Raw genomic sequence first — 57,671 nt, 5'->3', positions numbered from 1 at the left:
TTCTTTTGGATTATCAATTTCAGGTGTATCTACAGTTTCATATTTATAATCTCCTGGTGCATATGCAACGACTGCTTTCATTTTGTCTGGGTAATTTTTATTTGTCATAACGAACAACTCCCTGAATTTTTTAGAAAACGCTTTCATTTACAATTGTTAGTTTAATATATTTTTTCGTTTATTACAAATATTTTTTCATTTGTTTTCGTTTAGAATTGTTTTTGTTGGATTCAATAAAATATGTGTTAAAATATATTATGATTCTAAAGAGGATGTGATTGAATTTGAAAATGTACGCAGATGAGAGAAGAGAACATATATATGCTTATATCAAGTCACATAAACGCGCTACTGTAAAACAACTAGCTGATTATTTAAGTGTCACAGAAGCAACTGTTCGTAGTGATCTTAGAAGATTAGAAAGTGAAAATAAATTAACGCGTACACATGGCGGCGCAAAAGTAACCGAAAATATTTCATCAAAATTGAACTTTTCATATCGTTTAACACAAAAGCATAGTGAAAAATATAAAATAAGCAAATTTGCCATAAAAAAAATAAAACCACAGCAATGTATCATGATTGATGCGAGTTCTACAACATATGAATTAGCTAAATTACTAGCTGATACGACGATGGAATTAACCATAATTACAAATGGTTTAGAAAATGCAGTACTTTTGAAAGAAAACCCACATCTTACAGTGCTCGTGGTTGGAGGTTTTGTATCGGAAGATTCCAATGCGATAACAGGAAATATCGATTCTCAAATTTTAGAAATGTACCACATTGATTATTTCTTTTTATCTGCAAATGGTTTAACGCTACAAAATGGTTTAACAGACTTTTCTTTACCAGAAGTACAATTAAAAAAACAGATGGTTCAACAGAGTGAAAATGTAATTGCCTTAATTGATAGCAGTAAATTTGATGTATCATCTACGCTTTCATTCGCAAAAATCAATGAAATTGCTGAAGTCATCACTGATCAAGTGCCAGAACATAAATGGACACATGACGCACCATTCAAGATTACAGTTGCTGATAATTAAAAAAGAACCGAATCGCCTGAGATATAAATCCTAGTAAAATAAGCCAGTAAATGAATCTTATTTCATTTACTGGCTTATTATTTACAACACTTCATATTGTTATTTCGTTATATTAGGATAAGTTTCATCTATAATTTTCAACTGAAATTGCTTCATTAATCAACTTCAATTATACACGTTCAAAATCGAAAGCTTTTAAATATAAAAGCGAGCTAATCCATTTAGGATTAGCTCGCTTATTTTGTGATTGGATATTTAGATTTAGCCTAATTTTATTACTTAGATTCCACCAGTCCAACCTATTGTCGTAAACACATATAATACAATTGAACCAACAATAAGCCATATTAAAAATAAAGGGAGCATAAACTTTAGCCACGATACAAAATTGCCTTTCGCAATTGCTATCGCTCCAACTGTCGCGCCCAAAGTTGGCGTAACAAGGTTACCTAATCCACCACCAAATGACAATGCTGTTAATAACATTTGGTCATTCACACCTAGTGTATGTGTAACTGGTTGTAATATTGGAATCATTACACTCATCAATCCTGAGCCAGATGGAACTAGAAAATTAAATACTGTAGCTACTAAAAATATTAATGTAGAAACGATTCCTGGAGATGAACCATCTAGTTGTGTCGTTAAGCTATGTACAATTGTACTTAAAATTTGTCCTTTTTCTAAAATAACACTAATCGTGTTTGCCATAATAATTGCAAATGCTACGATTAACATTGGCTTAGCACCTTCAATAAATCCATCAACCATTTGACTTGGACTTAAACCCTTTACTAGGTACGCTATGACAAAACTGATACCAAATACTGTTATAAACACACCATTACCATAGTGCTCAGACCATTTTAATATACCGTTACCTAAAGCTAAAATAATAGGTGTGACAATAATCAATGTGACCACAAAATAATCTCTCATACTTACAATTACTTCATTTTGTTGTGACTGTTGTTTAGTATTATCATTATGTTGCAATTGCCATTCAGGTGTCGTCATTAAACTTTTATTAGGATTCTTTATTACGCGTTTCGCATACCATATGACATATAATAGCGTTACCATTAAAAATATAAGATACATAATTGCTCGTCCACCATAACCAGAATATAACGCAACCTGAGGATAAACGATTTGTCCTATCTTTGCCATTCCCGAGGGAGAAACTGAAAATGCCATATATAACGGTAAAAAGGTGATTGCTAATGCAGTAATTGGATCTAATTTCAAACGATTCACCAGAATAACACCTAATGTTACAAAGACAATCATTTGATCCCCACCTACAAAAAACCCAATAAATGCCATCAGTGTAAATAAACCAATTACTAAAGGTAACGGTCCTGCATATTCAAATCGATAAATTAAAGCATTTGTCACTTTTTTTACAGAATCAAGTTGTAAGATACCACCCATCGCACCACCAATAAATAATAACAGTGTTACAGTTTGGGCTGACTTCAAACCACCATTAAGTATTAATGTAGTGGCATAAAATGGATTAATACCATGTTGTTGTATGGAATGATAAGTACCTTGAATAATTGCGCCATCCTTTTTGGTTTCAAATGCGCCCGCAGGAATAACATATGTCAGCAAGCATGCAAACATCATCATCAAAAACATCATGAATAAAACATGGGGCATTTGAAATTTCTTTTTAACTTTTACATTGGTGCTCACACTATCATAATTCTGATTGTTATGAGCAATAGTCTCGTATGATGCTGCATTAGACTTCGACATTTATGTATACACTCCTTTAATTTTTATATTAAAACAATCATTCAGGTTTTATAGCGTATCTCGTACTTAATAAAAATGTTTGTAACATTTCTAGTCTTTCACGTTACTCATATGATATTAATTGCTTATTTTTCGTTTGGCATATCTGTTTTCTTTAAATGGAACACCTATATTTTCTCGTAATGTCTTACCTTTATAGCCTTGATGGTAATACCCCTTTTGTTCCAAGCGAGGTATGATTTCATTGATAAAGTCATCATATATTTTTCCATATATGTGTGGACCAAAGATAAATCCATCTGCTGCTTTTGCTTCAAACCATTCAATTAATAAGTCTGCAACTTCATCATATGTTCCAGTGAATGGAGAACGTTTGGCCGTTTCTTCTAAGGCAATTTCTCTTAATGTCAGATTGTTTGCTTTTGCCCTTTCAGCAATGGCTTCCGTCGTAGCTCGAAAACTATTTTGACCGATGTCGCCTAGTTCAGGGAATGGTGCGTCTAAATCGTATTGAGTGAAATCGTGATGATCATAATACCTACCTAAATAGTCCAATGCATCTTCAATAGTAGCTAGTGATTTAATTTCTGAAAATCGTTCTTCAACATCTGCATGCGTTTTGCCTATTACAGGTGACAAAATCGGATATATTTTCACAGTTTCAGGATCACGTCCATGAGATTTAGCCTGTTGTTTAATTTCATCATAATTCTTTTTTGCAACTTCAAGTGATTCACCGAGTGTAAATACAGCATCAGCATATTTAGCTGCATATGCTTGTCCTTTCGGCGATGCACCAGCTTGAAATATCACCGGTTGACCTTGTTCCGATCTTCCGGCATTTAATGGTCCTTTAACTTGAAAATATTTCCCTTTGTAATCTAATGTATGCATCTTATCTTTATCTAAATAGTTATGATTTTCAGCATCAAATTTAAAGGCATCATCTTCATACGAGTCCCATAATCCTTGAACGACTTGAATATGTTCTTCTGCTATATCATAGCGTTCATCATGTTCTGGATGTTCACCTTTTGAATAATTTTCCGCACTTCCCTCTAAAGGCGATGTAACAATATTCCAACCTGCTCGACCATGGCTAATACGGTCTATAGTTGCTAACTGTCTTGCCACTGTGAATGGTTCACTATAAGAAGTCGAAATCGTACCCACTAAACCGATCCGTGAAGTGATGGGTGCCAATGCAGCTAATAACGTTAGTGGTTCATGTCGATCTAAAAAATGAGGTATGGATTTTTCATGGATATACAGTCCATCTGCGACAAATAAAAAGCTAAATCCGGCATCTTCAGCTTTACGGGCTATATCTAATTGAAACTCAAAATTTGTACTTGCATTACTTGGTACTTCTGCTGATTTCCATGCATGCATATGACTACCAGGTCCATTGAGCATTATTCCAAAATCTATACTTTTTCGCGTCATACTATCCCTTCTTTCTTAAAATTCGCATTATGAATCGGTGCAAGTTGCTTAACTGTTTGTCTTCTCAAATCATGGTTTTGAACAGGCATATGTAACATAAATTCATCAATTAAGTTATGTTCATTTAATGTCTGTAATGCCTTTTTAATCTGAGTTGAACTACCTGTAAATACATCGATACTTTTTTCTTCAATATCAAAAGAGTCATTCGATTGTTGTCGGAACATTTCCACCTGTGCTGTTGTATTCACAGTTATTTTTCTTCCATCTTTGAAATGTAGTGCATAATTCGTACGTCCTTCTTCAACGATAGCTAGTTCATGATCCTGTTCAGCTACAACCGCAGCAACAGCTACAATCAAACGGCCTTTTGGATAAAGTTGTTTGTATTTATTTATTGCACTTATCATTGCTTCATTATTTGAATTAATGAAATAGGCAAATATAAATCCTACCCCTTCGTTTGCTGCAAGTTCTGCTGATTTTTCACTTGCACCTAATAAGAATATTTCAGGTTTCTCTAATTCATTCTTTCTAATCGTTGTTGCTAACTGATTGTACTCATCATCTTGAGGAAAATTATTGTTATTAAATTGATTTAACTGATGAAATTTTTCTTCAAAAGAAAACGCATTATCTTTTAATTCTCCTTGTAATGCTTTAGTAGCCAGAGGAAAGCCGCCAGGTGCTTTTCCAATTCCCAAATCTACTCTACCTGGAGCTAAATTGCTTATAAAATGAAATTGTTCAATGATTTTAAAAGGACTATAGTGTTGTAGCATAACTCCGCCTGAGCCCACTCTAATATGATTTGTCTGATTCAAAATATGTGTCACAAGAATTTCAGGGCTCGTACCAGCAACTTCTATCATATTATGATGTTCAGCTACAAAATATCTTTTATATTGTAATTTATCTGCGATCTGTGCAAGTTCTACACTACTTGCGATTGCTTCCCTAACAGTTTGATTTTGAACTATTGGGCTTTGGTCTAAAATACTTATATCTATCACATGACGACCTCCTATAATGAATTTTCTGAAAATGATTTAATCATATACTATGCCTCTCTCTGATTTTTGTCAACCATTCTTATCTATTTAGTCGGAATTAAAAACCAAATCATTAAAAAGGCTTATATATTACACAAATAATGCCTTCTTAAATGATTTTTTAATTTCTATTACAGTGCAGTATAACCACCATCAATTGTAATTACACTACCAGTTACAAACGAAGATGCATCTGAAGCCAAATATAGCGCTGCACCTTGTAATTCTTCTGGTACACCTGGTCTACCTAAAGGAGTGAATTTCATCCATGTATCTATCATATCTCCGCCTTGTGCAAAATAGTCTTTAGTTAACTCTGTCTTCATATATCCTGGAGCAATTGTATTAACCCGAATACCATGTTTTGCCCACTCACTTGCTAAACTTTTAGTAAACATAATTACTGCGCCTTTTGATGTATTATATGCTGCTTGAGGTTGTGGTGTATTCACTATAATACCTGACATTGATGATGTATTAATAATTGTCCCTTTTTGCTGTTGAATCATCACTTTTCCTACAGCTTGTGAAACTAATACCATACTATTAATATTGACATCCATATTTTTAAGCCAACGATCATATGGCATATCTTCAAATTTAATATGTTCATTAATACCAGCATTATTAAATAAAATATCAATATGTCCAAATTCATTTAGTACGTCTTGAACCATTGTTTCTACATCATCAATATTCGTAACATCAACCTTACATGCAATCGCCTTATTTCCAGTATTCATTTCAAATTCATTCGCCGTTTGTTTAGCTAAGTTATAATTAATATCCGCTATCACTAAATTGGCACCCGCTTCAGCTAAACCTTGTCCCATCGCTTTACCAAGTCCCGTAGCACCCCCAGTAATAATAGCAATACGATTTTTCAAATTAAATTGATCCCAAACACTCATAACGATTCCTCCTCTTTTTAAAATGTTTACATCACATTTTAAAGTAACTCCTATATGCATACAAAGAAAACGCTTTCCTACATATTAAAAACAGCTTAATTTCATAAAATCATCTCTCAAATTGTTCATCTACTAATATGCAATACGTTCAAAATCATGTTATTTTAAATATAAAAAAGAGCTAATCTATTAGATTAGCTCTCTTATTTTGATAAAGGATATTTGTCTACCATGCTCTCATAATAATTTATATTATATTTTTTTAATTCATTAATTGTTACCTAAAAGCAAACTTAATCACTTTACTTTATGAGGGTATCTCTGTACGCTTTTCGCTATGCTTTCTTACCAATGTTGCCGTTAAAATCGAGATGATACCGAATATCATAAATCCAATAAACATCCACATTGTTGCATTCATTTGCAATGATTGATCCATATATAATAGTTCTCTTAAATAATTAGCATAATGCGTAAATGGATTCCAACTCACAATATACTCCTGATAGAACTTAGGTAAAAATTGCTTTGGCAATGTTACCAATTGCATACTGAAGAACATTAGTAAGAAGAAAATCGGTATTGCCTTCATTCCTAACCATGACATTGTTCCTAATATTAATCCAATAAATGCAATAATAGCTATAGAAACATATACAGCAATTTTATTTATATCATCAAAGTTAAAGTCTTGAACTCCAGACATGAAATAAACATAACTAAAACCACCAATAAATGCTGTAACTACTGCTACAGCCATTTGAGCAAATGATGCAATCATACGTTGACTTAATTTAACATTATTACTTGTTCTAAATGCATAGAATAACAATACTGAACTTACTAATGCACTCATCCATACAGGCATAAACATTAAGAACGGACCATTACCGTTTGCTTGATGAGATTTCACTTTATTTATTTTTTCTTTATCAATGGATATTGGATTCGTTACGCCTTTAATATCTTTAGCAGACACTTTGACATCTTGTTTATTTAAGATTTCTAAACTTTGTTGTGAAATTTGATTATTAACATTTTCGCCAACTTTAGTTAATACATTATCTGCAATTTGTACGGCTTGCATACTAGCTCCACCATTAACAATTGTTTTAATCTTAGCTTGTTTTACGTCAGTAGTCGTTCCTGCTTGATTAGCCATTTGTTTCTTCATTTGTTGTAATTGTGCAGGTGGTATTTCCCCACTAGCAGCTTTTTCTTTCATTTCTGCTTTTTTACTGTCCATTACTATTTTTTGCGTTTTGGATAATGCGTTTTTTGAAAAGTCATGTTCAATTACTGCCACACCAAAATACTTTTGATCTTTCAAACCTTTACGCGCTTCTTTTTCACTGTTAACACTAACCCATTTAATTTTATCTGAATCACTATCTGTTAGTTTATCTTCTAAATTTTTTCCTACATTCACTTTTTGCCCTTGCACATCATTACCTTTATCATGATTGACAATTGCTATAGGTAAAGATTTAGGTGACGGATTATATGCAGGATAAAAAGCTGTCGCCAATATTATCAATAATACAATGATTGCAATGGGTACAATCCATAATAGTTTATTTTTAAAAATATTCATTAGTTTACCTCCTTAAATATACAATGTGTTGTTTAATTCATACTTTGTTTATTATAATGACGTTAAACGAATAAACAATATGCAATATACATCGTATTGTTCATTTATCAACAAAGTGTTCAAAATTGTCTATTTACTTGGAGGTTTTTTATGGAAAATGATAGACGCGTTAGAAAAACAAAAGCTGCAATAAAATCTGCATTTATTCAATTACTCACTGAAAAGGAATTAGAAAAAATTACCATCCGAGACATCACACAATGTGCAGATATTAATAGAGGTACATTTTATTTACATTATGAAGATAAATATCTACTGCTTTCGAGTTTAGAAGATGAGTACACTTTCGATTTAACTAATGAAGTAAACCTTGATCAGTATATCAATAGCAACTTACCACCTGATGTTTTTGCCAAAGTATTTACTGAACAAATTTTATTCAAAGTAGTCAATTATATATATAACCATATTGAATTTTATAAAGCGATATTCAACCTCGATAGAAAAAGTCAACTCGAAGAAAAAATAGCAAATTTAATGTATGGCAATATGAAAAAATTCTCTTCTATAGATAACAAAATTGCTGACGTTCCAATAGATTACTTTTTCAGCTACACATCAGGTGCAATGTTTGCGTTTATAAAGCATTGGGTTAAAGATGATAACCGTATGCCACCAACCGAATTAGTCAATCACCTTTTCAAAATCATATTTAATGGTCCTTTAAGGTTGATGGCAAAAGAACAAAAAATTGTAGAATAGCTAAATTTAACTTGTAATCTATTTATTTGTCCGATAATATTAAAAAGTATTTTATTAGAAAGGATATACTTGAATTATGATTACAGCATACAAACACGCAGTAACCAAAGAGATAATTGAAACTTCTCTAGATCATAACACGTCTTGGATTAACATTGTTGACCCATCAAGAGATGAAATAGAGACTTTAATGCAATTATATGATATACCTGAAGATTTTTTACGAGATCCTTTAGATTTAGAAGAAAGTGCTCGTGTAGAATATGATGAGGAATCAAGATATTCTTTAATTATTATCGATATTCCTATCGTTAATGATACAAATTTAAAAGTACTATCATTTATTACGATTCCATTAGGTATCATTATAGGTAATAAGAAGATTATGACCGTGTGTAATGTTGAAAATGAATTCCTTGAAAATTTCAAGCGACATAATATAAATCTTAATTTCCATAGCCGTTTTGCACTCAACATACTATTAACGATTGCAAATCATTATAATAGAAATCTTAGACTTTTAAATAAGACGCGACTTAGAATAGAGCGCGAGCTAAAGAATAATGTCACTAATAAGCAACTTTATAATTTGATGGAAGTAGAAAAAAGTTTAGTTTATTTCTTAGCTGCATTAAAAGGAAATGATAGTATCATTAAAAAACTTTTTAGATTACCAGCCATTAAACGATTTGATGAGGATGAAGATCTTTTAGAAGATTTAGTAATTGAAAATAACCAAGCAATCGAAACGACAGAGTTATATACAGATATCTTGGAAAGTATCACTACCTCTTATGCGTCTCTATTATCGAATGAAATGAATAATACGATGAAAACATTAACTTTATTTACAGTGTTCTTAACATTACCAACACTTGTCTTTAGTTTCTTTGGTATGAATGTTCCTTTACCATTAAACGAGCATAGTTATATCTCATGGCTTGTTATTATTGGTATTTCCTTAATTTTCGTTTCTTGTGTAGGTGCTTTTTTATGGAGAAAACAAAAACTTTAGTCTTACAATGCAAGCATTTAATTCGATACGCACTATATTAAAATGAGTCTTGGGTGTAAATCCCAGAAAAGAAGCACTCATATAAATTAATTCAATTTATCTGAGTGCTTCTTTTTTTATTCAATACTTCATATTGTTCGCTCTCTTTCATAGGGACAGCTTCATCCTGTGGTCTTCAGCTTGTCCTGTTACCTCAAAAGTCTCGCTTAAACTCGTTGTATAAATACGTATTTTCACACTGAAGTATTAAAAAATAAAGCCGTTATTAATAATTTAATAAACTCTACTAAATTAACGAGATGCTTTATGCATATAGTTTATAAACCTACTCAAATTGCACTATCTACGCATATTTCTACTTTAATTCCTAATAGTGATATAACAGAATTTTCAAATGAGAACATTGAAACTATAAAAACTGCTAATATCATGATGGCAAAACTTCATATCAACCTAAAAAGAAAACGTTAACTTCTATATTATATAAATAGAAATTAACGTTTATACTTTAGTCAGCGATATTTAAATCGCCGACTCGATTTATTTGTTGTATTTTAATAAGAACTTTTTTCTTATATATCTAACCTATTTAGGTGTATTTTTACAAGCATTTCTCTTTGAAAGTATGAATGTTAATACGAATGCGATAACAAACGTAATAATCATTGCGATTCCATAATGTAACCAACCATGATGTTGACCACTAATCGAGATAAATCCTGGAATACCCGCAGTACCTAATGCAATTGCTTTTACTTTAAATAGTGCGATATAAGCTGAACCAATTCCAGAACCTACGATAGCACCAATAAATGGATATTTCAATTTAAGGTTAACACCAAACATCGCTGGTTCAGTTATACCTAATAAAGAAGAAATACCAGCAGCTGATGCTACACCTTTTAACTTTTTATTCTCTTTAACAATAAAGAATGCTGCTAATGCTGCCGCACCTTGTGAAATATTAGACATCGTTGCTATAGGGAAGATAAAAGATCCACCTGTTTTTGCACTATCAGCGATAAGTTGTGTTTCAATCGCAATAAAACTATGATGCATACCAGTGATTACAATTGGCGCATAGAGCAAACCAAAAATCAAACCACCGATTGCTCCCCCAAATTCATATAACCAAGTTAAACCATCTGATAACCAGTAACCTAATGTTCGTGTGATTGGACCTACAAATGAAAATGTTAAAAATGCCGTAACTAATATAGATAATAATGGGGTTAATAAATTATCAAGTACTGTAGGTACAATTTTTCTAAGACCTTTTTCAATTTTCGATAAAATATAAGTTGCAACTAACATTGGTAAAACTTGACCTTGATAGCCAACTTGCTTAACTTCGAAGCCAAAAATATTCCAATGTGGAATTGTCTTACCTTGTTCTAAAGCTTTTGGATAATCGTAAGCGTTCATCAAATCTGGATGCACTAATATCATTCCTAATGCAGCACCAAGAAACGCGTTACCTCCAAATCGTTTTGCTGCACTAAATCCAATAAGTATTGGTAGTAAAGTAAATGGTGCGTTAGCGAAGATATTAATCATATCTGCCAAGCCTTTATATTGATTATGTACATCTATCAATGATTGATGATCATAAAAAATGCCTGGTGCTGTTAAGATATTATTGATCCCCATCAACAGACCACCCGCAACAATAGCAGGAATAATTGGAACAAATATATCAGATAACATTTTCACAAATCTTTGGAATGGATTTGCATTCTTACTTCCTTCTGATTTCACTTCCGCAGTTGTAGAAGCCTCTTTCCCAGTTAAATTTTCTAATTCTGCAAAAACTTTATTCACTGTTCCTGAACCAATAATAATTTGATATTGTCCACCAGTTGAAAATGTTCCCTTAACAACATCCATTTCAGATAATTGCTTTTCATCAACCTTACCTTCATCTTTCAATACGAGTCGCAAGCGCGTTGCACAGTGCGCCATCGCATCTATATTTTCTTCTCCACCTATAGCTGTCAAAATCTCTTCAGCAGATTTCTTATAGCTCATTAATAAGCCTCCTCATAAAATAGAACCGGTTCCAATTTCTTGTGATGCTTTTATTGTAATCGGTTTCAGTAAAGAACGCAATAGCTTTTTGCAACGTTTTTGTGACAACAATTAAATTTTTAATATCGTACACACATATTCAAATAGCTTTTATTATATATAATAAATAATATTACTTTCTGATACGTAACCTACTCATTGCATATTGATTTTTTAACTCAACCATTAAAAATTTTTAATTAGATTATTTTAACTTCACGATTTTGTTAGAAAATTATAATTAATTACCTTAAAATCTATAAATTTTGTTATATAATATAAACTATTAAGCGTTATACAATACATTTATTCAGGAGTTGCAGTATTATGAATAGTACGATTTATATACATAATTATCTAACAACTTGCTCTAGGCGTTGTATCGGAAAAATAAAGCTATTATTTTCATTAAATCATCAGCTTCAAATCAAACTAAATGGAAAAAACATCGCATTCAATCAAACATTGGTAATTATTAATCATAACGATTTATATGAAATCATACATGCAGAACATCTTGTTGAGGTAAATATCCCTCTTCAATTATTCAATGTTATTGATGATACGTTTTTTAATTACTATTTTAATTTCAAACTACTAAAATCAGAAAATTACATAAAACACTATATTTTTTGCATCATCGAAAAATTAAATAAAAATGAACATGTTACTAGTAATTCATTATTAGAAGTGATTAAAATATTGATTGAAGAAACTAGAGTTAAATTGCATCAACACTACCTACCTTCTGTCATTACTGAAAATTCTTTATTGAACAAGATCATTGATTTTATACATAATCACGCAGTAAAATCGGTTAGTTCGAAAGAAATTTCAGATCGCTTTTTTGTTACTGCTCCGTACATATCAATATTATTCAAACAACACTTAGGATTAACTTTCAAAGCTTATGTAACTAGTTTAAAAATTGCTTTATCATTTAACCCATTACTTCAAAGCGATAATCCTATTCAAATCATCGCTGAAGCATTAGGATTTAAGCATTACTCAAGTTACACTCAACAATTTAAATCTTTGTTAAATGAAACGCCAAATGTTTTTAGGAAAAAATTTTTATCAACGTCACAAACTTCAATTAATTTATTAAGCCCTGATAATATGAACATTTCAACATATATTGATAGTTTTTCTTCTCAATCATTGGATGATTATCCATTGCATAACATTGATTTAAATCATTTAAATTATAATAATACAACTAAGTCCCCGGTCATATTTATCCATACTGATGATTTGATTGAAATAATGCAGTCTAATTTAATTTCAAAACTTGCATTTAACGACATTGCCGATGTTTATTTACTCATTAATAATATAGGCTGTTTTAACCTAGAAAAATTAAACTTACTTGCCATTATCGATTTTATTGATGGCTTATTTTCTCAAAATGTACGCTTAGGACTCCGTATTAAATCAAAAGATGAATATAGAACGATTGAAAATATGATTATTCAATTATTGAATACGAAACCCAAATATTACCTTCAAAAATATATGCATTATTTTTTATTACTATTCGACACAGACTTCCTTTATTTAAAGGATATTAATGATATATATTTAAAATCTCAAAATTTGAATATAAAGGTAAAATTAGCCATTTCAATAGAGGGTACTGTTAAGCAAATAAAATCAGTTAACAAAGCTTTTGAATATTTATCCAAATATCACTTTGATTATTATTTTATTGATATAGAATCTTCACAAACAAGAGCTTGTTTAAATAAATATTCTTCCTACTTTGACCGTTCTATGAGCTATTTGGACTATTTCAATAAAATTATCAGTCTTACAAACATATCTAAAACGAAATTTGTTTACGCTCATGTAAGTAAACATTGCTTTAAACTCTATGACGAACAACAACCATTATCCTTATCTGATTTAATGTGTCATATGTTGATAATTATTCAACAAGGTGCAGGAGTTGGTTATAAACTAATAAAAACAAATATCAGTGATCTTTCTATCATGAACAGTCATTATATGTATGAACCACTCATGTACTTATATCAATTTTTAAAGCCTTTTATAAATAGACCATTAGCAATGGATGAAAATTTATTCATTGCTAAAGACAAATATTATATACACATTCTATTATTTAATTGTACTGAACATACGATATCACCACAGTCATCTAAAAAATTTAATTTTTTATGTTCTGATTTAACAACATCAAACGTCTTATTTATTCAAACATTGAATCGTCATCATGGCTATATCGATTATGCATTGCCACCATCATGCAATTCAATTGGTCTTGATAAAAAATTATTATATTATATCGGTCAATCAAGTTATCCAAAATCTGAAATTAGACAATTGGAGACAAAAAACCAACAAATCATTTTTGAATTACACAATAATGAAGTAAAGTATATACGTCTATCAATAATTTAAGTGTATATACTTAAATATCTTTGTAACTTTGTGAAGAAATGAGTACTTTTATCTAGTATTCATTGCATTCATTATCTATTTTAGATATAACTGAGAGAAGGAAGAGAAGAAACCAATAAAAAGGAGTATCTTATCTTGAAAAATAAAAAAGGGTTTGCAATTATTCTAAGTGCTATCATGGTGATCGTTGCCGTTGTACTTGTAATTATGATGATGTCTAGTGGTCAAAAAGAAATTTATTATGGTTACATGAAAAATAGTACAACTGCTGAAAAAGTTATTAGTGAAAAAGACCATGAAGTCGAAAAAAATGTTAAATTGCCTGCAGAATCAGGTTTCTCACCTAAGCATGGTGATTTCGTAAAATTAGTAAAATCCGAAGGCGATGAATCATTTAGTAATATGAAGGTAGTAAAACATGATGATGTTCCACATGGTCTTATGATGAAAATTCATGATATGGGTGGCATGAAAGGCATGTAATGAATATACATTATTCATAAACATGTCCTATATCACTAAAAAGAGCCGATTGAAATTTGTGATTTCAATCGGCTCTTTTTTAACTAGCAAAGATGTCCTAGTCTTAAATTTTTGTCAGAAATAAATTATTTATATTGATTTTAAATATGCTTTACCCTTTTCTTTATCATAAACATTTTCCCATTTCGCTATAACAATTGTAGATAAAGCATTCCCCATAACATTCACGCATGTTCGAACCATATCCAACAATCGATCAATACCAATGATTAATGCTAAACCTTCAGCTGGCAATCCCATAGAAGTAAGTGTTGTAATTAATACAACTATCGATACACCCGGAACTCCTGCCATGCCTTTGGAAGCAACCATTAATGTAACCATCAACATTATTTGTTGACCAATAGACATATCTATACCATACATCTGAGCAACAAATAACGCTGCAATAGACTGATATAAAGCCGATCCATCTAAATTAAACGTATAACCTATTGGTACTACAAATGATGTCACGTCCTTTGGCGAGCCAAATCTTTCCATTTTTTGCATAATAATTGGTAATACAGACTCGGAACTAGATGTTGAAAATGCTAATATCAATTCATTTTTCAATATTTTCATAATAGAAAAGATATTAACGCCACACATTTTAGCTACAATTCCTAATACGACGACTACAAAAAAGACCATCGCGCCTATTACAACTAATAATAATTTAAGTAATGGAAGTAATGCCGCTGCTCCAAACGTCATAATTGTCGTACAAATAAAAGCAAAAACTCCTAATGGCGCAAGTTTTAATATTTTATTAATCATCCAAAACACAGCATCTAATGTACCACTTAATACATCTTTAACTGGTTTTCCTTTGTCTCCAATAACCGACAGACCAATACCAAAGAAAACGGCAAAGAAAATGATTGGTAACAAATCCCCTTTATTTAATGCTTCAAAAAAGTTTGTCGGTACAATATTTACAATAGTATCAATAAAATGATTTCCATATGTAGAATGTTCGGCAGCCTTTGCTGACGATTCGTAAGTTGATATGTCACCTTTTGGCAGCTTATCAGGATCCAGTCCTATTCCCGGTTTAAATATATTTGCAAAAATAATACCTAACCCAATAGCTACAGTAGTTATAATTTCAAAATAAACGATTGTCTTTACACCATATCGTCCAACTGTTTTAGATTCACCTACATTAGAAATAGATAAAGCTAATGAACAGAACACAACAGGTATTACAATCATCTTAATTAGATTTAAGAAGATGTCGCCAAACGGTTTAATATAGTTGACGAGTTCTTCATGTCCGTATAGCAATAGTCCAACAATTACACCTAATACCAGTGCAATAACAACTTGCATTGGTAAACTTATTTTTTTAAAAATTGCCATGATGTTTCTCCCCTTCTTCTGACAGAATAATTATAGCAAAATAAATATAAATTAGATATAAAATTTTTACGCTATAAAGTACAAAAGAACCCTAAATAACACTTATCACACCTACTTTGATTAAATAAGTAACATACATCATATTATCATCTTCCATTGATATAAAAGTTAACTCACTCCTTTTAATCACATTAATTAGAGTTTCTATACATAATATCTCATCATTTTCATAAATATCTATATTTATGTAACATCGTCATTGTTATCGCTTACATTATTACTACTAATAAAAGAGCGTGCGTATCCAAAGAATAGATACGCACGCTCTTTTATATTTTAAACATACTCATATTTTATTTATGTGACTAATACTGAGCACAATCTAAATTACTATTATCTCATTAATCTTTAGGCTTATAATCTTTCTCAAACTTGTTGTACTTAGCATGTTTGATATTCTCTTTTGTTTCTGAGTCAAATGCCTGAACTACTATGCCTTTATATGTGGCTATTGGTTGAACAACATAAGTTAAATCCTTATCGTCTTTAAACTTAACTTCTTTATAATATAATCCTTTTTTAGCACTATATAATGTTTTTTCTGACTGAACTTTCTGAGTTAAATTCTCTTCTTTCAAATAATTGTCTACAAGTTCTAAGTTTTTATGTCCTTGATACGTTCTTAGACAAAAGAAAAACACGACTGCAATAATTAATGACAGCACGAGTAGCCCAAATATTTTTAAAAATGTCTTCATATTTATAATTCTCCTCTATTTCAAACAAATTAATTCTCAAAAGCGATTTTCAAATCTAACCTTTATATGAATTTAAAATTTAATTATATGTAATGATATTAGTATGACTTATAACTATGTAATTATAAAGACATAAGTTATTTTTGTAACAAAATATTCTTATATTTATTCTTTTTAAAAAAACCACAACAGGAAACAAGCTATTTAATAATGATTAATTAAGTATACGTAACACTAATACTTTTGTAGAAATAAGGTTTATTAAAACTATATATATAACAGTTCTAAGTGGGCGCAACCATTCCTTGACAGAGCACATACTTCATAATAAGGTTAACATTCAAAAGGGGTGATTAAATGGAGGAAAAAGATAGTAATCTAGAAAGACAACTTTGTTTTCTATTCTATGTTTCTTCAAAGGAAATTATTAAAAAGTATACTTCATATTTAAAAGAGTTCGATTTAACTTATACTGGTTATATTGTCTTACTCGCAATTGAATTAGACGATAAAATTAATATTAAAACGCTTGGAGAACGTGTATTCTTAGATTCAGGTACACTAACACCTTTATTAAAAAAACTTGAGAAAAAAGGTTATGTGACACGAACACGTGAAATTGATGATGAGCGTAATTTACAAATTGAACTAACTGACAAAGGTGTTAATGTTAAAGAACCGTTATTAGGCATATCAAAAAAAGTATTTAGCGAATTTGATATGGAAAAAGAAGAAGCAATTGAATTAAAAGAAACATTACAAAAATTTGTAAATAAACATTTTACAAAAGAAATTTAATATATACTTATGAGGTAAATTAAAAGTGAGAAGTTACAATGACGTTGACATTCTAAATCTTTTGGTTGCCTCTTTTTTATTATTTATGAAAATACACATTTTAATATCTTAAATATCTACTACGCTAACTACCACACATTATTAAATCATAAAATTTATCAATACCAAGTCTTTGACTTTGACTTTCTTTGACTATAGTTTTATAATGAAATCACAAAGTTAAAGGAGAGGTGTTTTATAGATGATTCAATATAGACAAACTCGCAATTTACCAATTGATATGATTGATAGTATGCTTCTCGGAAATCCAAGTTTCAAAGTAAATGTTTATCAACAAAATAATAACTACACGATTACTGCAGAACTTCCTGGCTTTAATAAAGAAGATATTAATATTGAATACGACAACAATATTTTAACTATCTCTGCAGAGCATTCTGATAAGGAAAATACTAATGATGAACAACATTATTTGATTCGTGAAAGAAATGCTAAAAAGCAAAGTAGACAATTTATATTCAAACACATTGATACTGCAAATATTAATGCAACAATGGAAAATGGTATGCTCATAGTTAATTTACCAATGAAACAAAGTAAAACAAAAATTTCTATTGATTAATACAGAATAATATACTAATTAAGGAGTGATTGATTATGGCTTTTGAAAAGAAACCATTTAACAATTCTATTTTTGACGTAAATCCTAGTGACTTATTTAAAGATTTTGGAAAGCAAATATTTGATCAATTCCCAAATAACACACAAATCAAATCTGATGTATCAGAACTTGAAGATTATTATCTAATTGAAGCAGAACTACCGGGTATCAAAAAGGAAAATATAAGTTTAGCATTTGATAAGAATGTTTTAACTATTGAGGCAAAGCAAACTCAATTAAATAATGAAGAAGATTCAGCTGGCAAAATAATTCATCAAGAACGTAGTTATAGCGACTTAAAACGACAATTTACATTTGATAATGTTGATGAACAAAAAATTAGCGCTGCGCACGACAATGGTATCTTACGCGTAACATTACCAAAATTGCCTGACCAAGAGAATAAAGCAACACGTATAGAAGTGAATTAAAGTTAATTTTTAAATTATTTGATAAGTAACACCATATGTATACCGAAATGGTGTGAAACAAAAACACATTCATTTATATTTTCTTGATGTTCCACATCACTATAAACAGTGATTTTAATATATATCAAAAGCGTCCGCAGTGTTATTGCACTGTGGACGCTTTATTTATATTTATTGTTTTAAACTTAAATTATCACGTTTTACAATATGATACATCGTTATAATTGCAATAACACCAAATAGTGCTAAAAATACAAATGCTAAATGGCTCGTATCAGTTAATCCAGTAATGTATGCTATGACGATTGGTGGAAAGAAACCACCTAATCCGCCCATCATAGAAACAATACCGTTTGCTGCACCGGACTCTTTAGCCAAATAATAAGTTAATTGAGCATCGTTAAATAATTGTCCAAAGTTTTCATTCACAACTTCATTAACACCTGGACGATTCATGCCATGTAACACAAGAATATTTACAGTCACATCCAGCCCTCCTCCATACACTTGCATTGTAATACAATTTCGATTTATTTTGTGATAATTTTCACAATTTACTATAAAAATAGGGAATCCCCTTAGATTACTTTTAAAGGGATTCCCTGTAATTTATTAAAATGGCGGTAATCCTAATACATCTTCATCAAAGCGTTCAGGTATCAATACCTTTCTCATGATAACGCCTAAATCACCATCTTCACTTTCATGTTTTGCATATACTTCATAACCACGCTTTTTGTATATATCTAATAGCCATGGATGTTTCCTCGCTGAGGTTCCTAGTGTTACCGCTGGTGCCTTTAATGTATCTCTTAAATATGTTTCTTCAACATATTTTAACAATTTACTACCTAAACCATGGCCATCATAACTTGGTTTTGTAGCAAACCACCATACAAATGGATATCCAGAAATACGACGTTTTCCTTCCCAAGGATAACGAACAGTAATCGTAGATATGATTTCAGTTTCATTTTCCAAGACAAAAGTAGTACTTTTCACAATATTTTGTGTTACTAAATCAACGTCAGCATTAACAGATGGCCAATCAATTCCCAACTCTCTTAAAGGTGTAAATGCTTCATACATAAGTCTTTGAATTTCCTCAGCGTCACCTTGGTTTGCCACACGGATATTATATTCAGACATGTTGTCACTTCCTTATGCTAATATATTTATCGATACAAGTTATAATATGCAATGTAAATAACTTCTATTGAATCATATGAATACAATATTGTTTCTGTTAATGGTAGTCAATTGAAATGTTTCAAAATGAAGTAATAAATTACCAAAAGAAAAATATTCTCAATATTTCTATAACAATCAGTATGTTTTCTGTTCTAACTAATTATTCTATTGCTTCTTTCATTGCACATCATAAGTAAATAACGTAAAATCAACCTGTATTAATTTATAGCACAAGTTAACTGCAAAGGAGGCACAACATGAACACTCAATTTTCTGTCGCCATTCACATTCTCACATTGTTAGCTACTGAAAAAGAACCTGTATCAAGTCAATATATTGCATCTAGCATAAATAGCAATGCTACACTTGTTAGGAAAATCTGTCGCTACTTAAAAGACGGTAATCTAATTGATAGTAGTCAAGGCGTTTCAGGATATAGCCTTAAAAAAGCTGCAACTTCTATATTATTAGGTAAAGTATTTCAAGTTATTTTTGACTCTGAAACACACTTTGCAAAAATTCATGGCAACACAAATCCTGATTGTTATGTCGGAAAAAACATCAGCAATGCATTAGATTCTATTTATAGTGAAGTAGATCAAGCAATACTAAATAAATTGAATGATTACTCCGTACAAGACGTCATTAATCGATTTGATTAACATAAGGTTTAACTAAAAAAGCTAGACTATGGATACCTAACACTAAAACAGTTAGTATCCATAGTCTAGCTTTTTATTTTTGTGAAGGTATATAAAAATGAGCATTTTCATAATGGTATAACAATTGAGAACAATCAAAAGGAATACCAGTAGTTGTGTAAAAAATTTGTTCATATCTCAAACATGGATCTGATGCTGATAGATTAAGCAATGAAGCTTCATCGATATCTAATTTATCTACTGTGAAATAAATATCCGAAAACCCAATTTTAACTTTCAAATTTTTTTCTAAGTATCTGAAAATAGAACCTTCAGCAATAGAAGTATCAAGATATAATACAATGTCCTTATTGAAATACGATTTTTCATAACATAATACGTTACCATCTATATGAACAATTCGTTCTAGAACATAAACCTCAGTACCTTCATTAAGCTTTAATTTCTGACGCACTTCCTCTGGAGCTGGTACTTCATCTACTCTAATCACATGATTCGTTACAGAATGTCCAACAATTTCATCGCTAAATCCACTTGATGAAAATAAATTCAAATAGCCATCTCTTTTTTGATTACGAACATATATCCCACTTCCACGTGCTAAATATATACTTCCTTTTTTCTCTAAAGCTTCTAGCGCCTTAATGATTGTACTTTTACTTACATTATATTTTTCTTTTAAAGCTTCTACACTAGGTAATTTATCTCCAGCTTGAAAATGACCTTCACTGATAAATGTATTAATTTGTAATGCAATTTGTTCATATTTGAGCATTGGCCTACCCCTCTTACGATTAATTCAAATTATTATAACATGAACTATATTTTAACATATATACAATTATTTTGTTAGGGTCTTTACAAATTATACCGGTATAATTATAATGAAATAAATCGCTTACATATTATGTGATGAATTTTTAGAAAAAGGAGTTGTTTAGAATGGCAGATAAAAACCAATTATTAGCTCAGCAAGTGCTAGACGCTGTTGGTGGTGAAGAAAACCTTGTCAACAGTACACACTGTGCAACGAGATTGCGTTTAGTACTAAAACGATCTATACCTGATGCCCACAAAAAAGTTTCCGACATAGACGGCGTCGTTACCGTTGTAGAAAATAATGGTCAATTCCAAGTCGTTATTGGGAATAATGTCGGTGAGGTCTATAAATCATTTGAAGCATTGTTGGGAGATACTTCAAGTGAAAATTCAAACTCTGAACAGGAAAATAAAGGCACCATCGTTAACCGAATTGTAGCAACGATGTCAGCAGTATTTGCACCTTTCATCTATATATTGGCTGCTGCCGGAATCCTCCAAGGTTTGCTCATCGTTATAAATCTTATAGCGCCCGCATTTAAACAGACTGGAACATATGAAGTATTCAATTTTATATCCTGGGCACCCTTTACTTTCTTACCCATCTTTATCGCAATAACCGCTTCAAGACATTTTAATGTAAATATGTATATCGCAGTAGCCTGTGCTGCAGCACTTGTTAGCCCTGACTTAACCGGTATTGTCAGCAAAATACAACATGGTGAAAGCGTAAGTTTATTTGGTATTCCTTTGACAGAAACTAGTTATACGTCATCAGTCCTCCCACCTCTATTATTGGTGTGGATCCTTTCTTACGTAGAAAAGTATTTGAATAAATGGATTCATGATGTAGTTAAACCTTTATTCACTCCATTTTTTAGTATTGTTATCATGGTGCCACTAACTCTTTTAATCATAGGTCCTATCTCAACATTAGCCGCTCATGGAATTGCAGGAGGCTTTAATTATCTTGTTGCTGTTGCACCATGGTTAGCAGGTGCTTTAATTGGTGGCTTTTGGCAAGTATTTGTAATATTCGGAGTTCATTGGGGAATTACACCAGTTATATTGGCCAATTTTGAACAGCATAAAAGTGATGCTTTCCAGGCATTTCAAACAATTGCCGTCATCTCACAATTCGGAGCAGTTATCGGTGTATTGATCAAAACGAAACGCACAGAAATCAAACGTGTTGCATCCTCTGCAGGTATCACAGCAATCTTTGGTATTACGGAACCAGCTATGTATGGTGTTAATATACGATTTAAAAAGCCTTTTATTATCGCTTGTATTAGTGGGGCAATTGGCGCATTTGTAGCAAGTTTCTTTAATCCAAAATACTATGCATATGCTGGTTTGCCTGGTCCTATCACAGTAGTCAATGGCTATAGTAGTGATAATCCTACATCTATATGGGGGATATTGATTGGTAGTGCAATTGCGATTATCTTACCAATTGTACTTATTCAAATATTTGGTTATGGAGATGATACAACAGAAGATGTTGATGCATCAACGACTAACTCAAATAATAATTCTGTCATTCGAGATGACAACTTAGAAACAATTATTCATGCACCAATCCAAGGTTACGCTATTCCATTATCCGAAGTTAACGACCCTATTTTTGCACAAGGCATGATGGGACAAGGTTTAGCAATTAAACCGAGTGATACGACAATTGTCTCTCCTATCGAAGGTGTCGTCAGCATGATTGCGCCAAGTAAACATGCAATTGGCATTACGTCTTCAAATGGTGTTGAACTATTGATACATGTAGGCTTGGATACCGTACAATTGAACGGTGAAGGCTTTGAATTACATGTTAAAGAAAATGATCATATCAAAGTTAATCAAGAATTAATACATTTTGATAAATCACACATTGAACAACAAGGTTACGATACTGTAATTCCGATTATTATTACGAATTCTTCTGAATTTGAAGAAATAATATTAAACATACCTGATAACGGAAATGTAGATGACGAACTAATGACAGTTATTAGTAAATAAAACTAAAGGAGTTTGATTAATATGAGTAAATTATCTAAAGATTTTCTATGGGGTGGCGCACTTGCTGCGAATCAATTTGAAGGCGGTTATGATCAAGGTGGCAAAGGGTTAAGTGTTATTGATGTCATGACAGCTGGAGAACATGGAAAGGCACGAAAAATCACACAAGATGTTGATCCAAACGAGTATTATCCAAATCATGTTGGCATAGATTTTTATCATCGTTATAAAGAAGATATCGCATTATTTAATGAAATGGGCCTGAAATGTTTAAGAACATCTATTGCTTGGTCACGAATCTTTCCAAATGGTGATGAAATAAAACCAAATGAAGAAGGATTGCAATTTTATGATGATATCTTCGATGAATTATTAAAATATGGCATCGAACCCGTTATCACATTATCCCATTTCGAAATGCCATTACACCTAGCTAGAGAATACGGTGGTTTTAGAAATAGAAAAGTTGCAGATTTTTTTGCACACTTTGCTGAAGTTGTATTTGAACGTTATCAAAATAAAGTTAAATATTGGATGACCTTTAATGAAATAAACAACCAAATGGATACTGACAATCCTATATTTTTATGGACGAATTCGGGTGTGCAAGTTGGCGATGATGAAAATCCTGAAGCAGTACTTTATCAAGTTGCACATAATGAATTAATCGCAAGTGCAAAAGCTGTTAAAATTGGTAAATCAATTAATCCTGATTTTGAAATTGGCTTGATGATTTCACATGTAGCAATTTATCCTTATTCTTGCAATCCTGAAGATATGATGGAATCAGTAAAAGCAAATCGTTTACGCTATTTCTTCCCTGATGTACAAGTACGTGGGTATTATCCTGGTTATGCTAATAAAATGTTCGAACAAAAAGGATACGACATAGGTTGGCAAGAAGGAGATGATGAAATATTAAAAGCTGGTACTGTAGACTACATTGGCTTTAGTTATTATATGACAACTGTTGTTAAGCAAGATGCTGAAACATATACAGGTGAAAATGTTACAAACGGTGGCTTAGCAAACTCTGTCGATAATCCTTATATCCAACAAAGTGATTGGGGATGGGCAATCGATCCAACAGGATTACGCTATACCTTAAATGTTTTATATGATCGTTATCAAATACCACTATTTATCGTAGAAAATGGTTTCGGTGCTATTGATGAATTTGATGAAAAAGGTGAAATACATGATAGTTATCGTATCGATTACTTAAAAGCTCATATCGATGCTGCTATAAAAGCAGTTGATGAAGATGGTGTTGACTTGATGGGTTATACACCTTGGGGAATTATTGATATTATTTCCTTTACTACAGGAGAAATGAAAAAACGTTACGGTTTAATATATGTAGACAGAGACAACGCAGGTAATGGAACGTTAGAACGTAAAAAGAAAGCCTCATTTGATTGGTATAAAAAAGTCATTGAAAGTAACGGTGAAAATTTAGACGGATAATTTAAAACAACCCATTCAGGGTATGTACTGAATGGGTTGTTTTTATCAATATAAATATCTAATATACAGTTTGTGTTACATTACTGCGCGTTACATAACTACATATTATGCGTTGGCTTTAAATTTACTTAAAACCTTTAAACCATATGCAAAAATACCATAACCTGCTAATGTACGCATAAACCATTTTAATCCATGATTACTCATACATTTCTCATTTAATAATAAGGTTGGTATTAAAGTACTGAATGAATAAAGAAATAAAACTTTAACATAACGTTTATTCAAAGCACTCACCTCTTTTCATTTCTATTATATCCATAATAGTAAAAAAAGAGGCCTTATATTTTTAACATATTTTTGACATTTATAATGTCACAATTAACTTCTCTAAATTATCAAAAGTACTATTCATACCCGCTTCAACTCCCATATTTAATAAATCTTGAGCTGATTGGGCATCTGGTAACACTGATACCGATTCAATTTCTGTTTCATCTTTATTAATTTGATTTAAGTTGATTATATTATGCATACCTGCCATATTTTTATTTATATTACCTTCACTATCTGCAAAATAATCAAAATAATCAATAGTTGAAGGAGCTACAACTTTGTTATATTTCGTTACAGTATAGCTCGTTCCTTCTGATGTATGAATTGCAAAAAATGCATCTCCACCACCCCTTACATCAAACTTAAATATTTCAGTTGAACCACCTTCTGGATGAAACCAAGATTTAAATAACTGTTCATCTGTATAGGATTTAAACACATTTTCAACTGTTGTATTAAAAGTTCTTGTGAAAATAATTTTATTATTATCTACTTTAATACTCATATTAAGATTCTCCTTCATTCATAATTACATAGGATGTCACTGTTTTAATCTTGGCATCTTTCTTATGATTTTCAAATTCAAAGAAATCTGCGAACCATAATTTAGAACCATCACTTTGCAATTGCTCGCCGTGCATAGAACCTATTTTTCCATGTGAAATAGTATCATTTATAACTATATGCTTAATATCTACTTGATGTTCACGCAACTCATTATAAAATTCTTCCACACCATTCAATTCAAATGCATTAGGTACTTTCCATATAAAATTTTTACTTAATACCGAATCTAACTTTTCTTTATCACATTGAGCTGATGCAATTAAAAAATCAAACATCATTCGCCTTTTTGGAGCATTATCGCATTGTAGATCACCAATAAGCTCAAAAGGTAAACCTTCTCCGGTTATATTTTTAAAATGCAAACCCTGGTTTTTGAGCGCTTCTTCTAATAATTTAATTGCTTTCGGTCCAACACCATGAATATCTAACAATGTCGTTTTATTATAGTGTGCAACGTCTTCCAAACTTGATATGCCATATGCATTCAATGCACGAGTTGCTGGTTTACCTATTTTTGGCAAGTCCATTCCCATTCTATCTCCCCTTTCTTAAATAACTTATACCCAAACTATTGCTATTTAACATTTTCATAGTGTACAAAACTTAAAAGCGGTTGCACAAAAAAGACGACTTATAACTATACGAAATAGTTATAAGCCGTCTTAAAAAGCAATTACTTATTTATTAATCTTCAAGAGCAAATTCTAAGCTTACTTGGAAATGAACTTCTTTACCTAACATGAGTCCACCTGTTTCTAATGGTTGATTAAATGTAATACCATATTTATCACGATCTACTGATCCGTTAATAATAAATCCAACTGTTTCTGCACCATTCATTGGGTTTTTACTTTTACCTTCATATGATAAATCAAATGTTTCTTGTTGTGTTTCACCCTTAATTGTTAAATCACCTGTTACAGTATTGTCATTTGTATTTGTAATTACAAATTTAATTTCAGGGTAATTTGCAACATCAAAGAAATCTTCACCTTTTAAATGTGCATCACGATCAGCAACACGAGTGTCGATTGAATCTACATTGATAGTAAATTCACCTTTAAGTGTGCTTAAATCATTGATATCTCCATCTGCCTTTGCATCGAATTCATTAAATCTACCTTTCACATTTGAAATAACCAAGTGTTTAATTGAAAATTCAATTGCTGAATGTGCTGGATCAAAGTTAAAAGTTGTCATACATCATACCTCCAAAGTTATTAAGATACATTTATTATACCAAGTATATTTATTATATCAAAATTAATGCTCATTCTCTGTTGATATTTTTTATTCCCTTTTATCAACTTTTTACTCATATAACACCAATACATTTAACAGTTAAATTACAATCATTTAATGTGCTAGCATATCTTCCTTAACTTCATCATCTTTTTGATTTGCAGGATAGTACGTAGGCCAATTATCTACTTCTTTTAATAATTTTTGTTTATCGTTACCCATGAAAATATGGAAATGTGCTGCTTTCTTTGGTGCTATATTATGATCACTAAATTGTACGTACTTAGGCAAGTCTTGGTTAGATTCCCCTTTTAATTTAAAAGTAAATCTGACACCACGATTACCTTTGTCATATTTCAAGACTTCTTTACCATCATAATCATACTGTCCTTCAACAGTCTTTCCGTTCTTAGTAAATGTAATTACATTATCAGCTATTTTAATATTATCTACATTTGTTTTATATCCTTTTTCATAATAATCTTTGTATTCTTTTTCACTCATAGAATCATCTTCTTTAGCTTTATGTTTCATAACAGCGTCTAACGTTCCATCTTTCAATAAAGGATAAACTGATTTCCAATTCCCATTATAATCAGATAATGCTCTATCTTTTATTTGATTATCTTTAAAATAACCATCAGATATAGCTTTCTCATGTTTTTCATCATTGTCCGACGTAGTTGTTTTAACCTTTGGATTTAAAGCTTTACCAATTTGCTTAATATTATTATTCATAAGTGATTGGAAAGAAATGTTATCATCTTTCGTTTGTTCTTTAGTCATAGATTCCATATTATAAAATTTTAGTGGTTTCGCAGATGTTTCTTTACGTATTGTATCTGTTACTTTATGTGAAACATTGTCTTCATATAATATATATTTCGCACCAGAGCTTTTTATTTCCTTCACAATTTTAGTTAAATCTTTTTGAGAAGGATCTTCTGCGTTCATGTTTTGAACTCCTTTTTGTACAAAACCATAACGTTCTGCTAAATACCCAATAGATTCATGTGAAATAAAGATCGTACTACCTTCTTTACCTTTAACTGTTTCTTTCATTTTACTATCAATTTTCTCAAGATCTTTGTTCAATTTTTTATAATTTTTTTCATAATAAGCTTTATGCTTTGGATCTTTTTTAACTAATTCATCTTTAATTTCTTTAGCAAATGTTTGGTCAAATTTAGTATCTAACCAAACATGTGGATCATAACCTCCGTGATGATGGTGATGATGTTCATGTTCACTTTCCTCACCTTCATGGTGATGTTGATCTGTTAATAGTTGAGACATATCTAATTTCTCTTCTAAAGATAATTTTTTATCTTTATCTTTAATCGTTTTCGCTATTTTCTTCGAAACAGGGTCTAGATTATCCCCTGTATAAATAAACAGGTCAGATTTATTAGTATTAATAATATCTTTTTGTGTTGGTTCATAGTCATGTAAATCTGTACCCGCCGGATAAATTGATTTAACCGATACGTGTTTGCCACCAATTTGTTCTGTAAATGACTTTAATGGATATACAGTAGTATTGACTTTAATTTTGTCCTTCTTCTTGTCATCATCTGCATCGCCTTTCCCACAGGCAGTTGCTAAAACTACTATAGTTGCAACTAAAAATAATATGTATAATGATTTTTTCATAAAATCCTCCTTAAATAGTAATCGTTACGATTTAAAATTATAGACGGACATCCTAAAAAAAGCAATAGCTCAAATCCTTTTTTCGTAATTGTTTCGATTTAATATAAAGAAACGCACTATTTGTCACAGTTCAACGAATTAAAATGCATTGCATATCATAACTATTTCATTTAAATATTATTTTATAATTAGGAAACTTTGTATAAGGTAAATAAACCCTATAATAAAATTAGAGTACTATGCTTAACATACAAGCCACCTCTATAAAACAATAAAAAAATAGCCATGACAAAAGCTCCATCATCATAGACTTTGTCATAGCTATTTACATATTGGTTTTCTATATCCCATAATACGTGACTAGATTTTCCTAGAAAATAAATCTTGTTTTAAATCATCAATCCACAATACTCATAAATAATGTATTATTTAAACTATTCATTTAGTAATTTCTTATAATTACTATATTTATAAGGATCTTTTACTTTTTTTCCATTGATAAATACTGTAGGTGCTGTATCTATATGATTTTCTTTATATTGTTTTCTATCTTTTTTAGCTGCCTTCCAAGATTCACTATTTTCTTTTTTATAGTCGTTTTTTATTTTTGTTTTAGTATTTGTTGAAATATCCAATTGATCTATCTGTTTATCTACTAATTTTGTAGTAATCCAAGGTTTTTCATTGTCAGGTTGTTGTTTAAACATTAACTTTTGGAAAGTTAAATATGAATTTGGTGCTAATCTTTGAACTGCATGTCCAGCGCGGGAACCAATGATAGAGTCTTTTCCTAAAAATGCCATATTTACAAATTGATAGTTAACTTTTCCTTTATCAATGTATTCGTGCTTTAACTTTGGCATAACTTTATTTTCTACTTTTTTACAATATGGGCATTTAAAGTCACCGTACTCGATAATTCTTATTTTTCCATCTTTATCTACTTTATCATCTTTATGTACATTGTCACTGTTACCACAAGCTGACAATAATATAATGCATGCTAGCAAGCTCAAACTCATCCATAGTTTTTTCATATTTGTTGTGCACACCTCGTTTGTTGTTTCATACATTAAAATAAACTATTCATTTAAGTTCATATTCTCTTCTTCATAATCAGCATCTTCTTTATGTTTTTGATAATAGCCTTTTGAATTAAATGCTTTTAAATATTTTGCTTTACCATCTTTAAATTGATAAGTAAAATACTGTGCTTCAGCATCATTTTTTAAAGGCTTATAAGCAATCATTACATATTTGCCATCATCAAACACATAGATATTTGCTTCTTTTTTATCAAATTTCTTATCTACGTCTTCTTTGTGGTCTTTATGTAAATGAGTTTGATATTTTTGCTGTTTATTAGAAGCTTTATCTATTTTATCTGCATATTTGCCACTACTACAAGCAGTTGCAATCATTAAAATGGCTACCGCCATAACGAATAACTTTTTCATTTAAAACATCTCCTATTACCCTTTAACACTTACATTAGTATACATTTTAAATCCGTACATAATATCATACAATGAATACTTAAATTCTTCTATATTAATTTAACATATAACTATCTAATTATAATACCTCAAACTTTAGTTGTAATGATTAGTTTATAATATGCTATTACAATTCATATTTGGTATAATAGTTATATGCCAATCAACTTAATAAGAAATTTTTAAGTTGGTTTTTTAAGGAGGAAAATAAACTATATGCAATTTGTGAATATTACCCCCGAAGAGTTCGAAAAATTTACACAAAATAACTTTTCTCATTACACACAAACACGTGTTTATTTTAACTCTCGTAATCAAATTCAAGGCGATGCCCATCTTCTTGGTGTAAAAAATGATGATAATGAAGTTATTGCTGCCGGTATGTTTACCGAAGCACGAGCTTTAAAGTTCTTTAAATATTTTTATAGCCAACGTGGACCTGTGATGGATTATAACAATATCGCACTTGTAGACTTTTATTTTAAATCACTTACAGCGTATCTAAAAAAACATAACTGTCTTTACGTCTTACTAGATCCATATATATTAGAAAATATACGCAATGCTGATGGCGAAATTTTAAAGTCTTTTGACAATAGAAGTTTAATTCCAACATTGAATCAACTAGGATATCAACATCAAGGTTATAGTGTAGGTTACTCTCAAACAAGCCAGATTCGTTGGCATTCTGTTTTAGATTTAAAAGATAAAACACCTAACCAATTACTTAAAGAAATGGATTATCAAACGCGCCGAAATATCAAACGTACTGAAGAAATGGGTGTGAAAGTTACTACTTTACCTATTGAAGAAACAAATCGTTTTTTCAAATTATTTAAAATGGCTGAGGAAAAACACGGTTTTTCATTTCGTGATGAACCCTATTTCGAAGCCTTACAAAAAGCCTATAAAGGAAATGCTTTTCTACAATTAGCTTATATTGATTTGAAGGAATATCTTGATAGTTTAAAAACAAAGCATGCTGAACTTCAATCTGAATTAGTAGAAGTAGAAAAAGCCTTGCAAGAAAGTCCTAATTCGAAAAAGCAAAAAACCAAGCACACGCAATTAACGCAGCAAATCAATAGTACACAACGTAAAATAGATGATACTCAACAAACAATTGATACAGATGGTACTATTTTAGACTTAGCTTCTGCGATTTATATATACAATGATCATGAAGTTTATTATTTATCCAGTGGATCTAATCCTATGTATAACGCTTATATGGGTGCGTACAAATTGCAGTGGGAAATGATTAAATTCGCCAAAGCGCATAATATCGATTCTTATAATTTTTACGGTATTACCGGTGACTTTAGCGATAATGCCGAAGACTTTGGTGTACAACAATTTAAAAAAGGCTTTAATGCGCATGTACATGAATATATTGGTGATTTTGTTAAACCAATTCATCCACTCGTATACAAAATTGGTAAGTTAATTGGCAAATTATAACTAAATTAACCTGATTACTGCGAGTAGAATATGACATTAATATTACCTGCTAACATTGTTATTACATTGTTGGCAGGTTTTTTGTACTTTTTTATGTAGTACCTGTCTTTTGAATGTATCTTTCTTACAAATTTGTTTTACCAGTTGCAATTCTAAAAAACAAACCAACTTCATTAAAGTCATTGGTTTGCTTTAGGTAATTTATTATTAATTGTTTATATGCTACGTTCTATTTTAATTGCTAAAGCACCATATTCAAGTTCACTAGTCTGTGTATATATTTGATATATTTGAGCTAATTTTTGTGACAGTTGCATTTCTTCACTGAAGCCAACTTCAACATTAGTAAAATCTTTTAACAGTGCCTGAAACGTATCATATTTTTTAATTGCGATCACTTTAACCCGTTCCGTTTCTGAGGTAGAAAGATTGGTAAATACAATTTTATCTCCATGTTGAATCTGTTGTCTTTTTTCATCATTGAGCCGAATTTCAATTGTTTTCACACCCCTTTTTACAGACTGGAAAGGACTATCATTTAATTTCATATAGTGTTCCATATTTACCACCACTTTCTTTTTACAAACCTGCAAGGTGAAATTACTGCTAAAAAAATAATAACTGATAAAACTTCTACCATATTATATCAGAAGTTTTACCAGCTATTATATTTTGTTCAATGCTATCAATTACTCTGCATCTAGTTTTTTCTTACTTTTTAGCATAAATACACAAATCAAGCTAATGATTGAAATTATGATTGCAAACCAGAATGCCCCATGGTAACCACTTAACAGTGCATCATGTTGTATATTTATCGCCATTTCTTTCTTATTCATACCTTTATAATTACTCATTTCAGGTGTGAAGTTTTTAGATACTTGACTCATTGTAGTAATCAATCCAGCAGTACCTATGGATGCTGCAATTTGTTGAACCGTATTTGTCATAGATGAACCGTGTGCATTCATCTCTTGAGGTAATTGGTTCATTGTATATGTCATCAGTGGCATTAGACTTAACGCGATACCTATCATACGAACACCATAAACGATAGTAAGTGTTAATGATGAAGTCTCTCCATCCATAAAGACGAAGAAAGAGCTTGTCACAATGACAATAACCATTCCGATAATGCCCAAAATTTTCGCACCAAATTTATCAAATAAAATACCTGATATTACAGACATAATTCCCATAACAATAGCTCCTGGAAGTAATATTAATCCAGATTGTAAAGCACTATCTTTCATTATATTTTGAACAAACATTGGCAGTATAGTCTCTGAACCAATCATCGAAATCATGGTAAAGCCCATGATTGTAATACCTACTGCAAATTGACTATTTTTAAAAACAGAAAAATCAAGTAAGGGTGTTGATAACCTTGTTTGTCTGAAAATAAATAAAGCCACTAGAATAATTCCACCAATAATCGTTGTTAAGACTACGGGATCATTCCACCCATCTCTCGATATAGAACTTGTTCCATATAATACGCCGCCAAACCCTAAGACGGATAATATGATTGATAAGAAATCAATTGGAACACGTCTATTTGTCCCAACATTGACCACATACTTAGTTGATGCCAAGAACGTTAGCAGTGCAACTGGTGCTACGACATAGAATAATGCTCTCCAGTCTAAGTATTCAACTAAGTAACCTGATAATGTTGGACCAATTGCTGGTGCTAAACCAATGACTAAACCGAAGATTCCCATGTATTTCCCTCTTTCGTGAGGTTCGAACACATCTAAAATTGTCGTCATCATTAATGGCATCATAATACCAGAACCTAAAGCTTGAATGATTCGTGCGATTAACAATATTTGGAAATTAGGACTAAATGCTGCAACAATTGTTCCTCCTAAAAATATTAGAATTGCAGTTAAAAAGACTTGTCGCGTAGAATATCTCTGAATCACCATTGCAGATAATGGAATAACAACACCATTGACTAATAAAAATGCAGTTGTTAGCCACTGTACTTTTGTATAATCTATGTTAAATTCTCTCATTATACTTGGTAGAGCAGTCGTGAGTAACGTTTCATTAAGTAAACCAAAAAAGCCACCAAATAACATTGTGATAACCATTATGATTCTTGTTTTCTGTGTCATATACTTCTCCTTTTCCTATTTAACTATCTTATCCCATAGGACAACATAACTATGAATTATACATATTTTTCTACTGCAATTCATATGATAAGCTTCTAATTTACATAAATTTATTAAAAAGAAAATATATTCAACAAATCGTAATGATTACTATTTACAAACTTAGAGTTTTCCTTCATAATAAAATCAGATTAAGGAGGTCGTAGTCATGAAATTAGATTTACAGACAGCGCGTCGTAATTTGAATAGTCCGAACATCAAAACACGAAAACGTGCTTTAAAAATTATAAAACAACATAAACGTAATAAATAATTCCTCACTTCAATTAATGTTTATCCTTATTTTCTCTAATTCTTAAAATATGTTAAAAAGATTCGAACAACATATATGTTTCTAAAATTTATCCACACTTTTAATAAAAGTATCTTTTATAGCGAATGCTCTACATAATGAATGCTTTTATTCATCATAGGAACCTATGATATAGGCTGAGACATTATTTAACGTCCCAGCCTGTTTTTTTAATGTTCCCAAATATTTATTTTTAACTTCTCAATCTAACATATAAAAATTGATTTCTATAAATGAAATTACGCATTCAATTCATTTTAGAGATAATATTTATCAATTACTTTTAAATCATCTGTTAATTCATAAATCAATGGTGCACCAGTTTTAATTTCATAACCGATAATATCTTCATCTGAAACATTTTCAAGATATTTAATTAATGCACGTAATGAATTCCCATGTGCTGATACAAGCACAGTTTTACCATCTAACAACTGTTGTGAAATTTGATCATTCCAGTATGGTATGACGCGTTCAAGCGTGTCCTTTAAACTTTCAGATTCAGGCATTATCCTTCTATCTAAATGTTCATATTTTTTATCTGTTAAATAATCATTTCTTTGCTTCTCACTTTGTTGAGGAGGTGCAACATCATAAGAACGTCTCCATATATGAACTTGTTCTTCTCCATACTCTTCCTTAGCACTATCTTTATTTAAACCTTGTAAACCACCATAATGACGCTCATTTAATCGCCATGTTTTTACTACAGGAATAAACAGTTGATTTGATTCTGACAATAAATGATATGTCGTTTTAATCGCTCTTTCTAATAATGATGTAAATACAATATCGATTTCAATGTTTTGCTGTTTTAATTTTTGGCCAGAAGTAATTGCCTCATTTCGACCTTGATCTGATAAATCCACATCTGCCCATCCTGTAAATAAATTTTTAGCATTCCATTCACTTTGTCCATGTCTACATAAAATTAACTTTGGCATATTATATATTCACTCCTTAATATATTGGTCTTGAACGATATTTACAGAAATATTACATTTATATATCACGATATCTCTTCTCTATTTATGCTTACACAATCAGTTATTCCCGTTTTTAGTATCGTTACTACACATTTAGATTATAACAATTTACACTACTTATTGAAATAATTGTATTCTTTTATTCATAAATGAAATTCTATTTTTATTTTTCTGTAACCTAAGCACTATTTATAGATGTTATAGTGAATAACGTTAAATCGAAATAAACATTCGGTCATTAAAATACAAATTAGCCAAAGACAAATTTTAGTATTGAATAATCCCTTGTTAGACGAATGGATTATATTTAATTTAGGAGGAACTTTTAATGAAAAAACTATTATTAGCATCATTTGCATCACTTACAATCGCTGCAACAGGATTTGGTGCAACTGCAAATGTATCAACAGCTGATGCTGCAGAAACTGCTACAGCAAGCCAATCTACTAATGACGTTTACAATGAATTCATCCAAGCTGGTGGCACAAAATCACTATGGGATAATGTCGTAATGCCAGAATCAAGTGGTAATCCTGACGCTGTAAATGAACTTGGATATAAAGGTCTAGGTCAAACTAAAGAAGCATGGGGTACAGGTTCAGTTGAAGAGCAAACAAAAGGAATGATTCAGTACGCTGAAGATCGTTATGGTTCTATAGATGGCGCTGTTCAATTCCATATTGCTAACGGTTGGTGGTAAGCTCAATTATTTCAAATAATTGAATATGCTTATTTGAAATAAGACCTCATATACTAACTATGATTAAAAATAGATAATTATAAAAAATGTGGGACAGAAATCATTTGTAAAAATTGAATTTCTGTCCCACTTTCTATTTTAATATTTAATTAATCTGCTTGAATTGATTGTGGTTCTGGATGCACATAGACCGAAGAGATGCCCTTTTCATGCATATGTTGCTCTACTGCATCACAAATGTGATGTGCATCTTCTAATGATAAGTTAGATTCAACAACAATTGTTACATCTACAAAAACGCTGCTACCGTGATAACGCCCCTTAATATTTTGAACATCAATTACATCTTCGATATCGAGTACATAATTTCTATAGTCTTCTAATTCTTGCTCATTAAAGCCATCACTCAAAGTAAAGATAGATTCTTTGAAAATGCCATAACCTGTATAAATGATTAATAAACCTAATATAGTTGCTAAAATTGTATCAATAATAGGTAATCCAAATTGAGTAAATATTAAGCCTATCGCTGTACCAATACTGACAAGCGCATCTGATAAATTATCTTTTGCTGCCGAATTAAGCGAACTACTATTTGTACGTTTAGCTAGTTTTTGATTGATTACATAGACACCAAACATGATTAATCCACTAATGACACTGACATAAATCGTTACGATATTCGGAGTATGATGCTCATTAGAAAAAATATTAGGTAGATTTTCAATTACAACTTGTATACCCACAAACATTATAATAAATGAAACTAATAACGTGGAGATGTTTTCTGATTTCAAATGTCCGTATGGGTGGTTTTTATCAGCAGGTTTGATAGAAATTTTCAAGCCAATGATTACCGCTAAGGAAACGATAATATCTGTCATATTGTTTAAACTATCTGCTCTTACCGCTGCCGAATTATATAAATAACCTACTGTATACTTTGCTATAGATAATAAAATATAAACGACTAAACTGAGATATGCACCTCTTTGAGCAATTTTCAAGTTTTCCAAATGAGACATGATATAGACCACCTTAATTATTATTGGATATTTATTATCGCTCATTACCAGCATATTTACAATGTTTTTTATTCTAAAATTATTTAATAATTTATATCAAAATATTTTTTTAGCCTTTCCTAATAATTAATATTAAATTGCGCAAAAATAAAAGGAGCACTCCCCTTATATGATTAAGGTTCATTCTCCTCTTTTACTCATCTTTTAAAATATATTTAGAAAGCATAAAAGTAATTGGAATAGTAATAATCAGACCTGCAAAAGGTGCAATGATTGAAGAAATATGAAACCATTGAACGAAAATATACAACAATAATGTTTGCATTCCCATATTAATAACTTGCGTTATAGGAAATTGAATAAACTTTTTCCACGTTGGCGTTACTTTATAAACGAAATAACAGTTTAAATAATAAGAAATAATAAAACTTACAACAAACCCCAAAATATGACTGATTAAATAATTCCAACCAATAAATTTTAATAATAATAAATAAACAATATAATAATCTAGCGTGTTGATACCACCGACAATTACAAATTTTATAAGTTCATAATGTGTTTTCGTTAAATGCATCGTATTACCTCTTTATATTAGTCAATTAATTATTTACTATTTTCATAACTTGTAAACATATAAACATAAATTTTTAAGTTACTATAACTACTATACTAATTAAAACAGATTATAGTAATTTGTAAGCCGTCTATAAATGAGACAATTACCTAGTTACAAAGTTATAAAACATGTATATAATAAAGCATTAGAAAGTATTACAAAGGAGTACTCAATATGGATAAAACTTCATCCCGTCAACTACCTATAATGATTATAATCGTACTAGGTGTTATGACAACTTTCGGTCCATTGACTATAGATATGTATGTACCATCATTGCCAAGTGTTCAAAGTGATTTTAGTACAACAGCCTCTGAAGCACAACTATCACTCTCATTTGCTATGATCGGACTTGCTTTAGGACAATTTACATTTGGACCATTATCCGATGCTTTTGGCCGAAAAAAAATTGCACTCATTATTATTACAATATATGCTATTGCTTCATTTATTGCTATTTTTACTACCTCTATGACTGGATTACTTATTTTACGTTTAATCCAAGGACTTACTGGTGGTGGTGCAATTGTGATTGCGAAGGCATCAATCGGCGATCAACATAAAGGGAAAACATTAGCAAAAGGACTAGCATCGCTATTAGTAGTCAATGGCATCATCACAATTCTAGCACCATTAGTTGGTGGCTATGCATTGGCAGTAGCAAATTGGCAAGCTATATTTTTAATTTTAACAGTTGTCAGTTTACTTATTCTCGTATTCGCCATTTTCAAAATGGAAGAAACACGTACTAACGAATTATCAAAGCTCAATTTCGGAGCTATTTTTAAAGATTTTGGTAGTTTATTAAAAACACCCGCATTTATATTACCAATGTTATTACAGGGTCTAACCTATGTTATGCTGTTTAGTTTTTCATCAGCAGCTCCATTTATTACCCAGAAAATATATGAAATGACACCACAGCAGTTTAGTTTTTTATTTGCGGTGAATGGTATTGGCTTAATAATAATGAGCCAAGTTACTGCTAAATTGGTTGAGCGCTTCAATCGTTATTTTTTACTTATCGCGCTCACAACTATACAGCTGACAGGTGTAATACTCATTGTTATTTCACTAACCTTGCATTTACCTCTATGGGTGCTTGTTATCGCATTCTTCTTGAATGTCTGCCCGGTTACTGGAATTGGTCCACTTAGTTTCGCACTTGCAATGGAGTCTCGGACAGGTGGAAGTGGTAATGCATCTAGCTTATTAGGCTTATTCCAATTTATTTTGGGTGGTATTATGGCACCCTTAATTGGAATAAAAGGTGAATATAATACATTACCTTATATTACAGTTTTAATTATTACAGCACTATTGATTATAGGTTTAGAAATATCATTAAAATACTTCCAAAAACAAAATAATTAATATAGCTTTGGTGGAAACATACATGTGATATAAATTTTATATCACACGTAGTTTTCACCTTTTTTAATATTTACTATCTAGTTATCTTATACAATCGATTGAATAAAGTAATTTTATTAATATCCATTTCCATATTCATAACAAAGCTTTTTAATATTAAAAATCACAACATCAATATATAATATTAGTAAATTTGAGATTAATCTTAACTATGCCAAGGAGTGATTGAACATCATGAATCAAATTAAATTACCAGTAAAACCTATTAGTCAACTCTTTCCTATCCCTATGATTATGGGGTGTGAGGGTGTTGTGTCTGCCATGATGCTTCAATTCAATCAAATTAAAATTCCTGCCACTAAAATCATGAAGCATTGGCCAAAACATCAAAACAATCCATATAAAGGTTATGTCGGACATCATCTTTGGATTAAATTTGGTTATCATCAAACTATTTTCCCAAGTGCTTTAGTACCACATTTACGTCATTACCATCCAAATATGATTGACGGTACAGGCGCCACTATTAATGACCTTTGCAAAGTGCTAGATCAAGGGCAACCTGTAGCAATTTATCATACTGTACTAGGTCAACGTCCATATCGACGTACATTTAAAGTTGATGATCGTCCGACTAAATTTGTGTCCAATATTCATATTACATTATTAATTGGCTATGATAAGACACACTATTATTATATTGATCCGTTATGGTCTCATTTATCAAAATTTGTCATTCTACCTGCACTTATTCCTAACAAACAACAAATAATAAAAATCGAAAAAGCTAAATTAGAAGCAAGTTATAATGCTCCTGGCAGAATGAATTTTTATATAAACCCAACAAAATCTAACTAAGTTTATTATATAATGTAGTTAAAGTTTAAATGGCGAACTGATATAATGCATGTCTCATTTCATTTTCGATTTCAGCAGTTCGCCATTCTCGTTGATAGCCTAAACATGGGCAGATATAGGCTACGCCTTGTTCATTAAATGCATTTCTAAAATGTACGTGCCCCATAATACTATATTGAACATTATAGTTTTGATAGATACGATTAAAATCAGACGTACCTATAAATGCATTAAAATAATCAAATAGTCGATGTGGTGTTGGTACTGCAAACTTGGGATGTGTAACAATATGCGTCATTAGTATTACTTTCTTATCTTTTACTTGTTCGATATCTTTTATTGTTTGTTGAGCCGCAATCATGGATAACTTCCTATCTTCAATTGACCAATCAATTTTCACTTTATCTTGCCATGTCGCACCATAATATTTTCTTTTTTCTATTTTTTCTAATGAGAACTTAGGATCAGCATAAGTGTAATCATACCATCCTGTATTGCCTACAATTGCCCAGTCACCATTTATCACATATGGTTTACCAATCAAGCATTGTTTCATATTCATATAAAATTCTAAAATTTCAACAGAACTTGCATCATTGTCAGTCGTCCAATAATCATGGTTCCCCGGAATAAATAAAACCTTTTTCCCTGATTCACGTTCTATATCATTAATAAATTGAGCAGTTAATTTATAACTATTTGATATATCTCCAGCAATTAATAAGAGTTCAATATTTTTTTCATTAATCAAATTTAATAAGACAGTTAAATAATCGTTAGGTTTTAATGTTTGATGACGATCTACATGTAAATCAGAAATAACTCCAATATTCATTATTTATCACTTTCCTTTAATTTTTAACACATCTATTATGCCATAGCCGTTTTATTATTTATAACTATTTAACTCATGAAAAATAGGCCTCCAAGTATGCTAATAACAAGTAATCTCAAAATATTTTCATTACCTATATTTATAAAAAAATGGTAAAATTTATAACAATAAAATAGATTAAGGATGGATATCATGATTTTACTAGAAGCATTTCTAATATTTATTGTGGCTGTTGTAATCAGCTCAATCATACATAATAGATATCCCAAAATACCTACAGCATTTATTCAAATTGCTTTAGGTGTGGGATTATACATACTACCTATACCCGTACATTTTCAATTTGATTCTGAAGTGTTTATGATGGCAGTTATTGCACCACTGTTATTTGTTGAAGGTGCACACGTATCTAGAACCAAATTATTGGAGTATCGTAAACCAATCATTTTAATGGCAATGGGCTTAGTATTCACAACAGTTATAGGTGTTGGATACTTCATTCATTGGATTTGGGCAGATTTACCAATGCCAGCTGCATTTGCTATTGCAGCAATTCTCTGTCCAACAGATGCTGTTGCTGTACAAGCCATTACTAAAGGCAAAGTATTACCTAAAGGTGCGATATCAATTTTAGAAGGAGAATCGTTACTTAATGATGCAGCAGGTATTATATCATTTAAAATAGCGGTCGCTGCTTTAGTTACTGGTGCTTTTTCTGCTTTTGATGCTATAGAACAATTCATCATCTCTACAATATTAGGTGTATTAATAGGCATTATCTTCGGCTTTGTTATTGTACGATTGCGTATTTTCTTATCGATGCACAAAGGTTTAAAAGATAGTAATACAATGATTTTCATTCAACTTTTAACACCCTTTGCTGTTTATTTATTAGCAGAAGAAGTACATGCATCAGGTATTATAGCGGTTGTTATTGCTGGTTTACTACATGGGTTTGAAAGAGAGCGTTTAATTCGAGCACAAACTGAATTACAAATGAACTACAATCAAATATGGAACACATTAAGTTATGCATTAAATGGATTTGTTTTTGTTGTACTTGGCTTTATTGTTCCAAATGTCGTTGGAGAAATTGTAAGTAAGGAACCAGAAAACATTAAATTTTTAATTATTACTACATTGATGATTGCACTTGCCATTTATGTATTTCGATTTATTTGGGTTTATATTTTATTTAAATCATTCTATTACCCAAACAATATCCAATCCTATTTAGATGACCAAGAAGAAGCGCCACCTAAGCGATTACACTATGCTTTTATTATGACGATGTGTGGCATTCACGGTACCATTTCATTATCCATGGCTTTAACCTTGCCGTCCTTACTTTTGGCAAATCAAAAGTTTGAATTTAAAAATGATTTATTATTTATTGCATCCCTAATGGTGTTGATCAGTTTAATTCTTGCACAAATTATTTTGCCATTAATCACACCATCAGAAAAACGTATTGAATCTAAATCAATGTCTTATGCTGCAGCTAAGACTTACATCATCGAGAATGTGATTAGTAATTTAAAACAGCGCTCCAAAGAAGACAAATCTGTAAACTGTAATTCTCTCATCTCAGAATATTTTGATGAACTCTTTTTCTTACTACAGATGACACCTGAGAGTAAAAATACAAAAGAAGTTAAACGATTAGAGCTCCTTGCAAGCGAAAAAGAAACTGAAGTATTAGAAAAATTAATTGAATCTAATAAAATAGACAGGCAAACAATACTCAACTATCGTTCTGCTTTAGAATCATCTAGGCAATATAAAGAGGCCACTGCAGTCCAAAAATTAAAAGTATTTTTCAAAATGCTAATATTACGTATTAGAGCAAAACGTAGTATTGATCAATCACAATTAGATCAATTCAAAACAAGCTTCCTAGAAGTACAAAAGGTAATGCGCATTGTTCATCATCATGTGACCTTAGCATTGAAAGCTGAGCAAAATAAAGACAATATATTGGAAGTTAGTATCGTATTAAATCAATACTATACACGTTTACGCACAATCCGTCGTAGACAAAATAAGCGTAATAACTATCCAGTCGTTGCAACTGTTCAACCATTAAAATTAGAAAGTTTATATTTACAGAGATATTATTTAGATGAACTTATCAATAATAACCAAATAGATGCAACTATAGCAGCACAAATAAGAGAAAATATAAACTATAACGAAATTGTATTTGCAAACGAATCTCAATAATTTTACTTGCAATAGTTAAAGCAAAATCAATTTTCAAAAAACATTAATATAGCCTGAGGTATGATAATAATACCCCAGGCTTTTTTATGTAGTATTTTTCTTAAAAAATGATTTAATAACGAAATAATTTCCGGTTATTCAAAAAAACAAACCAAAATAGGTATATATTAAATGTACTTAATCAAAAGATTTAATTGTGTTAAAGTTATATTTGAAAAAATATAATTTGGAGGACACTTTGAATGCAGCGTAGATGGTTTATTTTGTTATTCATTCCTATTTTATTAACAGCTTGCGATAATTCAGACAATCAGCAACATCAAAGTTTATTTAATCTAATTTTTGTAAAACCAATTGACTGGTTATTGCATAGTCTAGGCCATTTATATGGTGAAAACTATGGACTAGCAATTATTACGATTGTGGTTATCATCAGGTTAATTCTATTACCATTTATGGTTATGCAAGTTAAAAATATGCATATGATACGTGAAAAAACAAAAGTCGTTAAGCCAGAAATTGATCATTTAAGAAAACATATCAAAGACGCAAAATCACAAGAGGATAAATCGAAGTATAATCAGGACCTGGTTAATTTATATAAAAAATACGATATCAACCCATATAAAAATATGATTGGCTGTCTACCTATATTAATCCAACTACCTATCTTATATGGTTTGATCATCACATTGAAATATCCAAGTAGTGATGGTATTGATCGTTACCCTCACTTCCTTTGGTTTAATTTAACAGAACCTAATTTATGGATTTCTCTCATTGCGGCAATCGTATATTTCTTCCAACCCTTAGTAAATTCAAGACATTACCCTAAAGATCAAAGAACAAGTTACTATGTTTTAATGGTATTATCACCTATCTTCATCACTTATATTTCATTACACTCTGCAGCAGCTTTAGGTTTATACTGGACAGTAGGCGGTATATTTTTGATTATACAAATGCATTTCGCACATAAATATTATCGTCAAAAGGCCCAAATTGAAGCAAGTTTATTAAAAAATGAACTAATACAAACACCAGAATAATAAAGCAACAGTAACATACAGATTAAAACATAAATAAATTTCTAAATAAATTTAATAGTTTCTTTTTTTAATTTATTGGTGCTATAATGTAAACAATTTATAAAGTAAGGGGGTATTGTATGGAATTTACAATTAGACCTTTAACAGAAGTTGATAAACAAGGTAAAGCCATTGTCCATTACGAAAGTTGGTTGGAAACTTATAACGATATTTCAGTAAATGATTACCTAAAAAACCTCGACAAGGAACAATTTATTAAAAAATCCACACGACATGATGTACCTACTTTAGTTGCTGTAGTAGATAATGAGGTCGTGGGCTTTATTTCATATGGTAAGGTTGATCACCCAACTTCAACAGACGACTGGAGTGAAATATTTGCACTCTATCTATTGGAAGATTATCAACACCAAATGATTGGGTTTGCTTTAACTCAACGCGCCCTTGAACTTTCATTTCCAGATAATGTTACACTGTGGGTGGTTGAAGAGAACGATAATGCTATACACTTCTATGAACAAATAGGCTTTAAAAAAACCGACGCACGTCAACCAATATACTTTGGTAAAATGTATAACGAGATACAAATGAATTATATAAGACAAGAGCACGATAATTAAATATAAAAGCGATTAGGACGTTTACAAATTTCCTAATCGCTTTTTCTTTTAACTATATTAATTTATTTTTCCTAATGAAATATGAATATCTTCAGATAATACCAATGCCGCTTCAATGGCTACGGTTAATCCCTTGACGATTGTATTAAGTGACATTGACGGCTCATTCACTTTATTTATGACCTGTTTTGGAATAAATGGAACATGAATAAAGCCAAATTTTAGGTTAGGAAATTTTTTATCTTGCAAATAACCCAACTGATACAAAACGTGATTGCAAACAAACGTACCTGCCGTATTAGACAAGGATGCAGGTATACCTTTTGATTTCATCGCTTCAGTCATTCGCTTTACAGGTAAATTAGAAAAATACGCAGACGCGCCATCCATTTGAATAATCTTATCAATTGGTTGCTGTCCTTCGTTATCAGCGATACTTGCATCATCGATATTAATGCCTACACGTTCTGGAGTTATTTCGAATCTGCCTCCAGCTTGTCCTACTGATAACACAATGTGATAGACATCACTTTGTAATTTAGACTCAATCAACGTTTGAGATTTATGGAAAACAGTTGGTAATTTCAACTTTTCGATTCTATGCTCACCAATATTATCAGGTAATAACTTAATCGCTTCCCAAGAAGGATTTAAAGTTTCTTTCCCGAACGAATCAAAACCCGTGACTAACACTTTCATTCTATATCACCCATTTTTATATAATTAAAAAGAAAAATCCCTTTTACTCTCGTATTAAATTTAAGTAAAAGGGAAAATAATATATTACTTTAATAGATTATACATACTATAGCCATTTTAAATCTTCTTCTGCTACATGTTTAGAAGGAAGTAACGTTATATAAATGAGTATAATCGTACTTATTAACTCAATTATATTCAAGAAAATTGCAATACTATTGACTTGAATAATATCAAATAAGATATTGATAACTATTGAAAATATAATTAAGATAATTGCTGTGATACGCTTCCTACCTGCATCATAAAATCGTCTCATTGTTACTGCTATCATTGGAACAATCATTGCTAAACCAAAAATACCAATTATTGCTGAAAGTATAACACTAATAATAAAGCCACCACTGATAAAACTAATTATTCCAATTAAAGCTACCAAGAATATTACTATAATATGTATTAATACAGGGGTCCAAAACGCTACGCGATTTGACTTCCCTTTAAAATCAACATACCTTCTCCAAAAATCCTTATATGCTTCTAACATTTTGCAACCACCCCATTTTTCCTTGCATTTGCTTCAAAGACGAAGATATTGTACTTCATGTTAATACCCGTTTCAATACGATTCCATGCACAATAAATTTTAAAAATCTAATTATAAAAATTGTTGTATGATTCCTTTTAATAGCACTGGCAATTCTTCAAATGCACTACTTTTATGTAGTCTTTCGCTTACTTTGTGCGCATCCTTACCAATTGGACCACATAATAATGTAGGTGCGCTGATCGCCTTAATATCTTTAAATGGTATTGTATATGTCCGATTAAAATTAGGCGCGTTACGCTCATATACTTTCATTTGCTCTAAGTTTCCATCAAATTTTAAATAGCTTGAATCACTAATTCCATTAAAATAATGAATATGATGACTTTTACGATTATATTTAACTTTCAGCGTTTCCTTTACATGGTCAATCGTCGTATTGATAACCTCATCATTTGATGCATTTACTGCAGGATAATAAGGCGTTGCAAAAAATGTTACTACTGCTGGTGTGATCTCTTTGCATAATTGAACAAGTGCATCTACAACAACAACACCTTGTAAATAAATTTCAGTTGTACTTTTGATTGCTTCGTCAATGATATTGGTTACCTTTGACTCACCATAATGTTGAATTGCATAATCTTGTAGTTGTTCATATGTTAATACGTTAATTTTTGTTTCGAATGGTAAGTTTTCTGCTTCTAAAATTTTTAATAAATTATTTTCACAATGTTCCACGGCATGGATGACCGTATCAATAAATTGTCGATATACTTGATTAGGCATTTTTTTAAATAAAAATAAATTATATAAACTATATGTTCTAAAAGGTGTTTGCACATCATATGTTTCCTTGTTGTCTTTACTCATAAGCGATACTGGCACTGGTGTAGATTCATGCTCAAAAGTTTCTTTAAAATCTGTATTGTATTCAATAGCTTGATTAATGTAACTCATCATATAATTAGAGCTAACCCCTTCAAAGGGATTGCCTACATGGGTTTCTTTGCCATAACATAAAACACCTGGCATAATTTTCCCAATTGAACCAGAATAGATATAATGTGCTGCTTCTTGACCACTTTGTTGGAAGGTTGGTTCACTATTTAAATGAAGCTGAATATCAAGCTTATATTGTGCTTTCAGTTGTGCTAATACTTCTACGGCTTTACGCATACCAGAAGAATTCACTTCTTCGTCTGGCACAGTAATTAATATTAAATTAATATCCCACGCTTCAACTGTTGCCAATTCTATTAATGATAAATGCAACATCAAGCCTGCTTTCATATCCATTGTTCCTCTACCGAATAAATATGTTTCATTATTTAAATCTTCGATTGCTTCATCACTTAAGTAATTATTATATTGTTTGAAAATTTCAGCTAAAGCTTCAGGATCTGTTGATTCGTTTTGAAAAACACTGTAATCTTCCACGCCAACAGTATCATAATGACTAATTAAAGTAATTGTCTTTTGTGAAGTTGGAGATTGATAAAATGCAATTATTGCTTCTTTATCATCCTCAGTTTGTGCTGAATAAATGTGCGATTTATTGGATTGAAAATAATTAAGCTGTAATAATAATTGTTTAACAAAACTCGAAAAAGTAAGTTCCCCTTCTGTATTTGTAACCGTTTGATGATTCACGAGTCTTAGTAACAAATCCTGTCTATCTTCAGAGGTTTGCCATAATAATTTCTTCATAAAAAGCCCCCTTGTATACATTTATTAAATTATAATATGGATTATTTTTCATATGCAATTTATTATAACTTTTTACTCGAAAATATACACTTATTATGAAAATATGGACTAGTCCTTTTCTGTATACTAACATCTCTATCATAAATCACCACAAATTTTTTGTTATTGTTTGCTCAATGTATCTCATTCAATTATTCTATTATACTTAGCCAATGCACAATTGAATTTCTTAAAAACTGTGCACCACCTTTTCATATTCATTAGTAATCCATGTCGTTAGGTTAAGCTCAAATGTAAATTCAATTTTTTTATTTATATAGCAAAAAAAGCTCGAATTAAACGTATTGTCTAATTCGAGCCTTTTCGATTATTTTCTATTTCGTATTAATTATTGTACTGACTTTTAGGTACTAATAAGTATACTGCGATAAATGCAATAATCGCTAATACAGCATTAAATAATAAGCCATACATTGCACCAACATGAATATTGTATACTGCAGTCATTACACTAAATAACGAACCAGATATAGCAACACCAAATGAGTTCCCTAAAGAAGAAGCCATTTTATAAACTCCTGAAGCGACACCAACTTTATCTTCAGGCGCAGTAGATACTGCTGTGTCTGTTGACGGCGTAGCATATAATCCTAGACCTACTCCGTATACAAGATAGCCTAATACACACATAATGACATAAGGTACTGTTGGTAAAAATGTCAGAGAAATCATAACAATACCCACTGCATTAAGGGCTGCACCAATTAACATTGGACGTTTAGGTCCCACTGATTGAAGGATTTTTTCACCTACACGAATCATGACAAGTACTGCAATTAAATAAGTTATTGTCATTACACCAGATTGGAACGAACTAAAATGTAATCCCGATTGGAAATAAGTATTCGCCACTATTAAAGTACCTGCAACAGCATTAAGTAAGAAGTTAGAAACCACTGCACCACTGTAACCTTTGTGTTTAAATAGTTTAAAATCAATTAAAGGATTTTTAATTTTATTCTCAAACAATATAAATGCTATCAAGGAAATAATAAATAATATGATTAAGGAGATAATAGCCGTTGAAAAGAGACCATAATCTTCAGTTTTAGTAATAATTAAATTTAAACTTAACATAGAAATAATTAAAATAACTAATCCACCGAAATCAAATTTTGCACGTTTTGAAAGTTCAGTTTGTACACCCTTCGTTTCTGGTGTATGTTTGATTAAATACATTGCTAAGATTGCGACAATAATAGAAATAATGAAAATTGATCTCCAACCTATAAATGTCGACATGATTCCACCAAAGAATGAACATATACCTGTTCCTCCCCATGAACCGATAGACCAATAGCTTAAAGCACGTTGACGTTCTCGACCAATATAATATTCATTAATAATCGCTAGTGTTGATGGCATGATAAATGCAGCAGATAAACCTTGAACTGCTCTCCCTATAACCAATAATGGTGTGAAACCAGGAATAATGATCATCAATGAGCCTATAACACTTAAAATCAAACCGATATATGTCATTTTCACTCGACCATATCTATCTGCAAGGCCACCTGCCCCCACGACAAATAGTCCACATAATAAGGACGTCAGACTGACTGCAACATTGATTGTCCCATAATTTGCATCAAAAGATGATTCCAAATCAGGTACAATATTCACTAATGATGATGCAAATAACCAGAAAGTTATTACACCTAAAAAAATCCCAAAAAGAAGTTTATTATCTCCTTTAAAGGTTTGTGATGTTTCCATAATTCAATTTCCTCCTAATATATCCAAGTAATCTCACGGCTGTAGCACTTCAAAATAGGTATACACGCCTTTAAAAACATGCAAAATACAATCATCTAAAAAAGTCTATATCTATTTCAAAATGAGTCCTATAAAAATATGGCAAAACAAATATAAAATAAAAAGCATTAAATCCTAATCTAATCACTTCAAATTAAGTATATTATTTTAAGCCAATATATCTACGATACCACTTTGAAATAGTAAATGCTAAAAACTAGCTCTTATGATGTAAAATTTTACTTTTATTTCTATATAATTTACCTTTATCTAAAATTATTTTTCAACAAAAGATAATGATATCTATATATTCTTTAAGAACACTACATTACTATGATTAGGTAAAAGTTCTTTAGTATAATAGAATTACAAACTGATTATCAAAGGCGGTTCCTATGTTTAATTTATTTATTTTATTATTAGAGCGAGTAGGATTAATTATCTTAATTGCATATATATTGATGAATATTCATCATTTTAAAACTATGATGAATGAACGTGAACAACGTCATTCACAATGGCAACTTATTATTATATTTGGGTGCTTCTCTATTTTATCAAATTTTACAGGAGTACAAATATTAGGGGACCAAGTAGTAAATGGTGCGGTCTATAAACATTTAGCGCCAGATGCCTCCTTAGCAAACACACGTGTATTAACTATTGGTGTATCTGGATTAATAGGTGGGCCTTATGTTGCTATTGCTGTTGCCATTATTTCAGGATTATATCGTGTCTACATCGGAGGTGCAGATGCATATATCTATTTAATTTCATCAATAGTAATTGCACTCGTTTCTGGTTACTTTGGTCACAAAGCAATGCGTGCACGTCGATACCCTACGATTCTGAAAGGTGCCTTAATTGGTGGTACTACTGAAATCATTCAAATGTTATGTATTTTAATTTTTTCAAATAACACGGAACATGCTTGGACACTTGTTAAATTAATTGCACTCCCAATGATATCTATCAATTCTATTGGAACAGCTATCTTTTTATCAATTATTCTTTCAACAATTAAAAAAGAAGAAGAAACTCGAGCAATTCAAACACATGATGTATTACAGTTAGCCAATCAAACATTACCTTATTTTCGTTCTGGGTTAAATGAGCAATCTGCAAAGCGAGCTGCCGAAATCATTTTAAACTTAATGCAAGTTTCAGCGGTCGCTATCACAAATAAAAAAGACATTCTAACTCATGTAGGTGTTGCAAGTGATCATCATGTTGCACAGAAAGCAATTATCACTAATTTATCGAAAGAAGCCATTCATTCTGGCACTTTAAAAGAGGCTTATTCTAGTGAGGAAATTGGTTGTAATCATCCTGGTTGCCCACTACAAGCTGCCATTGTTGTACCATTAAGTGTTAAGGAAAAAGTAGTTGGCACTTTAAAATTATATTTTACTAATGTAAATGATGTAACATATTCAGATAAACAATTAGCAACAGGATTAGCGGATATCTTTTCTAGCCAATTAGAACTTGGCGAAGCAGAAACACAAAGTGCACTAATAAGAGATGCAGAAATCAAATCATTACAAGCACAAGTAAATCCACATTTCTTCTTTAATGCAATTAACACCATTTCAGCTATGGTGAGAATAGATAGCGAAAAGGCACGCACATTATTATTACAGCTAAGTCAGTTTTTCCGTTCTAACTTGCAAGGTGCGCGCAATAACCTGATTTCATTGGAAAAGGAACTGCAACAAGTAAAAGCGTATCTTTCATTAGAACAAGCACGCTATCCAGATCGATTTGAAGTTGAATTTATTATTGATCGAGATTGTTATAACGCGTCTGTACCTCCATTTTCAATACAAATATTAATAGAGAATGCAGTAAAGCATGCTTTTAAAAATAGAAAGTCCAATAATTTTATACAAGTCATTGCTAAACAAACAGATGATGGATTGAATATATCCGTTCAAGATAATGGACAAGGTATTTCTGAAGATAAATTAAAGATAATCGGTACAACTACTGTTAATTCTGAATCAGGAACTGGAAGTGCATTAGAAAATTTAAATCGCAGATTAGATGGTTTATTTGGCAGTCAAGCTAATTTACATTTTCAATCTAATCAAACTGGAACTATAGTGAGCTATACTATTCCTTATCATTTAATAAAGGAGACAAATATATGAAAGCAATCATAGTAGATGACGAACCGTTAGCGAGAAATGAATTACATTATCTATTAAATGAAATACGTCATTTTGAAACAATTGACGAATCAGAAACAATCTCTGAAACTTTAGAATTACTTTTATATGATGATTATGATGTCATATTTTTAGATATCAATTTAATGGATGAAAGTGGTTTAGAATTGGCTCAAAAAATCAAGAAAATGAAGCGACAACCATTTATTATTTTTGCAACCGCACATGATACCTATGCGGTGAAAGCCTTTGAACTTAATGCTATAGATTATATTTTAAAACCTTTTGAACAACATCGTATTGCACAAGCAATACATAAAGTTGAGCGTGCACTTTCTATTGAAAACGATCAAAGTGAAAAGCAAACAGTTCATTTTTCAAACCCAAAAGTACAATCAGAAGAAGGCCATGCAACCTTACCTATCGAAGTGGATGAACGGATTCATATTATTAATCATAGCGAAATCATCGCCATAACTGTAAATAATGGAATTACTACAATACACACACAGAATGGAGACTACCAAACTACCGAACCATTAAATCATTATGAAAAACGTCTTTCTGGCAACCAGTTTATGCGTGTACATCGCGCTACAATCATTAATCAATCACATATACAAACGATTGAACATTGGTTTAATTACACTTATCAATTAACGATGTCAAACCAGTTAAAAGTACAAGTCAGTCGCTCTTATATGAAACAATTTAAAAATAATATAGGTCTTACTTGATAGTTACCTGTCGTTTTATGCAACTCAGCAACAACAATTTGTAACTCGCAGGAAAACCCCCTTTAGAAATCGCTTTCATTTTATAATGAAGTCAAGATTAATACAGGGGGCTTTTACTATGGAAGCAAACAAACAACAGACTCAAAATAAATCATCTAAGACTTATAACTTTTTCCATCAGTCATTAGTGATTGCAGTTATTTTACTTATTTCAAATATTATTGAAAGCTTTATGCCTATTCCTATGCCAGCATCAGTTATCGGTTTAGTTCTTTTATTTATAGCGTTATGTACAGGTATTGTTAAATTAGGACAAGTCGAAAAAGTCGGTACTACGTTAACAAACAATATTGGTTTCTTATTCGTACCTGCAGGTGTATCGGTGATTAACTCACTCGGTGTACTAAGCTCAAGCCCAATACTTATTATTTTACTCATAATCATCTCGACACTTTTATTACTTTTATGTACTGGATTCTTCTCACAAATGTTGATTACAAAATCATTCATACCGAAAAAAGCAAAACATAATAAGTTAGCGGAGGAAAAAATATGATAGAACATTTAGGTATCAATACACCCTATTTTGGAATATTACTTTCACTTATTCCTTTTATTATAGCGACAATGCTCTTTAAAAAAACAAACGGCTTTTTCTTATTCACACCCTTATTTGTTTCAATGGTCGTGGGCATTGCCTTTTTAAAAATCACAGGTATTAGTTACGAAAATTATAAAATCGGTGGCGACATCATTAACTTTTTCTTAGAGCCTGCAACAATTTGTTTCGCGATTCCTTTATACAAACGTAGAGAAGTATTAAAAAAATACTGGGTTCAAATTCTTGGTGGTATTACACTAGGTACAACTGCTGCATTGGTTTGTATTTATCTTATCGCAGGTTTATTCCAATTCTCTAATGATATTATTGCTTCAATGCTACCTCAAGGTGCGACAACTGCAATCGCGCTACCAGTTTCAGCAGATATTGGAGGTATCAAAGAATTAACATCATTAGCAGTGATATTAAACGGTGTTATTATTTATGCACTGGGTACCAAATTGATTAAATTATTTAATATTACTAATCCTATAGCACGTGGATTAGCGCTAGGAACAAGTGGACATTCTCTAGGCGTATCATCAGCACAGGAATTTGGAGAAACTGAAGCATCCATGGCTTCTATTTCTCTAGTAATTGTAGGTGTTATCGTCGTGATAGTAGCACCAATTTTAGCGACAGTATTATTGTAGAATTTTAATATTTAATATCAATAAAAAACATACTACGATTTGCTATGAAGAAATCTACGACGCTAGATTTTTTCATAGCTTTTTTTATAGTTATAAACCTTTAGTCATCAATATCTTTTCTCAATATAATCGAGAAAATATGAAATAGTTTTATTCGCTTTTATATTTAAATCCTTATGATTTTGAACGTGCATGATTGCCTGGGGTATGGTTAGAGTCGAATGTCATCAAAAATCAAGATGGCATCTTAGAAAAGTAAGTCAAAAATATGAAGTATTATAAACAAAAAAATCAGTAAATACGTATAAAAACGCATTTACTGATTTGTTAAGATCTATGTACCTAATTCTCCATAAACCAATTGATTGCACGCTCAATTGCTTTATCCCAATATGCATAATCATGTTTGCCAGGTCCCTCTTTAAACTGATATGGAATATGATGTGCATCCAAGCATTTTATAAAATGTTTATTATCCGTAATTAAATCATCTTCTGTCCCACACATAATCAATAATTCAGGTATTGCTCGCTGTTCTACATGCACTTGTTCTGCTAAATAATAAGGGTCAAGTTCTGTCTGTTCTGTAACCTTATCTATGCCTGCAATTGCCTCTCCTGAAAAATCATGCCAATCAATGTTTAATAGTAATTGTGGATTAAACACCGCTGATAAAGGCGCTGCTTTGCTAAAACGATGCCCTTCAGTTAAAGCATATTTAATCGTTCCATATCCCCCCATCGAATGCCCAGCAATAAAGTTATCTTCTCTCTTAGTCGACAATGGTAAAATTTGGTGTGCATAATCAAATACTTCTAATATATAATCGAAATATTTATGACCATATGCCATATTACTATATCCACTGTGATCACCTTTAGGCATAATAACTGCTAATTGATGTTCTTCAGCATATCGTTCAATACTTGTATAGCGCATATATGATGTTTCATCACTTGATAAACCATGTAATAGCAATAATGTTTTTAATTTTTTAGGTGAAGTGTTTACGTTAAAATAACTCTCATCTTCAGGTAAAATCGCTATAAATGGATGACTCATACCTATCGTTTTAGACTTATAATGAATTGAAAGTATTGCCAAATTAATACAGCCCTTTCTCTACTTATCGATCCCTTGAGGTTGATGCAATTGATTTTTCAAAGATTTTTTTGTCGGATCGAGACGTTTTTCTAATAATCTTAAACCAACATCTATTAAAATAGCAATCAAAGCGATAGGAATCGCACCAGCTAAAATAAATGTTGTACCGTCTGTAGCATTGGTACCACGTATAACAATGTCGCCTAATGTCGGCGCACCAATAAATGAACCTACTGCTACAACACCAATTGCAACAACTAATGCGATTCTTAATCCACCTAATATAACGGAAAGAGATAACGGTAATTCAATCATACGTAAAACCTGATTACGTGTCATCCCCATCCCTTTTCCGGCATCTTTAATATTTTCGTCTACACCATTAATGCCATCAAAAGTATTTTTAATAATTGGTAATAATGCATAGAAAAACACAGTAACTACAACTGTATTTGGACCAAGACCCATAATTAACATCAAAATAGCCAACATTGCAATAACTGGTACAGTCTGAATAATATTAGCAATCGTTATAATAAACCATGACAACTTACTATATCTTGCAATAATAATACCTAATGGAATACCTACTATCGCAGCAAATAATACACCATATACAGACATCAACAGATGCTTTATAAATAAATCCCATAGGTAGCCAAAGTTCATCGTATAATATTCGATTAATTGTTGTAATAAATTACCTTCCATTATTTTTGACCACCTTTCTGTTCTTTTTCAAAGTAATGATGTTTTTTTAAAAAGTTCTCAGCAACGACTGCTGGTTCTTGACCTTCTCCATCAGCTTGATAGTTAAGAATTTGCATATCTTTTGTTGATATTTGGTTATGCAATTTCTTGATAATTGGTCTTAGCTCGGGATGTTTATTTAATAATTTATTTGTCGCTACAGCACTTGCATCATATGGTGGAAAAAATCTCCGATCATCTTTTAATACTTTTAAATCATACGCAGCAATACGCCCATCCGTAGAATAACCTACAGCTACATCTAAATTTTGAGATTTTAATGCGTCATAAACCAATCCGATTTGCATCGGTCTCACCGTACTAAATTTATAACCATACGCTTGAGTAAAGCCTTTATAACCATCGCCTTCACGATTTAACCACGAACTATCGACACCTAATCGTAAATCATTTCTATGGCGTTTCAAATCTGAAACCGTTTTTAAATTATATTTTTTTGCAGTTGCTTTGGTTACCATAAATGCATACGTGTTTGCAAAACCATAAGAATCAAAAAATGTTTGATCAAATTTCTTTTTAAATCCTTGTTGTGTAACTTTCATCGCTTTTTTGGGATCTTTTATCGGCTTTTCTTTTAATGCCCCTGTTAAATCCGTCCCATCATAACGGGCTCCTGACATATTTGCATCTCCGCTAACTAATGCATTATGTTGAATCGTACTTGATCCCAAATTGTTAATTAATGTTGGTTTTATCTTGCCATGTGTATCATGCTCTATTAACAGTCTCAACATATGTGACATAATTTGTGATTCACTATTCGCCACAGCTGTGATTTTGACATCATCGTCTGTACTTTTACCACCTAAACCTGGAAGGCTACAACCAGTCAACATCGTCAGACACAATACAAGCATGATAATAATTTGCTTAATTTTTTTCATAATGTCCTCCTTAAGTTACCTGGAAACCTTTAATCCTTTTGGTACAGCCCACTTCTCAATTCTTGATAATATAAAATCAACAATTAATGCTAATAATGTTACTAGTATTGCTGCACTCACAATCATCATCGGATCATATAAATTCAAACCATTAAACACGAAATCACCTAACCCACCTGCACCTACATAACTTGCTAGTGTCGCCCAGCTAATTACGTAAACTGAAGAAAGTCGAATACCACCTAATATTAATGGTAAAGCCAACGGTAACTCTACATCTTTCATTAATTGAAAACGTGTCATTCCCATACTTGTTCCAGCTTCTTTAATATTTTTATCAATATTCTGCACACCAATTACTGTATTATTTAAAATTGGTAATAATACGTATAGAAACAGTGCTATAATCGCTGGCATTTTCCCTACACCGAAAATTGGTATCATCACTGCTAATACTGCCAATGTAGGTATAGTTTGTAGTACACCTGCTATCGTTAAAACAATATTTGATGTACGTTTTAATTTTGAAAGTAAAATACCAATCGGAACAGCAACTACAATTGCAATTAATAAAGCAATAATAGAAATGTAAAAATGTTCAATTGTCTTCGATATCAATTGACCACCATATTGCTCAAGAAATGCTTTCATTATTTATCAGCTCCTACATTGTCCGATTCAACGATTGCATCTTGCTCACTTTCAGTTGCTTCATTACCCCAAATACTGTCATAGACAATATCTACTAAATTGGCTCTCGTTACTAAACCAATTAACGTTTGACCATCTTTATCTACAACTGGAACATTTCTCACATTTCTTTTCAAAATCGTACGAACTGAATCCTGTAATTTACTATCAATTCGGACACGATAAATATCTCGTTGCATCGTATCAATAAGTTCTTTTTTAGCTCTTAGCCCTTGGTTAATGTCTTCAATGTCAAGATAACCAAGTAACTTTTCGTTTTTTCCTGTAACAAAAATTGTATCGACTCGGCGTTCACGCATTACTTTAACAGCTTCATCTAACGAATTATCAGCATTAACAGTTACAGGCTTAATCATTGCATCTTCTACTGTTCGCATATTTGGTCGATCTTGAATCAACCTGTTTTGACCTATAAAGTCACTTACAAAATCATTTGCAGGGTAACGTAAAATATTATCTGGTGTATCGAATTGTACAACGCGACCTTCAGACATAATACAAATCTTATCCGCTAATTTAATCGCTTCATCCATATCATGTGTAACAAAGATAAATGTCTTACCTAACTTTTGTTGTAGTTCTTTAACCAAATCTTGCAATGTATCTCGTGTAATTGGATCTAAAGCACCAAATGGTTCATCCATTAAGATAATATCTTGTTCTGCAGCTAGTGCACGTACAACACCTATACGTTGTTGTTGTCCTCCTGAAAGTTGAGATGGATAACGATCCAAATAAGATTCAGGTAAGTCTACTAACTTTATTAATTCTTTGGCCTTTGCTTCTTTCTTTTCTTGAGACCATTTCAAAAGCTTAGGTACTAATACAATATTTTCTTTAATGGTCATATGAGGCATCAATCCTATTTGTTGAATTACATAACCAATTTCTCTACGCAATTCCACCGGATTCATTTTTCGTACATTTTTACCATCGATAGAGATTGTACCTTCTGTTGCTTCTATCATTCTA

General features: G+C 31.2%; 57 protein-coding genes and 1 pseudogene (2 of these 58 cut by a window edge). 24 read left to right on the top strand and 34 right to left on the bottom strand.

Translation table 11 applies throughout. The features are described 5' to 3' along the window. A protein-coding gene (locus MHZ36_RS02540; protein WP_239229421.1) for an MDR/zinc-dependent alcohol dehydrogenase-like family protein crosses the window boundary here: on the bottom strand, positions 1–108 show its 5' end (the start). It extends 975 nt beyond the left edge of the window; the window shows 108 of its 1,083 coding nt (coding positions 1–108); the start codon lies at positions 106–108; the stop codon falls past the left edge of the window. A 176-nt stretch (positions 109–284) separates the two neighbouring features. Between MHZ36_RS02540 and MHZ36_RS02535 the strand changes: the two genes are divergently transcribed. Beyond that, positions 285–1,052 (top strand): DeoR/GlpR family DNA-binding transcription regulator, encoded by a 768-nt coding sequence (locus tag MHZ36_RS02535; protein WP_239229639.1) that lies wholly within the window; start codon positions 285–287, stop codon positions 1,050–1,052. A gap of 279 nt (positions 1,053–1,331) precedes the next feature. Here MHZ36_RS02535 and MHZ36_RS02530 read toward each other — a convergent pair whose 3' ends face one another. From MHZ36_RS02530 to MHZ36_RS02510, 5 genes are all read right to left on the bottom strand, one after another. Beyond that, positions 1,332–2,816 carry a Na+/H+ antiporter NhaC family protein gene (locus tag MHZ36_RS02530; RefSeq protein ID WP_239229419.1) on the bottom strand — a complete coding sequence of 495 codons (1,485 nt, stop codon included), beginning with the start codon at positions 2,814–2,816 and terminating at the stop codon, positions 1,332–1,334. 117 nt (positions 2,817–2,933) lie between these two features. Beyond that, complete coding sequence (locus tag MHZ36_RS02525; protein WP_239229418.1) at positions 2,934–4,262, bottom strand: LLM class flavin-dependent oxidoreductase; 1,329 nt, start codon at positions 4,260–4,262, stop codon at positions 2,934–2,936. Then, positions 4,259–5,275 carry an MsnO8 family LLM class oxidoreductase gene (locus tag MHZ36_RS02520; protein ID WP_239229417.1) on the bottom strand — a complete coding sequence of 339 codons (1,017 nt, stop codon included), beginning with the start codon at positions 5,273–5,275 and terminating at the stop codon, positions 4,259–4,261. The genes MHZ36_RS02525 and MHZ36_RS02520 overlap by 4 nt, the downstream gene beginning before the upstream one ends. Before the next feature lie 170 nt (positions 5,276–5,445). Then, entirely contained in the window at positions 5,446–6,225 is a 780-nt protein-coding gene (locus MHZ36_RS02515) for an SDR family NAD(P)-dependent oxidoreductase (RefSeq protein ID WP_239229416.1), read from the bottom strand. Positions 6,226–6,532: 307 nt separating this feature from the next. Then, positions 6,533–7,819 (bottom strand): YhgE/Pip domain-containing protein, encoded by a 1,287-nt coding sequence (locus MHZ36_RS02510; protein WP_239229415.1) that lies wholly within the window; start codon positions 7,817–7,819, stop codon positions 6,533–6,535. A gap of 150 nt (positions 7,820–7,969) precedes the next feature. On the opposite strand from MHZ36_RS02510, the gene MHZ36_RS02505 reads away from it, so the two are divergent. From MHZ36_RS02505 to MHZ36_RS02495, 3 genes are all read left to right on the top strand, one after another. Continuing rightward, the gene (locus MHZ36_RS02505) at positions 7,970–8,581 is read left to right on the top strand and encodes a TetR/AcrR family transcriptional regulator (RefSeq protein ID WP_239229414.1); all 612 of its coding nucleotides are present in this window, start codon (positions 7,970–7,972) and stop codon (positions 8,579–8,581) included. Positions 8,582–8,657: 76 nt separating this feature from the next. Beyond that, on the top strand, positions 8,658–9,596 hold the full coding sequence (locus MHZ36_RS02500) for a magnesium transporter CorA family protein (RefSeq protein WP_239229413.1): 939 nt from the start codon (positions 8,658–8,660) through the stop codon (positions 9,594–9,596). Between the two features lie 306 nt (positions 9,597–9,902). Beyond that, positions 9,903–10,067 carry a hypothetical protein gene (locus MHZ36_RS02495; RefSeq protein WP_239229412.1) on the top strand — a complete coding sequence of 55 codons (165 nt, stop codon included), beginning with the start codon at positions 9,903–9,905 and terminating at the stop codon, positions 10,065–10,067. A 114-nt stretch (positions 10,068–10,181) separates the two neighbouring features. Here MHZ36_RS02495 and MHZ36_RS02490 read toward each other — a convergent pair whose 3' ends face one another. Then, positions 10,182–11,624, bottom strand: a complete 1,443-nt coding sequence (locus MHZ36_RS02490) for a sucrose-specific PTS transporter subunit IIBC (RefSeq protein WP_239229410.1) — start codon at positions 11,622–11,624, stop codon at positions 10,182–10,184. 366 nt (positions 11,625–11,990) lie between these two features. Between MHZ36_RS02490 and rsp the strand changes: the two genes are divergently transcribed. After that, on the top strand, positions 11,991–14,087 hold the full coding sequence (rsp, locus tag MHZ36_RS02485; RefSeq protein WP_239229408.1) for an AraC family transcriptional regulator Rsp: 2,097 nt from the start codon (positions 11,991–11,993) through the stop codon (positions 14,085–14,087). Positions 14,088–14,222: 135 nt separating this feature from the next. After that, positions 14,223–14,570: a DUF4889 domain-containing protein gene (locus MHZ36_RS02480; protein ID WP_239229406.1), complete on the top strand. Its 348-nt coding sequence runs from the start codon at positions 14,223–14,225 to the stop codon at positions 14,568–14,570. 129 nt (positions 14,571–14,699) lie between these two features. On the opposite strand, the gene MHZ36_RS02475 is transcribed toward MHZ36_RS02480, so the two are convergent. Then, on the bottom strand, positions 14,700–15,974 hold the full coding sequence (locus MHZ36_RS02475) for a cation:dicarboxylate symporter family transporter (RefSeq protein WP_239229404.1): 1,275 nt from the start codon (positions 15,972–15,974) through the stop codon (positions 14,700–14,702). A 401-nt stretch (positions 15,975–16,375) separates the two neighbouring features. After that, a complete protein-coding gene (locus MHZ36_RS02470; RefSeq protein WP_239229403.1) occupies positions 16,376–16,732 on the bottom strand; it encodes a DUF3139 domain-containing protein in 357 nt (118 codons plus the stop codon). 357 nt (positions 16,733–17,089) lie between these two features. On the opposite strand from MHZ36_RS02470, the gene MHZ36_RS02465 reads away from it, so the two are divergent. From MHZ36_RS02465 to MHZ36_RS02455, 3 genes are all read left to right on the top strand, one after another. Next, a complete protein-coding gene (locus MHZ36_RS02465) occupies positions 17,090–17,530 on the top strand; it encodes a MarR family winged helix-turn-helix transcriptional regulator (protein ID WP_239229402.1) in 441 nt (146 codons plus the stop codon). A 241-nt stretch (positions 17,531–17,771) separates the two neighbouring features. Next, positions 17,772–18,152 (top strand): Hsp20/alpha crystallin family protein, encoded by a 381-nt coding sequence (locus tag MHZ36_RS02460; protein ID WP_239229401.1) that lies wholly within the window; start codon positions 17,772–17,774, stop codon positions 18,150–18,152. Positions 18,153–18,187: 35 nt separating this feature from the next. Next, a complete protein-coding gene (locus tag MHZ36_RS02455) occupies positions 18,188–18,622 on the top strand; it encodes an Hsp20/alpha crystallin family protein (RefSeq protein WP_239229400.1) in 435 nt (144 codons plus the stop codon). Positions 18,623–18,793: 171 nt separating this feature from the next. On the opposite strand, the pseudogene MHZ36_RS02450 reads toward MHZ36_RS02455, so the two are convergent. Together MHZ36_RS02450 and MHZ36_RS02445 are read right to left on the bottom strand one after the other, a co-directional pair. Continuing rightward, positions 18,794–19,003 (bottom strand): annotated as a pseudogene (locus tag MHZ36_RS02450) (MFS transporter); the annotation flags it as partial. Positions 19,004–19,234: 231 nt separating this feature from the next. Then, positions 19,235–19,771, bottom strand: a complete 537-nt coding sequence (locus MHZ36_RS02445; protein WP_239229399.1) for a GNAT family N-acetyltransferase — start codon at positions 19,769–19,771, stop codon at positions 19,235–19,237. 299 nt (positions 19,772–20,070) lie between these two features. Here MHZ36_RS02445 and MHZ36_RS02440 point away from each other — a divergent pair, with 299 nt between their 5' ends. Continuing rightward, positions 20,071–20,475, top strand: a complete 405-nt coding sequence (locus tag MHZ36_RS02440; RefSeq protein ID WP_239229398.1) for an Rrf2 family transcriptional regulator — start codon at positions 20,071–20,073, stop codon at positions 20,473–20,475. A gap of 73 nt (positions 20,476–20,548) precedes the next feature. On the opposite strand, the gene MHZ36_RS02435 is transcribed toward MHZ36_RS02440, so the two are convergent. Next, positions 20,549–21,250: a GntR family transcriptional regulator gene (locus tag MHZ36_RS02435; protein ID WP_239229397.1), complete on the bottom strand. Its 702-nt coding sequence runs from the start codon at positions 21,248–21,250 to the stop codon at positions 20,549–20,551. A gap of 167 nt (positions 21,251–21,417) precedes the next feature. On the opposite strand from MHZ36_RS02435, the gene MHZ36_RS02430 reads away from it, so the two are divergent. Both MHZ36_RS02430 and MHZ36_RS02425 read left to right on the top strand, forming a co-directional pair. Next, complete coding sequence (locus MHZ36_RS02430) at positions 21,418–23,310, top strand: beta-glucoside-specific PTS transporter subunit IIABC (RefSeq protein WP_239229396.1); 1,893 nt, start codon at positions 21,418–21,420, stop codon at positions 23,308–23,310. Positions 23,311–23,331: 21 nt separating this feature from the next. Then, on the top strand, positions 23,332–24,777 hold the full coding sequence (locus MHZ36_RS02425; RefSeq protein WP_239229394.1) for a 6-phospho-beta-glucosidase: 1,446 nt from the start codon (positions 23,332–23,334) through the stop codon (positions 24,775–24,777). 105 nt (positions 24,778–24,882) lie between these two features. Here MHZ36_RS02425 and MHZ36_RS02420 read toward each other — a convergent pair whose 3' ends face one another. The 7 genes from MHZ36_RS02420 to MHZ36_RS02390 all read right to left on the bottom strand — a co-directional run bounded on the left by MHZ36_RS02420 (position 24,883) and on the right by MHZ36_RS02390 (position 30,032). Further along, a complete protein-coding gene (locus tag MHZ36_RS02420) occupies positions 24,883–25,065 on the bottom strand; it encodes a hypothetical protein (protein ID WP_239229392.1) in 183 nt (60 codons plus the stop codon). 79 nt (positions 25,066–25,144) lie between these two features. Further along, positions 25,145–25,618 carry an SRPBCC family protein gene (locus MHZ36_RS02415; RefSeq protein ID WP_239229390.1) on the bottom strand — a complete coding sequence of 158 codons (474 nt, stop codon included), beginning with the start codon at positions 25,616–25,618 and terminating at the stop codon, positions 25,145–25,147. Position 25,619: 1 nt separating this feature from the next. Continuing rightward, entirely contained in the window at positions 25,620–26,207 is a 588-nt protein-coding gene (locus MHZ36_RS02410; protein WP_239229638.1) for a helix-hairpin-helix domain-containing protein, read from the bottom strand. Positions 26,208–26,364: 157 nt separating this feature from the next. Continuing rightward, positions 26,365–26,880 (bottom strand): YceI family protein, encoded by a 516-nt coding sequence (locus MHZ36_RS02405; protein ID WP_239229388.1) that lies wholly within the window; start codon positions 26,878–26,880, stop codon positions 26,365–26,367. Between the two features lie 156 nt (positions 26,881–27,036). After that, entirely contained in the window at positions 27,037–28,575 is a 1,539-nt protein-coding gene (gene adcA / locus MHZ36_RS02400) for a zinc ABC transporter substrate-binding lipoprotein AdcA (protein WP_239229386.1), read from the bottom strand. Positions 28,576–29,009: 434 nt separating this feature from the next. Then, complete coding sequence (locus tag MHZ36_RS02395) at positions 29,010–29,612, bottom strand: DsbA family protein (RefSeq protein WP_239229384.1); 603 nt, start codon at positions 29,610–29,612, stop codon at positions 29,010–29,012. A gap of 45 nt (positions 29,613–29,657) precedes the next feature. Further along, a complete protein-coding gene (locus tag MHZ36_RS02390) occupies positions 29,658–30,032 on the bottom strand; it encodes a cystatin-like fold lipoprotein (protein ID WP_239229382.1) in 375 nt (124 codons plus the stop codon). Between the two features lie 255 nt (positions 30,033–30,287). On the opposite strand from MHZ36_RS02390, the gene MHZ36_RS02385 reads away from it, so the two are divergent. Then, positions 30,288–31,532, top strand: a complete 1,245-nt coding sequence (locus MHZ36_RS02385; RefSeq protein ID WP_239229381.1) for an aminoacyltransferase — start codon at positions 30,288–30,290, stop codon at positions 31,530–31,532. A 215-nt stretch (positions 31,533–31,747) separates the two neighbouring features. Here the strand turns inward: MHZ36_RS02385 and MHZ36_RS02380 are convergent, their stop codons facing one another. Together MHZ36_RS02380 and MHZ36_RS02375 are read right to left on the bottom strand one after the other, a co-directional pair. Then, a complete protein-coding gene (locus MHZ36_RS02380; RefSeq protein ID WP_239229379.1) occupies positions 31,748–32,092 on the bottom strand; it encodes an ASCH domain-containing protein in 345 nt (114 codons plus the stop codon). A 129-nt stretch (positions 32,093–32,221) separates the two neighbouring features. After that, positions 32,222–33,655 carry an MDR family MFS transporter gene (locus tag MHZ36_RS02375; RefSeq protein ID WP_239229377.1) on the bottom strand — a complete coding sequence of 478 codons (1,434 nt, stop codon included), beginning with the start codon at positions 33,653–33,655 and terminating at the stop codon, positions 32,222–32,224. A 208-nt stretch (positions 33,656–33,863) separates the two neighbouring features. On the opposite strand from MHZ36_RS02375, the gene MHZ36_RS02370 reads away from it, so the two are divergent. Then, positions 33,864–33,968, top strand: coding sequence for a putative metal homeostasis protein (locus MHZ36_RS02370; RefSeq protein WP_107513352.1), 105 nt, complete (start codon positions 33,864–33,866; stop codon positions 33,966–33,968). A 296-nt stretch (positions 33,969–34,264) separates the two neighbouring features. Here the strand turns inward: MHZ36_RS02370 and MHZ36_RS02365 are convergent, their stop codons facing one another. After that, positions 34,265–34,951 carry a 2,3-diphosphoglycerate-dependent phosphoglycerate mutase gene (locus MHZ36_RS02365; protein WP_239229376.1) on the bottom strand — a complete coding sequence of 229 codons (687 nt, stop codon included), beginning with the start codon at positions 34,949–34,951 and terminating at the stop codon, positions 34,265–34,267. Positions 34,952–35,321: 370 nt separating this feature from the next. On the opposite strand from MHZ36_RS02365, the gene MHZ36_RS02360 reads away from it, so the two are divergent. Next, positions 35,322–35,693 (top strand): aggregation-promoting factor C-terminal-like domain-containing protein, encoded by a 372-nt coding sequence (locus MHZ36_RS02360; protein ID WP_239229356.1) that lies wholly within the window; start codon positions 35,322–35,324, stop codon positions 35,691–35,693. Positions 35,694–35,842: 149 nt separating this feature from the next. Here MHZ36_RS02360 and MHZ36_RS02355 read toward each other — a convergent pair whose 3' ends face one another. Both MHZ36_RS02355 and MHZ36_RS02350 read right to left on the bottom strand, forming a co-directional pair. Continuing rightward, positions 35,843–36,718, bottom strand: coding sequence for a cation diffusion facilitator family transporter (locus MHZ36_RS02355; protein WP_239229355.1), 876 nt, complete (start codon positions 36,716–36,718; stop codon positions 35,843–35,845). A gap of 193 nt (positions 36,719–36,911) precedes the next feature. After that, entirely contained in the window at positions 36,912–37,295 is a 384-nt protein-coding gene (locus MHZ36_RS02350) for a GtrA family protein (RefSeq protein WP_239229354.1), read from the bottom strand. A gap of 216 nt (positions 37,296–37,511) precedes the next feature. Between MHZ36_RS02350 and MHZ36_RS02345 the strand changes: the two genes are divergently transcribed. Together MHZ36_RS02345 and MHZ36_RS02340 are read left to right on the top strand one after the other, a co-directional pair. After that, the gene (locus MHZ36_RS02345; RefSeq protein WP_239229353.1) at positions 37,512–38,711 is read left to right on the top strand and encodes a putative multidrug effflux MFS transporter TcaB; all 1,200 of its coding nucleotides are present in this window, start codon (positions 37,512–37,514) and stop codon (positions 38,709–38,711) included. Between the two features lie 234 nt (positions 38,712–38,945). Further along, the gene (locus MHZ36_RS02340; RefSeq protein ID WP_239229352.1) at positions 38,946–39,569 is read left to right on the top strand and encodes a C39 family peptidase; all 624 of its coding nucleotides are present in this window, start codon (positions 38,946–38,948) and stop codon (positions 39,567–39,569) included. Positions 39,570–39,594: 25 nt separating this feature from the next. Here MHZ36_RS02340 and MHZ36_RS02335 read toward each other — a convergent pair whose 3' ends face one another. Further along, positions 39,595–40,404, bottom strand: a complete 810-nt coding sequence (locus MHZ36_RS02335) for a metallophosphoesterase (protein ID WP_239229351.1) — start codon at positions 40,402–40,404, stop codon at positions 39,595–39,597. A 192-nt stretch (positions 40,405–40,596) separates the two neighbouring features. On the opposite strand from MHZ36_RS02335, the gene MHZ36_RS02330 reads away from it, so the two are divergent. The 3 genes from MHZ36_RS02330 to MHZ36_RS02320 all read left to right on the top strand — a co-directional run bounded on the left by MHZ36_RS02330 (position 40,597) and on the right by MHZ36_RS02320 (position 44,296). Then, complete coding sequence (locus MHZ36_RS02330; protein WP_239229350.1) at positions 40,597–42,627, top strand: cation:proton antiporter; 2,031 nt, start codon at positions 40,597–40,599, stop codon at positions 42,625–42,627. A gap of 242 nt (positions 42,628–42,869) precedes the next feature. Then, positions 42,870–43,676 (top strand): membrane protein insertase YidC, encoded by an 807-nt coding sequence (yidC, locus tag MHZ36_RS02325; RefSeq protein WP_239229349.1) that lies wholly within the window; start codon positions 42,870–42,872, stop codon positions 43,674–43,676. 119 nt (positions 43,677–43,795) lie between these two features. Next, complete coding sequence (locus MHZ36_RS02320; protein WP_239229348.1) at positions 43,796–44,296, top strand: GNAT family N-acetyltransferase; 501 nt, start codon at positions 43,796–43,798, stop codon at positions 44,294–44,296. 57 nt (positions 44,297–44,353) lie between these two features. Here the strand turns inward: MHZ36_RS02320 and pcp are convergent, their stop codons facing one another. From pcp to MHZ36_RS02300, 4 genes are all read right to left on the bottom strand, one after another. After that, positions 44,354–44,995, bottom strand: a complete 642-nt coding sequence (pcp, locus tag MHZ36_RS02315; RefSeq protein ID WP_239229346.1) for a pyroglutamyl-peptidase I — start codon at positions 44,993–44,995, stop codon at positions 44,354–44,356. Between the two features lie 106 nt (positions 44,996–45,101). Then, positions 45,102–45,542 carry a DUF805 domain-containing protein gene (locus tag MHZ36_RS02310; RefSeq protein ID WP_239229344.1) on the bottom strand — a complete coding sequence of 147 codons (441 nt, stop codon included), beginning with the start codon at positions 45,540–45,542 and terminating at the stop codon, positions 45,102–45,104. Between the two features lie 111 nt (positions 45,543–45,653). Next, positions 45,654–47,252 (bottom strand): M20/M25/M40 family metallo-hydrolase, encoded by a 1,599-nt coding sequence (locus MHZ36_RS02305; protein ID WP_239229342.1) that lies wholly within the window; start codon positions 47,250–47,252, stop codon positions 45,654–45,656. A 384-nt stretch (positions 47,253–47,636) separates the two neighbouring features. Further along, entirely contained in the window at positions 47,637–49,028 is a 1,392-nt protein-coding gene (locus tag MHZ36_RS02300; protein ID WP_239229340.1) for an MFS transporter, read from the bottom strand. Between the two features lie 434 nt (positions 49,029–49,462). Between MHZ36_RS02300 and MHZ36_RS02295 the strand changes: the two genes are divergently transcribed. The 4 genes from MHZ36_RS02295 to lrgB all read left to right on the top strand — a co-directional run bounded on the left by MHZ36_RS02295 (position 49,463) and on the right by lrgB (position 53,229). Further along, entirely contained in the window at positions 49,463–51,220 is a 1,758-nt protein-coding gene (locus MHZ36_RS02295; RefSeq protein WP_239229338.1) for a sensor histidine kinase, read from the top strand. Then, positions 51,217–51,975, top strand: a complete 759-nt coding sequence (locus MHZ36_RS02290) for a response regulator transcription factor LytR (protein ID WP_239229337.1) — start codon at positions 51,217–51,219, stop codon at positions 51,973–51,975. Before MHZ36_RS02295 ends, MHZ36_RS02290 begins: the two co-directional genes overlap by 4 nt. Positions 51,976–52,093: 118 nt before the next feature. Then, the gene (gene lrgA / locus MHZ36_RS02285; protein ID WP_239229335.1) at positions 52,094–52,531 is read left to right on the top strand and encodes an antiholin-like murein hydrolase modulator LrgA; all 438 of its coding nucleotides are present in this window, start codon (positions 52,094–52,096) and stop codon (positions 52,529–52,531) included. After that, positions 52,528–53,229, top strand: coding sequence for an antiholin-like protein LrgB (gene lrgB / locus MHZ36_RS02280; RefSeq protein WP_239229333.1), 702 nt, complete (start codon positions 52,528–52,530; stop codon positions 53,227–53,229). The genes lrgA and lrgB overlap by 4 nt, the downstream gene beginning before the upstream one ends. A 342-nt stretch (positions 53,230–53,571) precedes the next feature. On the opposite strand, the gene MHZ36_RS02275 is transcribed toward lrgB, so the two are convergent. The 5 genes in view from MHZ36_RS02275 to MHZ36_RS02255 are tightly spaced (at most 18 nt apart) and all read right to left on the bottom strand, a layout consistent with a single transcriptional unit that may run on beyond the window. After that, positions 53,572–54,333, bottom strand: a complete 762-nt coding sequence (locus tag MHZ36_RS02275; RefSeq protein ID WP_239229331.1) for an alpha/beta hydrolase — start codon at positions 54,331–54,333, stop codon at positions 53,572–53,574. Positions 54,334–54,351: 18 nt separating this feature from the next. Further along, on the bottom strand, positions 54,352–55,044 hold the full coding sequence (locus MHZ36_RS02270) for an ABC transporter permease (protein ID WP_239229329.1): 693 nt from the start codon (positions 55,042–55,044) through the stop codon (positions 54,352–54,354). Continuing rightward, entirely contained in the window at positions 55,044–55,988 is a 945-nt protein-coding gene (locus MHZ36_RS02265) for an osmoprotectant ABC transporter substrate-binding protein (RefSeq protein WP_239229328.1), read from the bottom strand. Before MHZ36_RS02265 ends, MHZ36_RS02270 begins: the two co-directional genes overlap by 1 nt. A gap of 15 nt (positions 55,989–56,003) precedes the next feature. Further along, complete coding sequence (locus MHZ36_RS02260) at positions 56,004–56,639, bottom strand: ABC transporter permease (protein WP_239229327.1); 636 nt, start codon at positions 56,637–56,639, stop codon at positions 56,004–56,006. Then, positions 56,639–57,671, bottom strand: the 3' portion of a protein-coding gene (locus MHZ36_RS02255) for a betaine/proline/choline family ABC transporter ATP-binding protein (RefSeq protein WP_239229326.1). 146 nt of this gene lie beyond the right edge of the window; the window shows 1,033 of its 1,179 coding nt (coding positions 147–1,179); its start codon lies off the right edge, out of view; it ends in the stop codon at positions 56,639–56,641. Before MHZ36_RS02255 ends, MHZ36_RS02260 begins: the two co-directional genes overlap by 1 nt.

It is taken from the genome of Staphylococcus sp. ACRSN (assembly GCF_022346615.1).
Lineage (GTDB): Bacteria > Bacillota > Bacilli > Staphylococcales > Staphylococcaceae > Staphylococcus.
Note: the sequence above shows the minus strand (reverse complement) of the source record. Positions and strands in the feature narration are given on the sequence as shown.

Excerpts from the sequence above, each read along its gene's own strand:
- MHZ36_RS02260 (WP_239229327.1), bottom strand. The coding sequence starts at position 56,639 with ATGAAAGCATTTCTTGAGCAATATGGTGGTCAATTGATATCGAAGACA.
- yidC (WP_239229349.1), top strand. The coding sequence starts at position 42,870 with ATGCAGCGTAGATGGTTTATTTTGTTATTCATTCCTATTTTATTAACA.
- MHZ36_RS02495 (WP_239229412.1), top strand. The coding sequence starts at position 9,903 with ATGCATATAGTTTATAAACCTACTCAAATTGCACTATCTACGCATATT.
- MHZ36_RS02355 (WP_239229355.1), bottom strand. The coding sequence starts at position 36,718 with ATGTCTCATTTGGAAAACTTGAAAATTGCTCAAAGAGGTGCATATCTC.
- MHZ36_RS02385 (WP_239229381.1), top strand. The coding sequence starts at position 30,288 with ATGCAATTTGTGAATATTACCCCCGAAGAGTTCGAAAAATTTACACAA.
- MHZ36_RS02405 (WP_239229388.1), bottom strand. The coding sequence starts at position 26,880 with ATGACAACTTTTAACTTTGATCCAGCACATTCAGCAATTGAATTTTCA.
- MHZ36_RS02265 (WP_239229328.1), bottom strand. The coding sequence starts at position 55,988 with ATGAAAAAAATTAAGCAAATTATTATCATGCTTGTATTGTGTCTGACG.
- MHZ36_RS02505 (WP_239229414.1), top strand. The coding sequence starts at position 7,970 with ATGGAAAATGATAGACGCGTTAGAAAAACAAAAGCTGCAATAAAATCT.
- MHZ36_RS02380 (WP_239229379.1), bottom strand. The coding sequence starts at position 32,092 with ATGGAACACTATATGAAATTAAATGATAGTCCTTTCCAGTCTGTAAAA.
- MHZ36_RS02515 (WP_239229416.1), bottom strand. The coding sequence starts at position 6,225 with ATGAGTGTTTGGGATCAATTTAATTTGAAAAATCGTATTGCTATTATT.
- MHZ36_RS02490 (WP_239229410.1), bottom strand. The coding sequence starts at position 11,624 with ATGAGCTATAAGAAATCTGCTGAAGAGATTTTGACAGCTATAGGTGGA.
- MHZ36_RS02300 (WP_239229340.1), bottom strand. The coding sequence starts at position 49,028 with ATGGAAACATCACAAACCTTTAAAGGAGATAATAAACTTCTTTTTGGG.
- lrgB (WP_239229333.1), top strand. The coding sequence starts at position 52,528 with ATGATAGAACATTTAGGTATCAATACACCCTATTTTGGAATATTACTT.
- MHZ36_RS02445 (WP_239229399.1), bottom strand. The coding sequence starts at position 19,771 with ATGTCTGAATATAATATCCGTGTGGCAAACCAAGGTGACGCTGAGGAA.
- MHZ36_RS02335 (WP_239229351.1), bottom strand. The coding sequence starts at position 40,404 with ATGAATATTGGAGTTATTTCTGATTTACATGTAGATCGTCATCAAACA.
- rsp (WP_239229408.1), top strand. The coding sequence starts at position 11,991 with ATGAATAGTACGATTTATATACATAATTATCTAACAACTTGCTCTAGG.
- MHZ36_RS02435 (WP_239229397.1), bottom strand. The coding sequence starts at position 21,250 with ATGCTCAAATATGAACAAATTGCATTACAAATTAATACATTTATCAGT.
- MHZ36_RS02390 (WP_239229382.1), bottom strand. The coding sequence starts at position 30,032 with ATGAAAAAGTTATTCGTTATGGCGGTAGCCATTTTAATGATTGCAACT.
- MHZ36_RS02270 (WP_239229329.1), bottom strand. The coding sequence starts at position 55,044 with ATGGAAGGTAATTTATTACAACAATTAATCGAATATTATACGATGAAC.
- MHZ36_RS02455 (WP_239229400.1), top strand. The coding sequence starts at position 18,188 with ATGGCTTTTGAAAAGAAACCATTTAACAATTCTATTTTTGACGTAAAT.
- MHZ36_RS02360 (WP_239229356.1), top strand. The coding sequence starts at position 35,322 with ATGAAAAAACTATTATTAGCATCATTTGCATCACTTACAATCGCTGCA.
- MHZ36_RS02330 (WP_239229350.1), top strand. The coding sequence starts at position 40,597 with ATGATTTTACTAGAAGCATTTCTAATATTTATTGTGGCTGTTGTAATC.
- MHZ36_RS02410 (WP_239229638.1), bottom strand. The coding sequence starts at position 26,207 with ATGGACTTGCCAAAAATAGGTAAACCAGCAACTCGTGCATTGAATGCA.
- MHZ36_RS02510 (WP_239229415.1), bottom strand. The coding sequence starts at position 7,819 with ATGAATATTTTTAAAAATAAACTATTATGGATTGTACCCATTGCAATC.
- adcA (WP_239229386.1), bottom strand. The coding sequence starts at position 28,575 with ATGAAAAAATCATTATACATATTATTTTTAGTTGCAACTATAGTAGTT.
- MHZ36_RS02395 (WP_239229384.1), bottom strand. The coding sequence starts at position 29,612 with ATGAAAAAACTATGGATGAGTTTGAGCTTGCTAGCATGCATTATATTA.
- MHZ36_RS02440 (WP_239229398.1), top strand. The coding sequence starts at position 20,071 with ATGAACACTCAATTTTCTGTCGCCATTCACATTCTCACATTGTTAGCT.
- MHZ36_RS02305 (WP_239229342.1), bottom strand. The coding sequence starts at position 47,252 with ATGAAGAAATTATTATGGCAAACCTCTGAAGATAGACAGGATTTGTTA.
- MHZ36_RS02320 (WP_239229348.1), top strand. The coding sequence starts at position 43,796 with ATGGAATTTACAATTAGACCTTTAACAGAAGTTGATAAACAAGGTAAA.
- MHZ36_RS02460 (WP_239229401.1), top strand. The coding sequence starts at position 17,772 with ATGATTCAATATAGACAAACTCGCAATTTACCAATTGATATGATTGAT.
- MHZ36_RS02425 (WP_239229394.1), top strand. The coding sequence starts at position 23,332 with ATGAGTAAATTATCTAAAGATTTTCTATGGGGTGGCGCACTTGCTGCG.
- MHZ36_RS02290 (WP_239229337.1), top strand. The coding sequence starts at position 51,217 with ATGAAAGCAATCATAGTAGATGACGAACCGTTAGCGAGAAATGAATTA.
- MHZ36_RS02530 (WP_239229419.1), bottom strand. The coding sequence starts at position 2,816 with ATGTCGAAGTCTAATGCAGCATCATACGAGACTATTGCTCATAACAAT.
- lrgA (WP_239229335.1), top strand. The coding sequence starts at position 52,094 with ATGGAAGCAAACAAACAACAGACTCAAAATAAATCATCTAAGACTTAT.
- MHZ36_RS02525 (WP_239229418.1), bottom strand. The coding sequence starts at position 4,262 with ATGACGCGAAAAAGTATAGATTTTGGAATAATGCTCAATGGACCTGGT.
- MHZ36_RS02340 (WP_239229352.1), top strand. The coding sequence starts at position 38,946 with ATGAATCAAATTAAATTACCAGTAAAACCTATTAGTCAACTCTTTCCT.
- MHZ36_RS02310 (WP_239229344.1), bottom strand. The coding sequence starts at position 45,542 with ATGTTAGAAGCATATAAGGATTTTTGGAGAAGGTATGTTGATTTTAAA.
- MHZ36_RS02350 (WP_239229354.1), bottom strand. The coding sequence starts at position 37,295 with ATGCATTTAACGAAAACACATTATGAACTTATAAAATTTGTAATTGTC.
- MHZ36_RS02430 (WP_239229396.1), top strand. The coding sequence starts at position 21,418 with ATGGCAGATAAAAACCAATTATTAGCTCAGCAAGTGCTAGACGCTGTT.
- MHZ36_RS02415 (WP_239229390.1), bottom strand. The coding sequence starts at position 25,618 with ATGAGTATTAAAGTAGATAATAATAAAATTATTTTCACAAGAACTTTT.
- MHZ36_RS02370 (WP_107513352.1), top strand. The coding sequence starts at position 33,864 with ATGAAATTAGATTTACAGACAGCGCGTCGTAATTTGAATAGTCCGAAC.
- pcp (WP_239229346.1), bottom strand. The coding sequence starts at position 44,995 with ATGAAAGTGTTAGTCACGGGTTTTGATTCGTTCGGGAAAGAAACTTTA.
- MHZ36_RS02465 (WP_239229402.1), top strand. The coding sequence starts at position 17,090 with ATGGAGGAAAAAGATAGTAATCTAGAAAGACAACTTTGTTTTCTATTC.
- MHZ36_RS02475 (WP_239229404.1), bottom strand. The coding sequence starts at position 15,974 with ATGGCAATTTTTAAAAAAATAAGTTTACCAATGCAAGTTGTTATTGCA.
- MHZ36_RS02295 (WP_239229338.1), top strand. The coding sequence starts at position 49,463 with ATGTTTAATTTATTTATTTTATTATTAGAGCGAGTAGGATTAATTATC.
- MHZ36_RS02365 (WP_239229376.1), bottom strand. The coding sequence starts at position 34,951 with ATGCCAAAGTTAATTTTATGTAGACATGGACAAAGTGAATGGAATGCT.
- MHZ36_RS02470 (WP_239229403.1), bottom strand. The coding sequence starts at position 16,732 with ATGAAGACATTTTTAAAAATATTTGGGCTACTCGTGCTGTCATTAATT.
- MHZ36_RS02345 (WP_239229353.1), top strand. The coding sequence starts at position 37,512 with ATGGATAAAACTTCATCCCGTCAACTACCTATAATGATTATAATCGTA.
- MHZ36_RS02500 (WP_239229413.1), top strand. The coding sequence starts at position 8,658 with ATGATTACAGCATACAAACACGCAGTAACCAAAGAGATAATTGAAACT.
- MHZ36_RS02375 (WP_239229377.1), bottom strand. The coding sequence starts at position 33,655 with ATGACACAGAAAACAAGAATCATAATGGTTATCACAATGTTATTTGGT.